Genomic DNA, 55,393 nt, shown 5'->3' with positions numbered 1-55,393 from the left:
CACCGCCGAATGCGTCCGCGGCCGCCTCGGTCGAAGGGCGATCCCTCCTCGTCCACCGGTTCCCGAACGGAATGAGCACGCCATCCACGTCGAGGAAGATCAGCGGTCGTTGACCAACGCGGGGACCCACCGCAGAACGGTATCGCCAGTCCGAAGGCCGCCGGGTGCCCTGCCTCTCCACAGCAAGCCCGGGAACGCACATGTCGCCCATGAGACGGCCAGGGCGCCTCAGGAGTGCCGGCGAAGTGATCCCGCTGCTATGTCTCGAACGGGTCCCAGTCGGCCGCGTAGCGCAACAGCGAGCGGGCCAGGTCAGGGTGGGCTGCGGCCCACCGGGTGTCGAAGAGGAACCACTGGTCGAACCCGAAGAAATCGTCGATGTACCGAGCTGCTTGCGCGATGTGCGCGTCGAGCCGAGTCAGGGACTCGGCGGGCCGCTGCGGGCGTAGCAGCTCCAGCACCTCGCGGTGGATCGCGTCATGCGCGAGCACCCGGTCGATGCCGGCCGGCGACGGGTCGTACCCGGGCAACCTGGCGTAGCGGTCCAGCGCCGCGCCGACGTCCTCCTTTCCTGGGGCGTTCAGGGCCCGAAGCAGCCGGGCGTCGTGCGGCCAGTGGTGGTCAGCGGGGTCGTCGACGCCGCGCAGGGCGGCGGCGAGGTCCGGGAGGGTCAGGCCGGGGAAGACCACGGCTCCGGCAAGGTCCAGATTTCGGTCAAGATCCGGCGACTGCCAGCACAACCGGACCGAGAACACGGACTCCGGCCCGGGCGGGGCCAGCCGGACGGGACGGACCGGTACGCCATGGCTGAAGGCCGCGCCGGGCGCGGCGGCGTCGGCGGGCAGCGGCCAGGTGTCGTGCAGCAGGAACGCAAGCCGGTCGGGCGAGGCGGTGGCGGCCTCGTCGTCGACGAAGTAGTAGGCCAGGTCCACCTCGTCGTCGTCGGTACGCACCCGCAGGGCGTGCTCGCCGAGCCGGATGAAGGTGCCCTCGTCGTCACCCTCCACCCAGAGGTACTGGTCCAGCAGCTCGCGCAGTTCGTCAACGGTCTCCGGCCGGGGCAGGTTCCGCTTCCGGACCTCCTCAAAGATCGAGTCCAGGCCGTAGACAGAGCCGCCCAACTCGCCGTCGATCCAGGCGTCCGGGTCATCGTGGTCCCAGCCACGGCGGAACCAATCGAGCACGGTCGCGTCGGGCACGGTGACCACCCGCTTGCCGAACGGCGATTCCTCCCGCCACCGGCACACGAAGTACATCGGCTGACTCTAGGCGAGCGATCCAGAACGGTGCCCTGCCCGACGATCGGTCACGACCAGCCGGAGCGCGGCAACCGGGCCTCACGATTGCGATCGGGTACTGGTCCCGATTCCGCCGACCTATCGATGGTGTGGGTGGAACGATGCAAGACGTGGGAACTGCGAGAACTGCCATGCCTGCCATTTCGCCGCTTGCCGGCGAGCCGATCAAGCGTGCCGATGCCGAGCGGCTCGCGGGAGTGCTGAAGGCGTTCGCCGACCCGGCCCGACTGCGACTGCTCAGTCTGATCCAGTCCGCTCCGGAGGGCGAGGCGTCCGTCACCGACCTCACCGCACCGCTTGGTCTCTCCCAGCCCACGGTAAGTCATCACCTTCGGATCCTCACCGACGCCGGCCTGCTCGAGCGCGAGAAGCGCGGCGTCTGGGCGTACTACCGCCTGGTGCCGTCCGCGATCGCGGCGATAGCCGAGCTGTTGACGCCGCCCCGCAAGCGGGCGACGAAGAGGACCCGCTGACCGGCGCCGTCGAGGACCGCGCCGTCAACGAGCGCCGGCAGGATTATCCGTGCTTCCGGATGGCACGCCGCCTGGCGTTGATCTGCAACCTTGCTCAGCCATCGACGTCAACGACGACCTTGCCGTCACTGGTGGCGCCGGCAACCAGCGCGTGGGCGTCCATGACGGTGTCGAGCGTGAATCGCCGTGAGTCCAGTCGTGGGCGCAGCGCGCCGGCGTCGGCCAGGGTCGCGGCCTCGCGCAGGATTTCGCCATGGTGCTCACGACCGCGCCCGGTCAGCATCGGCAGCAGGGTGAACACCCCGGAGTACGTCGCACCACGGAACGACAGCGGCGCGAGTGAGTGCGACCCCCAACCCAGCGCGCTGACGACGTGCCCCTGATAGGTACGCACAGCAGCGAACGAGGCGTCGAGTGTCGCACCCACCACCCACGTTGTCGGCGATGATGTCGAAGCCTTCACCGGCGGTGTACCTGCCGACGTACTCCTCGACGCTGGTCGAGGTGTAGTCGATCGGCACCGCGCCGAGGCTCTCGATGACGCCCATGCTCGCCGGCGCGCCCGTCGCGTACACCTCGGCGCCGCGGGCCAGGGCGAGTTGGACGCCGACGTGGCCGACGCCGCCGGCACCGCCGTGGATCAGTACCTTCTGCCCGGCGCGGACCCCGGCCCGGTCGATCAGCCCCTCCCAAGAGGTGATCACGGCCAGCGGCAGCGCGGCGGCCTCGCGCATCGACAGCATCCGCGGCTTGCGCGCCAGCAGGCGGGCGTCCACGGCGGCGTACTCGGCCAGGGAGCCCTGCAGGTCGCCCACCCCGCCGGTGAGCCCGTACACCTCATCGCCCGGCTCGAAGCCGGTCACGCCCGGGCCGAGCGCGGCGACCACGCCGGCGAGGTCCAGACCGAGCACGGCCGGCGGTTCGACCCGCGCGTGCGGGGCTTTTCCAGCTTGAATCTTCGTGTCGAGCGGATTGACCCCGCTGGCGACGACACGCACGAGCACCTGACCGGCACCGCCGACGGGTTGGTCGATCTGTTCGCCCCTCAGCGGTGTACCGAACTCTCGAAGCACCGCAGCGCGCATCAATTTCCACCCCGCCTGTCACCTCAACCTTGCCGTACTCACTCCGCCTTCTGGCCGGCGAGCCAGTCGTCGAAGGTCGTCGGTCCGATCCGGGCGTCCGGTCCCGGCAGGAGCACATTGCCCGCCATGTCCGCGCCGAGGATCGCCTCCCACGTGGGGACGATCTTCATGACCCGCCCCATCGCCTGGTGGGTCCGGCGCGCCATGTCCACGAGGTCGTGACGATCGGGGCCGGCCACATCGGGATGGCGTCCCTGCGGTGGGCCGACTGCGGCTTCCGTCAGGAATTCGCCGACGTCAGCCGGCGCGATCGGCTGGACGAGCAGTGGCGCGAGGTAGGCGGTGCCGTCGCGTTCGGTCCAGGTGGCCACCGTCGCGCCGAAGTCGAAAAACTGGGTGGCCGGCACGATGGTCCACGGCACCGGTCCGGTGGACACCAGGCGCTCCTGCTCGCGCTTGCCCGAATAGTGGGCGGTTCCCGCGATGCGGTGTACCTCGACGATCGAGAGCAACACGTGGTGTCGCACACCCGCCTGCTGCTCTGCTTTGAGCAGGTTCTGCGTGGTGGTGGCGAAGTACGTCACCGTGGCCTCGCGGTCGGTGGGTGGCGCGCTGGTCGCGTCGACGACGGCGTCGACGCCGCTCAGGGCCTCGTCCAGTCCCCGGCCGGTCAGCAGGTCGACGCCGTGCGACCGGCTGATCGGTACCGGGTCGTGCCCGTGGCGTTGCAGGGCCGCCATGGTGTGGGACCCGATGTTGCCGGATGCGCCGGCGACTGCCACCCGCATGGTGTGCTCCTGTCTCAGATCCTGGGCGAGGCGCAGCGGACGTGACAACCGGATGCGGGATCGCCGTACCTGACGACTACGTGATCGGCTCGCGCGGCGAGCGCCTCGATGGGTGGTCGTGCGGTGTCGGGCCGGACGGCCCGCCCGAGCGCAGCCGCTTGCCAAGCGGGCTCGACGCGATGACCCCGCGGTGGTTGACGGCCTCGCCCTGACGCACAGCCTAGGGGCGGTCGAAGTGGCGCGTGGCGCGAATCAGGATGCCGATGGGGCGGGCGTAGACCCAGCTTCCTCGTGGCTCGCAACACGTCCTTCGGCACAGTCGCGGTCGGCCCGGACGTGATCGGCACCCAGGCCATCGAGCTGGACGGGCAACCATATAGGGACGGCCGAGACCCCGAGGCCGGCACCGACGAGGTCGAGCACGGCGGCCGGCGCCGGGATGACCCCGGGGGATTACTGCCAAGGATCTTCTACGAACCCAAAAAAACTTCTGACGGCGATGTCGAGAACCGGTGGCCGGCTCCGTCCCCGGGGTGAACGTGACCAGAATGGGTCGCACCCGCATCGAGGAGAAGCACGATGGCGAAGTACCTGCTGCTCAAGCACTACCGCGGCGCTCCGGCTGCGGTCAACGACGTGCCGATGGACCAGTGGACGCCGGAGGAGATCTCGGCGCACATGCAGTACATGAGCGACTTCGCGACCCGGCTCGAGGGGACCGGCGAGTTCGTCGACGGTCAGGCGCTCGCCCCCGAGGGGACGTTCGTCCGGTACGACGGCGAGGGGCGCCCGCCGGTCACCGACGGCCCGTTCGCCGAGACCAAGGACCTCATCGCCGGCTGGATGGTGATCGACGTCGACAGCTACGAACGCGCCGTCGAGCTTGCCGGGGAGCTGTCGGCCGCCCCCGGGGCGGGCGGGAAGCCGATCCACGAGTGGCTCGAGCTGCGCCCGTTCCTGACCGCGCCGCCCACCATCACGGAGTGACCTGATGGACGAGGCCCTCCTGCGGAGCCTCTCGCCGACCGTGCTCGGCATCCTCGTCCGCCGCGGAGCCGACTTCGCGGCGGCCGAGGATGCCGTGCAGGACGCGCTGGTGGAGGCGCTGCGCGCCTGGCCGGCCGACCCGCCGCGGGATGCGAAGGGCTGGCTGGTCACCGTGGCCTGGCGCCGGTTCCTCGACGCGACCCGGGCCGACGCCGCCCGCCGTCGGCGTGAGGACCTCGTCGACGAGGAGCCGGCACCCGGGCCCGCGCCCGCGGTGGACGACACGCTTCAGCTCTATTTCCTGTGCGCCCACCCGTCGCTGACGCCGTCGTCCGCGGTCGCGCTCACGCTGCGCGCCGTCGGCGGGCTGACCACCCGCCAGATCGCCCAGGCCTACCTGGTGCCCGAGGCGACCATGGCGCAGCGCATCAGCCGGGCAAAGCGGACCGTCTCCGACGTGCGTTTCGACCAGCCCGGCGACGTCGCCACCGTGCTGCGCGTGCTCTATCTGGTCTTCAACGAGGGCTACTCCGGCGACGTCGACCTGGCCGCCGAGGCCATCCGGCTCACCCGGCAGCTCGCGGCCGCGATCGACCACCCCGAGGTGGCGGGGCTGCTCGCCCTCATGCTGCTGCACCACGCCCGCCGCGTCACCCGGACCGCGCCCGACGGCAGCCTGGTGCCGCTCGCCGAGCAGGACCGCCGCCGATGGGACACCGCTTCGATCGCCGAAGGCGTCGAGATCCTGCAGGCGGCCCTGGCCCGCGACCGGCTGGGCGAGTTCCAGGCCCAGGCCGCCATCGCGGCACTGCACGCCGACGCGCCCACCGCCGAGGAGACCGACTGGGTGCAGATCGTCGAGTGGTACGACGAACTCACGCGCCTGACCGACAGCCCGGTCGTCCGGCTCAACCGCGCGGTGGCCGTCGGCATGGCCGACGGACCGCGCGCCGGGCTGGCGGCGCTCGCCGCGCTGGACGACTCGCTCCCCCGCCACGCGGCGGTGGCGGCGTACCTGCACGAACGCGACGGCGACCTGGCGACGGCGGCCCGGCGGTACGCCGAGGCGGCCCGCAAGGCCACCAACCTCGCCGAGCGCGACCACCTGACACGCCAGGCCGCCCGGCTCAACGCCCGCCGCTGTCGCTGACCGGTCGCGCTCAGAGTTGCGGCAGCGCTTGGCGCGACCCTGCGGCGAGAGTGACACAGGTCACACCGGATGAACTTTCACCCGCCGGTCACGTCCGGAGCACTCGGATACGTCTCGCGTTCATCCAGGGAGAATGATGCGTTCAGTTCGCAAGATATCGGCGCTGGCACTGCTGGTGCTGGGCGTCTCGGCGGTGGCTCCGGGCGGTGTGCCGGCGTCGGCGGAGCCCCGGGCCGCGCAGCCGGCGACCACACCCCCGGTCGCGACCACACCCCCGGTCGCGGCCAAGCCCCGGACGGTCACTCTGCTCACCGGCGACACCGTCCACGTCAGCACCGTGAATGGCCAGACCGCGGTCGACGTCGTGCCGGGCAAGGGACGGGAACGGATCCCGTTCCTCACCCACAGCGCCGGCGAGGACGTGCGGGTCATCCCCGCCGACGCCGTCGGCCTGCTCAACCGGGGCAAGCTCGACGAGCGGCTCTTCGACATCTCGACGCTGGTCGACTTCGGCTACGACGACACCCGGTCCACCCTGCCGCTCATCGTCCAGCACAGCAGCGCCGCCCCCGCCAACCTCGCCGGCGCCCGGACCACCCGCAGGTTCTCCGGGGCGAGCGCTGTCGCGGAGAGCCGCAAGGACGCGGTGTCCTTCTGGAACAACCTCACCTCCGCCTCGAACGGCAGGGAGCGGCAGCTGCGGGCCGGGTTCGACAAGATCTGGCTGGACGGGCTGCGCCACCCCACCCTCGACGTCAGCGTCCCGCTGACCGGCGCGCCGAAGGCTTGGGAGGCCGGCTGGACGGGCACGGGGGTGAAGGTCGGCGTGATCGACACCGGCGTCGACCAGACCCACCCCGACCTGGCCGGCCACGTCGCCGCCGCGGAGAACTTCACCGCCGAGCCGGACGCCCTCGACCGGGTCGGCCACGGCACCCACGTCGCCTCCACCATCGCCGGCAGCGGGGCCGCGTCGCAGGGCCGTCACAAGGGCGTGGCGCCCGGGGCGACCCTCTACAGCGCCAAGGTCTGCATGCGGGAGGGCTGTCCGGAGTCGGCGATCCTGGCCGGCATGACCTGGGCGGCGGAGCAGGGCGTCAAGGTCGTCAACATGAGCCTCGGCGGCCCGGACAGCCCGGGAGCCGACCCGATCGAGGCGGCCCTGACCGACCTCACCTCTCGCTACGGCGTGCTCTTCGTCGTCTCGGCGGGCAACGAGGGCCTGGCCGGCGAGTCCACGATCGGCTCGCCCGGCAACGTGGACGAGGCGCTGACCGTGGGCGCCGTGAGCAAGACGGGCGAGCTGGCCGAGTTCTCCAGCCGGGGTCCGCGCGTGGGCGACGCCGGCATCAAGCCGGACATCACCGCCCCCGGCGTCGGCATCGTCGCCGCCCGCAGCTCGGCCTCCCAGCTGTGGCCGGTCGAGAACCCGCAGTACGCCAGCATGGACGGCACTTCGATGGCGGCTCCGCACGTGGCCGGTGCGGCGGCGATCCTGGCCCAGCAGCACCCGGACTGGTCGCCTGAGCGAATCAAGTCCACGCTGATGGCGGCCGCGCAGCCGAGCGCCACCATCGGTGTCTACGAGCAGGGCGCGGGCTTCCTCGACGTCGCCCGGGCGATCCAGCAGAGCGTCACGGCGAGCCCGGTCAGCGTCGCCTTCGAGCGGACCGCCACTGCGCAGCAGCGCACGATCACGTACGCGAACAGCGGCTCCTCCGCCGTCACCCTGGCTGTCTCCCTCGATGCCAGGGACGCCGAGGGCGGCCCGGCGCCGGCCGGCCTGTTCAGCCTCAGCGCCTCCTCCGTGACGGTCCCGGCCGGCGGCACGGCCACCGTGACCGTCAACGTGCAGTCCGGCGCCGGCCTGCCCGAGCGCTACTTCGGCGGTACGGTGACCGCCACCGGCGGCGGCGCGCAGGTGCAGACCCCGGTCGCGCTCGACATCGCCCGCAGCAGGTTGACCCTCAAGCTCGTCGGGCCGGACGGCGGTGCGCCGACGGCCGAGCAGGGCTGGGTGACCGTCCTGACCGACCTGGACCGGCAGACCATCCTGGTGCTCAACGACCCCAAGGCCAGCACGTACCGGGTCCGGGCGGGCCGCTACCTGGTGCAGACCTACCTGTTCACCGGCGAGTCCCTCAACCACATCACTTCGATGGTGCGCCCGAGCCTGGACCTGACCACGGACCAGGCGCTCACCATGGACGCCCGCCTGGCGAAGCCGATCGCGGTGTCGGTGCCGAACGCGAAGGCCACCGCCGTCCACCAGGAGTTCGGCTGGACGATCCGGACCGAGCAGCCGCAGATCTGGGGCAGCGACGACCCGTACGGCGCGGTGATGGGCGTCCCCTTCGAGCACCTGCGGACCGCGCAGATCGGGGCCGGCGAGACCCCCGGCTTCGTCTCCTACGTCCACGGCATGTGGGGCCAGGCGACCGAGGACGGCACCCTGCACAACAGCCCGTACGCCTACCGGGTCTACCTCTACGAGCCGAAGAAGATGATGACCGGGCTGACCCGCAAGCTGCGCGCGGGTGACTTCGCCACGGTCCGCTCCCGGATCAGCGCGGACGTGGCCGGCGTGCCGGTGTCGCGGACCGCGGTCGCGCACGCGCCCGGCAACTCGCCGGTCTACCGGGCCGGGCACGATCTCCAGCCGGCCTTCACCTACGACGTGCCGAACACCATCACCGAGTACTACCACCAGGACAAGCAGGCGGTGTGGCAGTCGACCTCGTACCAGCAGCGGTACACGTACTACGAGTCGGCATGGACCAGCTTCCAGCCCGGGCGCACGTACGACGTGAAGTGGGCCAACGGGGTGGTCGGGCCGGTCTTCCCCGAGCCGAACTTCGGCCAGCAGTACGCCACCCGCTACTGGGGTGACACAATTGGTGGGCCGGGTCCGCTGCACGGCGACGGCAGCGGCCACATGGGCATCCGGCACGAGCGCAACGGCAGCGTGCAGGTGAGCCTCTACCGCAACGGGGTCAACCTCGGCGACAAGACCGAGGCCCGCTCGCTGTGGCAGGTGCCTGCGGAGGAAGGTGACTACCGGCTGACCGCGACCTACCGCAGCGACCCGGAGTTCACCCTCTCGACGGTGCTCGACGCGGAGTGGACCTTCAAGTCCGCGCACGTGGCCGACGGCGAACTGGTGAAGCTGCCGATGACGGCGGTCCGGTACACCCCGGAGCTGGACATCCACAACCGGGCGCCGGCCGGCCGGCTGTTCCGGATCCCGGTCTCGCTCGACCGTCAGGTCGGGGCGGCGCCGGGCCGGACCACGGCCCTGACCGTCGAGGCGTCCTTCGACGACGGCAAGACCTGGCAGCAGCTGACCGTGCGGCGCAACGGCGAGAAGGCGGTCGCCTGGGTGCGCAACCCGGCCGGCACCGGCTTCGTCTCGCTGCGGGCGGCCGCGACGGACACCAGCGGTAACACGGTCAAGCAGACCGTCATCCGCGCCTACCGGTACTGAGGATGAGCCCCGGACGCGGCGCCCACCGGCGCCGCGTCCGGGTCACCGGTGCCAGAGCAGCCGGTCGCGGATCCGCCGGGCCATCGGCGAGTCCGTCCCGTCGAGTTCGGCGAGGGCCTCGCTCCACGCCTGCCCGGCCAGGGCCGGGTCGCCGTTGGCGGAGTGGAAGTCGCCGATGGAGACCAGCACTTCCGCGGTGTGATGGGTGGCCCGGGCGTCGCGGAAGATGTCGATCGCCTGCTGCCAGGTGGCCATCGCGTGCGGCAGGTCGTCGATCATCGAGTACGTGTGCGCCAGCCAGGCCTGAGTGGTGCCCGTCCCGTGCAGGTCGCCGAGGGCCTCGAACTGCCGCCGCGCCTCGACGAACATGCCCAGCGCCTCGGCGTGCCGGCCGAGCCAGCCCTGCGCCCGCGCGATGACCAGCAGGGCGTTGGTGGCGCCCCGCACATTCCCCTCGGCGCGAAAGAGCGCCCGCGCGGCCTCGGCATGCCGGATCGCCTCGTGGTAGCGCCGCTGTTCCAGCCGGATCTCGGCGATGTTGTTCTCCACATGGCCCTGCTCGTTGCGCCGGCCGAGCCGCTCGAACAGTGCCCGGGCGTGCTGCAGGTGCGACAGCCCGCGGTCCAGATCGGCCAGGAAGTAGCAGGCGCCGGCGAGGCTGCGGTGCAGCAGGGCCTGGGCGGCGGGGTCGTCCCCGGTCGCGGCGAGGCCGGTGCTCATCGTTGCCGCCCACTGCCGGAACTGCGCGGTGTCCTGGAAGAAGTTCTGCAGGGTCAGCGCGATCTGCCAGGCCGTGCGGGGCCGGCCGCGCTCCTTGGCCCGCGCGACGATGGCGGTCAGCACCCGCTGCTCGGCGGCGAACCAGGCCATCGCGTCGGCCCGGCCGGTGAAGCGGCGCCCGGTGACCCCGCGCGCGGACGGCTCCGGCTCCGGCAGCGGCACCTGCGGCTGCAAGGGCAGGTGCGCCGCGTACGCACTGAGCTGGTAGTAGTCGTAGACCCGCTCGATGGCAGCGTCCCGCTCGGCCGCGTCGTCGTGCTCCTCCCCCAGCTCCACGGCGTAGGCGCGCAGCAGATCGTGCATCCGCCATCGACCGTTGCCGGGTTGGACCAGCATCTGCGACCCGAGCTCGGCGAGCAGGCCGCGAGCGGAGCGCAGGGACAGACCGCCCAGGGCGGCGACCGCTTCCGCGCTCAGCTCCCCGGCCGGGTGCAGGGGCAGCAGCCGGAAGAGCCGGGCTGCCTCGGGAGTCAGTGCCTGGTAGGACCAGGAGAAGATCGCCTCCAGGTCGGCGTGGGTGTCCCCGAAGCCGGTCAGCCGGCCGTCGGCCTCGGCCAGCTCGCCGGCGACCGCGGGCAGGCTGAGCCCGGGCCGGCCGACGCTGCGGGTGGCGACCAGCGCCAGGGCCAGCGGCAGCCGGCCACAGCGCGCGATGATCTCGTCGACGGCGGCCGGGTCGGCGGCCGCAGCGTCGCCGAGCCGGCGGGTGAGCAGCTCGCGAGCCTCGTCGTGGGTCAGCAGGTCGAGGTGCAGCGGGTGGGCGCCCGCCTGGCCGGCCACGCCGGTGATCCGGCGGCGGGTGGTGGCGATGACGAGACTGCCGCCGGTGCCGGGCAGCAGGTGCCGGATCTGCTCCCAGTCGCGGCAGTTGTCGAGCAGGATCAGCATCCGCCGCTCGGCCAGGATGCTGCGGTAGAGGCCGGCCTGGGCGTGCAGCTCGGCCGGGATCGCGGCCGGCGCGACGCCGAGGGACCACAGGAAGCCGCGCAGCGCCTCCGCCGGGGTCATCACCGAGTCGCCGGCGTCGAAACCGCGCAGGTCCGCGTGCAACTGCCCATCGGGGTAGCAGGCGGCCAGCTGGTGGGCCAGGTGCACCGCGAGGGTGCTCTTCCCGACGCCGGGCATTCCGTCGATGACCAGCGCGCTGGTCCGCCGGTCTCCGGCCAGCAGCTCCTCCGCGGCGGCCAGGACGCTGCGGCGGCCGGTGAAGTGGGGGTGGTCGGCCGGCAACTGCGCCGGCGGCTCGGCCCGGGTCGGCGGCGACAACTCCAGCTCGGCTGGCGGCCATGATTCGGCCTCCGCGCCGCCAGGCGGCGCTCCGGTCCGAATGAAGGCCGGTCCGACGCCGCGCCGCGACCTGGAGCCGTCGGCCGGGGCGTCGTGGTCGAGCAGGCTGTCCCGGGCCGCGCGCAGGTCGCGGCCCGGCTGGATGCCGAGCTCGTCGGCGAGGCGGTGCTCGATGTCGGCGTACGCCGCGAGGGCCTCGGCCCGCCGGCCGTCCGCGGCGAGCGCGAGCAGCAGCCGCGCCTGCAGCGCCTCGTCCAGCGGCTCGTATTCGGCGGCCAGCCGGATCGCGGGCAGCACCACGTGGACGCACCCGGCCCGCAGGGCGGCATCGGTCGCCGCCCGGACGGCCGCGAACCGCTCGCCGTCGACCGCGACGAACTCCGGATGGGCCCGGCCACCGGTCTGCAGGCCCGAGGCGCACCGGTCGCGCCACAGCGCCAACGCCTCCCGGTAGAGCTGGACGGCCGGCTCGCCGGAGCTGCGACCGGCCTGGGCGACCAGGCGCCGGAACCGCAGCAGGTCGAGCGACTCCCCCTCGATCCGCAGCCGGTACTCGGCGCCGTCGCGGATCAGCACCGAGCCCGCAGCCCGCGTCGGCAGGCCCGGCTCGAAGCGCCGCCGGAGCATCCCGACGTGCCGGTGCACCACGTTGACCGCGCTGGGTGGGGGGTCGCACTCCCAGAGCAGGTCGACGAGTTCGGCGACGCTGACCGCGCCGCCGGCTCGGGCGAGCAGCAACGCCAGGATCAGCCGCTGCTGCCGGGTGCCCAGGTCGATCTCGGACTGGCCGCGCCAGGCCCGCACCGGGCCGAGAACGGCGAAAGAGAGCGGGCTGGTCATCCTGATGCGATCCAAGTACGGCTGGGTGCCACGATCGCCATAGCATGTCAGGGCCCGCGCCGCGCGACGGACGCGCCGCCGCAATGTGAGCTTCGACTCAGCGGCCGGATCGCCGGTCGGCGGCGTATTGCCTGCTCAGGCGGCCTCAAGGCCGGTGCGCAGGGCCCGCAACGCATAGTGGGTCCGGGACTTCACCGTGCCGATCGGCACGCCCAGCCGGCCCGCGACCTCTTCCGGTGACCGCCCGACCAGGTAGACCTCGGAGAGCAGACTGCGCTGCGCCGGGCTCAGCCGGCCGAGCGCGTGCCGGATGGCGTGCGACGCCAGCGCGGTGCCGGTGGTGTCGTCGCCGGCGGGAATCCAGGTCATGTCGACGAGGTGGACCTCGGCCGGGCGGCCCCGCCGCAGCCGGACGCCGTCGATGACGAGTCGCCGGGCGACGGTGAAGAGCCACCGTCGGGCGGCATCGGGCTCGGCCGGCACCGAGTCGAGGTGCCGCCAGGTCCGCAACATCGTCTCCTGGAGCAGATCCTCGGCGGTCTGCCGCTGGCCGTGGGTCAGCACGAGCAGGAGACGCAGCACGGCACGGCCGTGCTCCGCATGCAGCGCGGTCATGCGCTCGGCCCGGCCGGCCGGTGATTCGTCGAGTACCCCGAGCACCATCTTTCCCCCCACAGCCAGGAGCAACGGTGAATGAGGCCCGAGCCTAGGGACGGCCGATGCGAATGGACTGACGCGTAAGTGCGGATCGAGTGCCGTCGCCGATCGCAATCGCTCACGGACGTGACGTGACCGCCACGAGCCGACCGGTCCCCGGTCTGCGCGTACGGGATCAGGGCCGGCAGCGCATGGCGTCGCCGTGGCCGGCGCAGTGCCGCGGAACCCGCCGGGCCCCGGCTCGATCATCGGGTGGTACTCGGCGTGGGCGGGGAACCGCCGGTGCGCCTGCTGGCCGCTGCCCGGTGGACCTGCCGGCAGCGCAGCTCCGCGGCGGCGCGCTCGGCGGGGCTGTCGTGCTCCTCGCCGAGTTCCGTGGCATAGGCCAGCAGCAGCTTGTGAGTGCGGTAGCGGCCCGGCAGGTCCTCGCTGATCAGGTGCGCGCGGCTCAGCTCGCCGATCAGCGCCCGCCCGCTCTGCAGCGGGACGCCGGCCAGGCCCGCCGCCTCGGCGACCGAGATGTCGGGGCCGGGATGGATCGGCAGCAGCCGGAAGAGCCGGGCGGCCGGGGCGGAGAGTGACTGGTAGGACCAGGAGAAGACGGCACGCAGGCCGGTCTGCGGGTCGTCGCCGTCGAAGCCGTCCAACCCGGGCGCCTGGGCCAGCTCGGCGGCGATCTGCGCCGGTGGCGTCCCCGGCACGCTCGCCAGGCGGGCGGCCACCATGGCCAGCGCGAGCGGCAGCCGCCCGCAGCCGGCGACGATGGCGTCGATCGCGGCCGGGTCCGCCGTGACGCCGCCGACGGCGAGCGGCTCCAGGAACGCCGCGCGGGCCTCGTCGACGGTCGGCAGGCCGACCGGCAACGGGTGGGCGCCGGCCGCGGTCAGCAGGGTGCTGAGCCGGCTGCGGCTGGTGACGATCACCAGGCAGCCGGGGCTGCCCGGCAGCAGGTGCCGGATCTGCTCGGCGTCCCGGCAGTTGTCGAGCAGGATCAGCAGGCGCTGGCCGGCAAGCCTGCTGCGGTACATGCCCGCCTGGGCGTGCAGCTCGGCCGGAATGCCCTCCTGGGGCACCCCGAGCGAGCCGAGGAAGCCGCGCAGTGCCTCGGCCGGGCTCATCGCCGGCTCCCGCCCGTCGTATCCGCGCAGGTCGACGTAGAGCTGCCCGTCCGGGTAGCCGGCGGCGAGCTGGTGGGCGAGGTGGACGGCGAGGGCGGTCTTGCCGATCCCGGGCATGCCGTCGATCGCGAGCACCGCCGGCCCGCCCGGGCGCGCGACCGCCGCGCGGGCCTCGGCGATGAGGTCGTCCCGGCCGCTGAAGAAGGGCAGGTCCGGCGGCAGCTGCGCGGGCCGCGGCAGCGACGACGGCGATTCGGTACGCGCCGGCTGGGTGCGCTGGTGCAGCAGCCGGTCGTACGCCTCCCGCAGCTCGTCGCCCGGATCGATGCCCAGCTCCTCGGCGAGCCGGCGGCGCACCACCCGGTACATCTCGACGGCTTCCGCCTGGCGGCCGTCGGCGGCGAGCGCCAGCAGCAACCGGCTCTGCAGCGACTCGTCGAGCGGGTGCTGCTCGGCGGCCTGCCGCAACGGCGCCAGCACCGCGCTCATCCGGCCGCAGCGCTCGGCGGCGTCGGCGGCCTCGCGCACGGCCTGGGCGCGTTCGGCCTCCACGGCGAGGAACGCGGGATGCCGGCGGGAGGCGGGTTCCAGGCCCGCGGCGCACCGGCCGCGCCACAGCCGCAGCCCGTCGAGGGAATGCCGCAGCGCCGACTCCGGGTCGCCGTCCTGCAGGCTCCGGCCCGCCAGCCGGCTCAGCGACCGGAACTTCAGCAGGTCGAGGGACTCCTCGTCGGCGCGCAGCCGATAGCCCGCGAGGTCCCGGAGGATGTGCCGGCCCGCCGACCGGGTGGGCAGGCCGGGCTCGAGCAGCCGCCGGAGCACCCCGACGTGCCGGTGCACGACGTTCGCGGCGCTGGCCGGGGCCTCCTCGTCCCAGAGCAGGTCGACCAGCTCGGCCAGGGAGACCGGTGAACCGGCCCGGGCCAGCAGTATGGCGAGCACCAGGCGCTGCTGGCGGGCGCCCAAGTGCAGCTCGGCGCCGGCGCGGACGACCCTGACCGAGCCGAGCACCGAGAAACCGATCGTCTCGCCCACCTCCGCCCGCACACCGGCAACGGTAACCGGCGATCCGCCACCCACTCCTTGCGCCCACCAGGGGCGGGACCGGGTCCCCGGGACGCCGACGGGCCAGGCAGGCCGGCGAGGTCATCCGCCGCGCGGCGTCAGCCGGTGATCCGCCGGGGCCGGCCGGGTGGGCCGCCCGGCTTGGACCGGTAGGCGGGCAGCCCGATGGCGACCGCGAGCATGCAGGCCGCACGGGTGTCGAACGCGTCCGAGATGTCCTGGTCGCAGAAGGTCAGGCCCGTGCCGCCGTGACCGAGGGCGAAAGCGGCCAGTTGCAGGCGGCCGGCGGCCACCCCGGCCTCGAACTGGGCGACCCGGTACCCGCGCTCGCCGTACCCGTCCAGCACCTGGTCCAGATCGGCGCAGGCGAAGTCGGTGTACGCGGAGTCGCCGCCGAGCGGCTGGTCGACGCAGAGCCGCTGGCTCAACGCCCGTACCTCGGGCTCCGGTGCCGGTCGGCGCCGCCGCGGCGGGCCGTCGGCCTGCTGGTACAGGCCCGGCTCCGTGCCGTGCACCGCGTGGACCGCGACCTCGTGCGAGAGCAGGGTGCTCCCGGGCGGGATCGCGTCGGCGGGGACCGCTCGGGTCGCCGCCGACATCGCCCAGTGCAGCAGCTCGGCGGGGGCGGGTTGAGGGCGCATGCGCCGGGTGGAGCCGCGGCGCAGGATGACCGACTCGATCGGCTCGCTGCCGGCCGCAGCCGGTGCATCGACGGTGTCGGTGGCGCGGGGCAGGCCCGCGACGGCGGCCGCCCGCCAGCCGGTCACGTCGTCGCCCGTGGCGAGTTCACCGGCCTGCTGCACCCGGACGACCAGCGGGAACTCGACCGGCGCCGGGGATAGCGGCGTCGGGGGGAACGGCGGCGGAGGTAGCTCGACCGCTTCCGTGGAGGCGGTCGCGGTGGGCCGGCCGCAGGTGATCACCGCCACCGGGAACTCCGTCACGCCGTCGACGCCGAGCAGGCGAGACACGGCGGCGTCGGCGAAGCCCAGCCGCACCCGCGCCGGCAGCCCGTGGCCTTCGGCGACGGCCAGCAGATTCGCCACCATCGTCCCGGCGTCCCAGTAGACGTGCCGCCAGCCCCGTTCGGCGTACTTCCAGGCGGTGCGCCACGGGAGGCCGGTGACGACGAGGGCGAGCGGGCTGGCCGCGACGTCGAGGTCAGCGGTGGCGTCGGCCAGCGCCCGGCGGTGGTCCCCGGCCACGAGTGCCTCCAGGCCGAACACCTCCGGCGCGAAGTGGTACAGCCCGGCGTCGAGCCCGGCCACCTCGTTGACCACCGCGTACACCTCAAGGGGGTGGAGGTTGCCGGCCGAGGGGGCGGCCCGGAACCAGAGGTTGTCTCCGGCAGTTCGAGTGACCCCCGCCGAGTAGAACAGCAGCCGGGCGAGGAGCTCGCCGTCGATGGTCGGGTCGCTCGGCGGTACCCGCCCGGACAGGGTCACCGCGGCCGGGGCCCCGGTTGGCGGCAGGTCGCGGGGCAGGGGGTGAACCGGCGCCCCCAGGTGGCGTTTGAAGGGCCGGGGCTGGTTGCCCGGGTCCATCGGCACGAACCCCGGGACATCCGGTAGCCGGCCGCCGCGACACTGGTTCGTCTGCCGGTGGTAAAGCCGGGTCACCTCGCCGGTACGCATCCGCCGGAGGCCTCAGTCGCCGTTGGAACCGGCAGCCTCGACGATCGAGACGGGAGTGCCCAGTTCGACGGTACGGGAGACGGTGCAGAGCCGTTCGTGCGACTGCTGCAGCGACCGGGGCAGCGCCTCGCGCGCCCGGTCGCCGTCCGCGCCCACCGGGAACGTCACGGTGAACTCCACCCTGAGGTTCTGCATCCGGTTTCCTCCGGCCTCGTCCCGGATCTTGTCGCCGGTGACTTCGACGGAGAACTGGGTCGGCTCGGCGCGGCGGCTGGTGATGTGGTCCACGTCTATCGCGGTGCAGCCGCCGATGGCAGCCAGGAGCAGTTCCACCGGCGTGAAGCTGCCGTCCTCGCCCGTGCCCATCGACATCGATCCGCCGCGGGCGTTCCGCACGACGTACTTCCCCACGCTGGTGCGCTCGATCTCCACCGAGCGGAAGGTGTCTTCACTCATGACAGGGAAACTACCGAGGCCTTCCGGTCCCGAGCCACCGATCGGCCCATCCTCCACCGTCGTAACCGCACTCTGGGCAACGGCGGTCGCGGTAGGTTGCACAGTCATGGCCACGACCGCCGACGTCCGTCAGGAACTCGCCAGCCTCGCCGACCCGCGGCGGGCGGAGGCATCGAGCCGGTTTCTGCAGATGACTCCGGGCGGGTACGGCGAGGGCGACACCGCCATCGGTGTCTCCGTGCCGGAACAGCGCAGGGTGGCCGCCCGGTACTGGCGCGACCTCTCCCTGGCCGAAACGGCGAAGCTGCTGACCAGCAGCGTGCACGAGGAGAGGCTGACGTCGCTCTTCATCCTGGTCCGCAAGTTCACCAAGGGAGACGAGGAGGAACGGGGCCAGATCTTCAGCATCGTCCTCGCCAACACCGGCCACATCAACAACTGGGACCTGGTGGACTCATCCGCGCCGTACATCGTCGGCCCCTGGCTGATCGACAAGGACCGGCGCGTACTGGATCGGTTGGCCGAGTCGAGCCTGGTGTGGGACCGGCGCATCGCCATCATGGCAACGTTCGCCTTCATCCGAGCCGGTGACTTCCATTGGACCTTCCGCCTCAGCGACCGGCTCCTGCGCGACCCGCACGACCTCGTCCATAAGGCGGTGGGCTGGATGCTGCGCGAGGTGGGCAACCGTGACAGAGCGGCGGAGGAGGACTTCCTGGCCCGGCGTTACCGGGTCATGCCCCGGGTCATGCTGCGGTACGCGATCGAGAAGTTCGAACCGCAGCGACGTCGGGAGTACCTGTCCGGCGTGGTCTAGATGATTGAGCGGTCAGGAGACCGCGGCCTTCACCAGCTCGACGACCTTCTTCTCCACCGCGGGGCTCCACTGCTTCAGTGCGTACGCCACCGGCCACAGGTCTCCGTCGTCGAGGTTGGCGGTGTCCTGGAAGCCCAGGGTCGAGTACCGGTAGTTGAACTTGCCCGAGTCCTGGAAGAAGACGACGATCTTGCCGTCCGCGTTCGCGTAGGCGGGCATCCCGTACCAGGTCTTCGGCGACAGCTCCGGGGCGGCAGCGGTCACCGCCATGTGCACCCGCTCGGCGAGCGCACGGTCTTCCGGCGCCATCTGCGCGATCCGGTCGAGGATCGCTTGCAGCCCCTCGGCCTTCTTGGCCCCCTTCTTGCCCTCGGCGCGCAGCTCGGCGGCGCGCTCCTTCATCGCGGCACGCTCCTCGGGGGTGAAGCCGTCGGACACGGTGGCGGAGTTCTTGGCGGACATTCTCGGGCTCCCCTTTGCTGTGAAGGCTCGGCGTGATGCCGGCTACCTGGGGAAAGGCTAGGCCCGACGACACCCCTGGAGCTTCTTGATTCCTGATCAGATGGCCGGCCCAGCCGAGGCGTTCATCCTCACTGAGGGAACGTCCAGTTCTGCTGGCCGGAGCCCGCAGGGCGACGAGGCGGGCCGAAGCCTGGCCAGGAGCGTCCTTCACCCGCACCAGCCCTCAGGAACGGGCACCTCCTTGCCGCTGAGGCGTCGCGACGGCCCCAAGCTGACCCCGGATTCCTAGCCCCTTCAGCTGTGGCAGCGAAGATCCCCGCCGCCGGGCACAAAGCTGATCTCAATCCTGATCTTGCCGTACCGTCGTGGACCTGGAGGATGCTGCCCATAGACCAGGAGTAGGCGGACCTTGCGCCCGTTCGTCGCCCGATTCGCGCACAACTGATCTGTCCGTGCTGGACCCGGCACGATCTCCCAGTGGCCCGCTGTCAGCAAGGTCCGGTAGTGGTCGATGATCGGGCCCATCGAGCTGCCGGGGCGGCAAGCTGATGTCCGCCGAAACGCGCCCCCAGTCGTCGCTTTCACCCCCGCACGGAGCTTGATCGATACGGTCGAGGGTGGTGCCGGATGGAGGAGAGGTCACCACTCGGTCTTGTGCCAACTGCTCGGCCAACCGGTGATCGGCGTTCGTGCACTCGATCGCCCGCGCTCCCGGGCTCTCGATCGGCTCGCCGAGTTGCTGGACGGCGAGGCCACACAACACCAGAACACCGACCAGCACCGTGCCGACTACGGCGATGCGGGCAAGGACTTGCTGGGGCACCCGCCGAGGGTAGAGCAGGTAGACCGTCGGAGCGGTCTGGTCGGAGTCGGTGTCGCGGGGCTGCCGGTCATCGATGTCCAGGCCGTGATGAGCCATGAGAAGCCACGCACGACGCGATACTGGGATCGAACCAGTGACCTCTTCGGTGTGACTCTCGGCGAGCAGGTCGGGTCGGGCTTGATACGAGGTCAGACGGCCTGCTGAGGCCCGCCCCGGTCGGGTGCGGCTGACACGGTTGCTGTTCCTCACTGCTGTACTGCTGGCATCAGACGAGGCGCTGCACGCGGACCTCCGGGCACTCGTTTCTGAGGTGGCCCTGCTTGTGTTGGCGGACCTGCTCGTCCCAGACCTCCTGGTCGTCGTCCGGGTCCGGCGGGATCCATCTGTGGGAGCCATCGCTGTAGTGGAATTCCTCGTTGCCAGGCCGCAGGATGCTCACCGCATCCAGCCGAGGAAGCGCCGATACGGGTGCCCAGATCAGATCGGCGGTGGCAAGAACGGGTTGCGCCCCCATATGAAGAGACAGGGACACCGGAGCATCCTCGAACTCTGCTCGCAGCGTCGGACCACGGAGCCAAGCCGTTCCGCGTACTGTCTGCCAGGTGAACTGGCGCTCACCGAGACCGGCCGTCATAGCGGCAGCGCTCGGTGCTGCCTTCGTCCTCTCTGCCGCCGTCTCGCTCACCGCGCCGATCTTGGCCCAGAGCAGTCATGGTGGCAGCACTGCGGCAGAACCGACCGCCCCCCGATACATCACCTGTTTCCAACCCCCGCAACCGACCGGAGCGGTGCCCGATCCATGCTGGGACCTCGCCGTCGCGGCGGGCCGGAGCACGCCGAGCCAGGCGGCGAGGGAGGCCGCCCGACTCGCCGCCGTTGAACTCCGAACGGAGTTGTCGGCCTTGGTGGATCGACAGCCCTCGGTCTGCGTGACGACTGCGGCCGGCGGTCCCGGCCCCTGTGGTCGCGACAACATCGACGCCGGCGAGCTGCGAAACGCGCTGAATCATGTGGGTCTGGTCGACCATGTCGTACGGCCCGCGCGGTCCGACGACATCACCGAGGGCAAGGGGCTCGTGTTCGCCGCGCGGGTTGAAGGTGCCTGCGTGCTCGGCTACGTGCTTTCCTCGGGCGAGGCGGCCGACGTAGCTGGGACGCTGCCCGATGGCACGTGCTTGTCCCTCTGAGCAGTCCTCGACGCCGATGGGCCGCAACTGTCACTTGGCGTCGATGGTCTTCGTTGGTTACCGACGGTCCCCCTTTGACGGCCTGGACCTGGTCCCCGTCGGCCCACTACGCCGACTCTCCGCCCCGCTCTGACCCCTTGGTTGCAAGAACTGTGCGCTTCGTCTGCCGGCGTTCGCATCCGTCGACTGCCTCGGCCGACCGTCCACGCGACGCCGGGCGTGATCGTCTTTGTTCCGGCTCGTAGTTGTCACCGTTCCTGTCGCAGCCCACCTCGGCAGAAGGTCACCACTCCCGTGTCCGCCTGTTGCATGAGCAGCCGGGCCATCGCCAGCGCCGATCGGGTGATTTCATTCGATCATGATGCAGCCCCTACGCCGTGCCGCCTACCGGCTCTACGCCCGCCGCCTCCGCACCCAGCTCGGCGGTAAGTCGATGCCACGGCACGTAGCAATGGTGATGGACGGCAACCGCCGGTGGGCCAAGCAGGAGGGCTTCGATGACCCCCGGGTGGGCCACCGATACGGCGCGGAACACATCCACGAGGTACTGGGCTGGTGTGCCGACATGGGCATCCATCACGTCACTCTGTTCGTCGCCTCCGTCGACAACATGCGTAAGCGGGCATCCGAAGAGGTAGAGAACCTGATGCAGATGATCGAGGAGGTCGTCGCGGAGCCTCTCCTCCGTCCGACCAACCCCTGGCAGCTTCACCTGGCCGGCCGCGCGGACGTCCTACCCGACTCGACACGCCACGCCCTGAAACTCGCGGAAGACGCCACCCGTGAACGCGGTGCCGACTTCCACCTCACGGTCGCCATCGGCTACGACGGCCGCGAGGAGATCGTCAGCGCAGTTCGTTCCCTGCTGGAGCAGGAGGCACAAGCGGGCGCCACACTCGACGACGTCGCACAGCGGCTGACCGCCGACGATCTCGCGGCGCACCTGTACACCGGCAATCAACCCGACCCTGATCTGGTCATCCGCACGAGCGGAGAACGCCGCATGTCCGGGTTCCTGCTCTGGCAGGCCGCCTACTCCGAGTTGTACTTCTGCGACGTGTACTGGCCCGGCTTCCGGAAGGTCGATTTCCTCCGCGCCCTGCGCTCCTACTCGGCCCGCAGTCGACGATTCGGAGCCTGACAACCATGTACCGCGCTCCCGGTTCCGTGGCGCATCCGCAAAGACCGGCGACCATCAGACGTTGCAGCGAACCAAGAGCCGCTACGCCCCGCCAGCGGAAACGGTCCTCGACACCTGCTCACGGGGCGTCTCGGGCTGCCATCGGTGGTGGCTGGTGACGACGTTCGGCGGTGTCTTGTGCCCCGTGTGTGCCTGACACTGCGAGGAGCGGACGAGCCGGGTCAGTGTCGCCTGGCGCTGCTCAACGGGTCCGCCGAGGTACGGGCCCGTCCGTCAGGATGCACCGCCCTGGCTACTCGCGTGGCTACTCGACCGCGGGTTCAGGGATGGCCGACGCTCTCCGGTCCCGGGTGATCCGCTGCCCGCTGGCGCCCCTGCCAGACGCGGCGAGGGCGACCGGTCGCGTGTGCGGCGAGGGCGGACATGAGGTGCGTGGCGTCTCGTCCGACGCCGCGCAGGGTGTTCGAGGCGAAGGATCGCTGGAACTCCAGCCCGAGGTAGGCCAGGCCGGGGTGAGTTGTGGAGATCCCGCCCGCCTGCCGGGGAATGCCGTGACAAAGGGTGTCGAGGGGCGTGAGGTAGGCGAGGTCCGGCCGGTAGCCGGTGGCGAAGATGACGGCGTCGACCGGCTCGCTGGTGCCGTCGCCCCACACGACGCCGTCGGGGGTGAAGGCGGTGAACATGGCACGCCGGGGCAGTTCGCCTGAGGTGACTGCGGCCCGGTATCGGCCGGTGTCGAGCACGGTGGCGTGGCGGACGAGGCGGGTGAGGACCGCGCGCGGGAGTCGGTCGGCGCCGGTGACGCGCAGCCAGAAGTGCAGGTCCCGGCCTCGGATGCGCTGCGGCAGGAACTGGACCGGTTCGCGGGTTGCCAGGGTGACCCGGGCGTGGGCGGTGAGTTCGTAGGCAACCTGGATGGCGGAGTTGCCGGCGCCCACAACGACGACCCGCTTGCCGGCATACGCCTCGGGACGGCGGTAGTGGGCGACGTGTCGCAGGTCTCCGCCGTAGGCGCTCTGGCCGGGCAGGGTCGGCAGGTGGGGGTTGCCGAAGGATCCGGTGGCGGCGACGACCCCGGCTGCGGGCAGCTCGTCGCCGGTGTCGGTGCGGACGAGGTATCCCCCGCCGGGGCGGGTGTGCACGGCGACGGCTTGAGTGCGGGTGCGGATGTCGACGTCGAGAGCCTGGGCGTAGCGGCGCAGGTAGGCGGTGACCTCGTCGCGGTGGGGGTAGCGGTCCGGGTCGCCGTCGAATGGCATGCCGGGCAGGGCGCTGTAGCGGGCGGGCGAGAAGAGGGTGAGGCTGTCGTAGTAGTCCGGCCAGGAGCCGAGCGGCTCGGCGCCGGCGTGCAGGACGACAGGTCGCAGCCCGGCGACCAGGGCGGCATGGGCTGCGGCGAGGCCGGACTGGCCGCCTCCGATGATGATCACGGGCTCGGTTAGAGCAGTCACGACACGATCATATCGTCGTTTTGTTGAATGACAATATGATGACGGCAGGGGAAGGATGGGCCCATGACGCACGCCGCTGCCGAACAGCCGACGAGCGAACCCGCGGCGCACGACACCGCCGCTGCAGGGGGACTCGCACCGCAGACCCACGAGTTCCTGAAGGCACTCGGCAGTCCGACTCGGCAACGGATCATGATGCTGTTTGCCCGCGGCTCCGAACTGTCCGTGGGAGAGGTGGCCCAACGCACCGGCATCAGCCAGGCCACTGCGTCGCAGCAGTTGATGCTGCTGCGACGAGGAGGGGTGGTCACCTCGCGGCGCGAGGGCAAGACGGTGTTCTACCGGGCCGACCGTGACGGTGCCCTCGCTGCTCTCGCAGACCTACGGTCCTACCTCGCGACCTGCTGCTGACAGTACTGCCGACGTCACCGAGGTCAGCGGTCGCGGTAACCCTCACAGGTCGAGCGACGTCCACGGCTGTTGGTGCTTCGTCTCCCGTCCCTGCCACCCCTGGGCAGATGTCGACCTTGACGCCGGAGAGCTGACCATCGGCCGCAAACTGCAACGGGTGCGCGGCCAACTCCTGCACTGCGACACCAAGACCCAGGCATCCGACGCCATACTCCCCCTGCCGGACATCTGCTTGACGGTACTAGCAATCAGAAAGGCGCAACGGGACGGAGCACGAATGACCGTCGGCAAGGCGTGGCACGAAACCGACCTCGTATTCACTACCCGCTATGGCACGCCCATAGAGCCGCGCAACTTCCAACGCTCGTGGCAGACGAGGTGCGGGCAAGCCGGAGTCAGGCCGATCACGGTTCACGACGCCCGGCGTACCTGCGCCACGCTGCCCTTTTACCTGGCGTTGACCTGTCGGCGGCCTGGACGTGGTCTTCCTCGACGACGCGCTCGTGCCTGCGATGCCTGTTGGCTACGGGGCTCACGTCGGTGGGGCCAGGTAGTTTGCCGACAGTGAGTATGTGGGTCTACTTCCAAGGGCTCGAATCCTCCGAGCTGCCCGGGCACCCGGCGGGGTTTGAGTCCCTGTTCGATGTGGAGTTCGACGAGCTACGCCGGCGGGCCCGGGCAGGTGACGCAGTATGGCTGGAGAGCGGCTTCTTCCAGCTGGACGAGCTTTACTTGTTCCAGTCGCAGCTGGGCGGGGACCGGGCGCTCCCCGTTTTCGGAGGGCGGCACATACCGGACCCCGGCGGTGGTCCGGGCCACGTGACGCTCGAGCCGCCGGACGTCGCGCGCACGGCGGCGTACCTGGAGAGAGTTTCGTTCCCGGACCGGTGGCAGGAGTGGCGGCAACTGCCCTCGTCCGAGTCGGATGAGGACCTGCGGGAGCGCCTGGCTCAGTACCACGAGGACCTTCGGGCCTTCTACGCCAGGTCCGCGGAGCGGGGCTGGGCGGTGGTCAAGCACTTTTCGTTCTGACCTGCTCGGGGTTACCAGGTCGGCGGCCGGAACCGCGAGGGATCGCACAGGTAGGACGGCCAACCTGAGGCTCTGACTCCTTGACCCCCAGGCAACCAACACGGCGTGCTGACCCGCGCCCTTATGAGCACCTAGTTGCGGAAGCTCTCCACCGGAGTCCGTGGGCGTTCACCGCTGTTCGTACCCGTCGTCACCCAGATAGTCACTCAGCCGTTGCTGGGACTGGAGATCCCTCGTTCCGCGAAGGACGCTGCGACGTCATCGAAGACCCTGACGGCAAGCTCCGGCTGCGCGACGGCATCCGACAGTGGCAGCTCCAGCTGGGGGTCGTACCCGGGTAGGCCCGTGACCTTTTGGACGGCTTCGCCGAGTTGATACAGCGCCGTGACGATCACCCGGGCGTCTTCACCTCGGTACCAGTAGGGAACCGTGATCCCAGCCTCGTCTGCGTAGTAGCTGATCTGGATACCGGTCGGCTCGTGGGTCAGCTCGTAGTTGTGGGCCCCCTCGAAGACGGAAACCTCACCAAGCACCTGCCGCGCCGCCGCCACCAGTCGGGCCCACGCCTCCGCGCGTGGACGCTCGTCGCTTTCGGCCTCCTCCGCCGCGTCCAACGCGTCATCCCAGGACTGGTCGTCGCTCCGGGGCACGAAGATCAGGTCGAAGCTCATGGCGATGGACCGTACATCCCTCCGCTCTCTCAGGGGAGTGTCGCGGACCGTCAGTTTGCTACGCACGCGGCTCGACAGCTGTTGTGGGCAGGCACGGTGGCCGTTGGGCTCTTACGCGAAGGACGCTCATCGAGCCCATTATCATCAAGGAATCACGAACCTAGGCTTCGTAGCCGGTCTGCGATCACGAAGGCTGCGTCGTCCGGTCCCTTACTCACCCTTGTGCCGGTTATGGCGTCGGCCAACGCGATCATCGCATCCGGCGGCAGGCTGTTCGCTCCTCGACGTACGGGCAATCTCACCTGGAGTCCCGAGTCTGGGGATTGAGCGATTAGCAGTGACATGGCGCCTCGCCGTGGATCATCCTCCATGGCGATATTCGCCGTGGACAGGTCCACCCAACGCGTCCGGAGCCACAAGCGCTCACCGAGCAACGTCCCGTCCAGCCATGCTCCGTACAAGGGCACTCCGATCATCGCCAAGCTGACCGCTCCTACGATGTAGGCACCCCAGAGGAACCCGGCAGAGACGAACAGGTGGGGTAGAAGCGAGCCCCACACGTTGATCGGGTTCGCTGTAAGCGACTCGAAGATCAGGTCGAAGGGCACCCAGAGCAGGACCCCTGTAACGACGATGAACGGCAGACTGAATACGAACGCCCTAATCTTCCCCGCTGCACCGGCACCCACCGACAGCCGAACCCTCGAACGTCGTCGCATGCCCGGCGACTTTATCTACGTAGATCCAGCCTGTGGCCATCCGACCTGGCGGGCCTTCCCGTGAAGCGAGGATTGGCGCGGTCCGTTGCGACGAGGTGGTGGTGGGGATGCGGCGCGTGTCCCCCGGGCAGGCCCTGGCCTGCCGGCAACGCCCGCCCGAGGGGTCGCAGAGGCTCCGGGGCCAAGGGCGGCCCGCAGGGCCGTCGCGCAGCGACGCGAAGCGCCCTTGTCCTTGGAGGGGCGGCCCCGCACACTCCGCGCCGCATCCCCACCACGGCCGGCCGTGACTCGCGCTACGGCGCGCCGGTGCGACGGCCGCCGCGCCCCGGCCGGCTGCCGGCCCACCACACCATGGGTCAACCGTCTGTCGTGCTGCGGCGGCCCTCCGGGCTCCCCGCTCTCCGCGCCAGCCGCCGGGCATCAGGCGTGACGGCCGCAGAGCGACAGCGGCAGCGGCCGGCGCGCGCCCAGGCGGCGGCGCGTGCGGCCCGCTCAGGGCCGCCTTGAAGACGTACAGAAACTCTGAACCACATCGCCGGCAGTCCGATGTCCTCCGTCGACTGATGCGCGACACTCGTCCGCCAACTGATCTGCGACACCTTCGCGCGCGGATTGCGGCACGAGAGTGCCCGGCGCCGGCCCCTCGACGCGGCGAAGCGAAGCACTCGGATGCCGGGCCACGTCGCGCGAGGGAGCAAGGACTCAGCGGGCGGGCACCGGCTCGGACGACGGCCGCCACTCCCGCCTGATCAGCCCGTAGACCCACGAGTCGGAGACCTCGCCGTTCACAACGCAGTCTTCCCGCAACGTCCCTTCACGCACGAATCCGAGCTTCTCCAGCACGCGGGCAGATGCCTCGTTGCGTGTATCGGTCTCAGCCTGGACGCGATTGAGGTCCAGCGTGTCGAATGCCCACCGCAGCAAAGCGCGCGCGGCCTCCGTCGCGTAGCCGTGACCCCACGCTGCATCGTCGAAGCAGTAGCCCAGCGATGCGCTGCGGTAGTCCGGATTCCACCGGTTCAGGCTGCACCAGCCGATGAACGCCCGCTGGAGACACGATCCACGGCCAGCCGCGCCCCGGTGCCCTCCTCTACCATCTGCCGGCAAGCCGTGATGAACCGCTCGGCGCGCACGCGGTCGCTCCACGGCGGCGCGTCCCAGTAGCGCAGCACGTAGGCGCTGCTGTGCAGCGCGAAGAGGTTGTTCGCATCCGCGTCGTCGAAGGGACGCAGCCGAAGGCGAGCGGTGTGCAGCGTGGGCGTGGGCAGCGACATGCGCGTCAGCTTCTCTTCCGGGATTGGTGGCCGATCAACCAGACATCTGATGCCGGCCACTCGCAACGGGCTTTCTCGGCGGCGGGCGGAACGACGTGCCCGCTCATCGGCTTTGATCGAACGGCACCGCTACACGCAGATCACGTACGGCACTCGTGGCAGGCGGGCTCGTGCGGCCTCACATCCGGGATTTCAGCACGTCGATCTCGCAGCCTGGCGCGGCCGGGTCGAAGCCGTGTTGTACCAGCCAGCGGATCGCCAGCAGGCTTCGCATTGACCACCACGCGCGGATGACGTCGAGGTCGACGTCGGTGCCATAGCCGGCGACGACGTCGCAGAGGTGCTCCTCGTGTCCGAGCGTCAAGCTGGCGAGGTCGTACAGGGCATCACCCTGGCCCGCCTCGGACCAGTCGACCACACCGGTGATCTCGTCGTCGTCGACGAACACATGGGCGATCTGCAGGTCGCCGTGCATGAACACCGGAACCCACGGCCGAAGCGCAGCCTCGGCAACCCGGCGGTTGCGCGTGACCAGGTCAGCGGGAAGGACGCCGTTCGTGACGAGCCACTCGCATTCACCGTCGAGGCGCGACGCCAACTCGTCGAGGCGGCGACCGGGCCATGGCGGCAACGGCGCGTCGTGCAGCATCCGTGCGGCGGCACCAGCCGCGGCCCACGCCGCCGAAGACGCGGTCGACGGCTCGCCGAGGCGGCCGAGTGCCGTCCCGGGGAGGGCGGCGAGAGCGAGCACGGGCGGCTTCCGCCACAGGATCTCCGGAGTAGGGATCGGCGCCATAGCCATCGCCTCGACCTCGACATCGGTGCGAGTCTGATCAGCGTCGATTTTCAGGAACACGTCGCCGACGCGCACGGTCGCGCGCTCGTGATGGGCGACGACGACCTCGACCTCTTCCACGTCGGCCAGTGTCGCGGACATGACCACCGACGTCACGCCCTATTTATGGTGGGCGATGCTGGGATCGAGCCAGTGACCACTTCGGTGTGAACGCGGCTGCGGGGCACCGACGGCTGTCGTCTGCTGCCAGAGAACCTCAGTCCATGCACGTTGTTCGGGCTCCAGCGACGTCCGGTGTTATCGGTTGCCGTCGCGTTCGCTGCCTCTCTGCTGCTCTCGCGCCTCCCATCACCCGCACGCGGCCAGGTCGCTACGCTTCTGCGGTGACGAATGGCGCCGGTGTCGCATTGGGTGTCGAGGCCGCTCGGCGGTTAGCCCAGCTGGATCTGGTGGACATCCAACCGGGGCTCACCGACGCCGAGTTCGTCAGCATCGAACGACGGTTCGGCTTCGAGTTCGCCGAAGACCACCGCGCCTTCCTCGCAGCCGGGCTGCCAGTCTGGACACCTGGCCACGACGACCACCCCGACAAGGCAAGTTGGGGTTGGCCCAACTGGCGCCAGCTCAACTCCACCGACCTGCAAGAGCAGGTTGACTGGCCGCACGCAACCGTGCTCGACGGCATCCAGCACGGGGAGTGGCCACCCGGGTGGGGCAATCGCCCTCACGACCTCGTCAAGCGAATGGCCAAGGCGAAGCGACTTCTCGCCGACGTTCCGCGCATGATCCCCGTGTACGCCCATCGCTACCTGCCGGCTGGTCGGGGCTCCTTCGGGCATCCCGTACTCTCCATCCACCGACTGACCGACACCATCGTGTATGGCCACGACCTCGCCGACTACATCGATCAGGAGTTCCGAGAGCCCAGGGTGACTGTGGCCTTCTGGCGTGACCACGTGTAGGAGGTGAGGACCGACGCCCGACTGCTTGACGTTCCTCATAGAAGGAGACGATCCGCTGGTCAAGCTCACCGTCTCGGTGTTACATGCCGGTGCAGTGATCGGCCATCTGCCGCACATCGTCTGCCGTCGCGGAAGGCTCGACCGCCAGGACCACAAGATCGAAACTCACCGCTACATGCTCCCTGACCAGGATCGGCTTCGTCGACCTCTACCCCCACCGTCAGTTTGGAAGGTGCCGAGCAGCTTGGGAATCGGGTTGATCTACACACCAAGTAGTCGCGGTGCCTGGTGGATGACCACGGAGCGTTCGCAGCCGGGCTGCTGGGGCGCTCGTGTGGGCTGGTGCTGACCGCTGCATCGGGCACGCAACGGGCACGGCCTGCACTGCTCTGCTGTATCAGCGGTCGATCTGTAACCTCTCCGCGTGACGCCAACAATACGCACCACACGGGCGAGCCGGCGAAAATTGGTCCGCTGCCCGATCCTCAAACACTGCTTCTCGGCACGGACTGGGCCTCGCTCTGGCACGCGTATGGACCGGCCGAGGATACGCCGTCGACGCTCGCCAAACTGATGGACGATGAGCCCGCAGTCAGAGCTGACGCGCTGGAGCACCTCTTCAACACGGTGTACCACCAGAACAGCATCTATCCAGCAACCGTACCGACCACCCTGTACCTCGCGGCGATCCTGTCCGAACCTCGCGCCGCCACCACCCTCATTGACGAGCGGATCCGCTCTCGGATCGTCCCGCCCCGCCCGCTGCGAGTGCTGCTCCTAGATCGGCTCGGGGGAATTGCCTACGACGTCGACGACGCCGTAGTAGCACAGCTAGAACGCTTCGGCTTCTCCCTAGACGGCTACCCGGCAATGGCTGAACTCCGCGCCCAGCGCCCTGTAATCCTCCAAGCCGTCTCCGCCTTCCTGCACGACCCTGACCCTGCCACCGGCATGCGGCCGCCATTGCGGCCGCGCTGCTCCTCGACACTCCCGACCTGATCCGCCGAGCGGACCTTCTTCCATTGATACAGGCCGCATCAGCCGAAGCCACTGATGAGCGTCAGCGTGATCGCGCCACCGACATTCTTGATGCCTGTGCTACAAAGACCGAAACCGCAACACCGCCTGTGAGCGAGCTTTGACGCAGATACGAATGGCTTCGCGATCCCGCTCAGTCGAGCCCGCCACGCTTGTTCCCGTGGTGTCCTCCTGCGTCCCATAGGGGAGTGTGGATCTAACAAACGTCAAGGCAATCACCGTCCACGACGCAAGGCGTACCTGTGCCACGCTGCTCGCCGACCTGGACGTCCACCCGAGAGTCGCCATGCAGGTGCTCCGGCACGCACGCTTCTCCGTGAGGATGGAGATCTACACCCACGTCTCGTCCAATGCCACCCGCGAAGCCCTCAAGCGTCTCGGCGACTCCCTCGGCAGCTGAACCGCTCCTTACATGCGGCAGACTGTGCCCTCCTAGGGGGTCCGGCTCTCGCGGTTCGGGTTGGTGAGAGCATCCCACTCCTCACCACTGGAGATCGTCTGCCCGTACGGCAGGTAGAAGGCCCGCCGCGATCGGTCAGCCACCGTGAACGGCTCGAACTCGGGGTCCGCGATCATCCGGTAGATGAACTCCGTCATCGACATGTCGAACCGGTGCCACGGGTCGCCGCTGCCCTTTTGAGCGACCACAGGCCACCGCTCGGGCTTCACCGAGCGGTCCACCAGCCAGTAGTACCGCCCCTCGACCTGGTCGTCACCCCATTGGATCAGCCCCGATCCCTTGTCGGGTCCATAGATCTCATAGGGGGCGTAGACCCGCGCAAAAGACTCACTCCGGCAATAGGCCCACATCTGAAGCAGATCCCGTGACTCGTGCTCGCCGGTCGACCGGAGCAGATGCAGGTATGCGTAGAACGACCCCGGCATGAAGCGTCGGCACAGTTCCTTGAAGTCCGACGGCAACGCGACGCCGATCTCTGCCTCGGCCTGCTCCCAGCCGGCGCCATCCTCGGGTTTCTGGTGCCATCCGGTCACGTCGATGATCCGGTCGATCCACCTCAGTTGATCGTTCACGGGCGGCAAGGTAACAGCAGAGCCGGACATCTCCTCGGCGGGCGAAGGTGCACTGCACCCCGTCGACAGGGAGTGATGCCCCCTCGCTTCCGCCCACTCGCCGTTGCTGTTTGCTGTACGACAGCAGAAACGCCACCTCCCGTTTCCGGGAAGTGGCCTTTGACCTGCGTGGGCGATACTGGGATCGAACCAGTGACCTCTTCGGTGTGAACTCTCGGCGAGCCGGTCGGGTCGGGCTTGATACGAGGTCAAACGGCCTGCTGAGGCCCTTCTTGGCTCGGTTCGGCTGGCACGGCTGCTGTACTTCGCTGCTGTACTGCTGGCATCAAATCAGCCGCTGGACGCGGACCTTGGGGCGCTCGTTCCGCAGGTGGCCTTGCTTGTGCTGTCGGACCTGCTCGTCCCAGACCTCCTGGTCGTAGTCCGGGTCCGGCGGGATCCACCGGTGGGAGCCGTCGCTGTAGTGGAACTGCTCGTCACCCGGGCGAAGGATGCTCATCGCGCCCAGCCGACGAATCGGGAGTGCAGTTGGCCGGCGGAGACGTGGGCCAGGTCCCGAGTGGCGTCGACGAGTTGGGCGGCCAGGTAAAGGGCCAGCGACACCGGGGCGTGGTCGTACTCAGCTCGCAGCTCCCGCCGCCGGGTCTGGCAGGGCCACTCCCCCGCACAACCGCCGCACGTCCAGGCCGGCTTGATCGGTTGGTGAGTACTCATCGTGGGCCGTCCTGGCTGGGCCAGTGGCCGCGGTTGATCGGGATGCGGTGACGGCTTTGGCAAGGCAGGGTCGCGCCGCAGCGGCAGATGTGTCGCCAGTGCCGCCACGACCACACGGGTCGGTGCCGTCGGGCCAAGGTCAACGCGGCGGCGAACAGGTACTCGTCGTAGGAGAGGCGCTTCATCGGCCCGCCACCCTCAAGGCCACTAGCCGCCGAGTTGGCGAATTCCAAGGGAGCATTGCCGCCTCCTCGTGCCGGAGGTATCCGGAGGCGTGGATGCCCGATCGCGGGGGATGCGCCGGACATCCACGCCGGCGAGGACGGCCCACAGCGCCAACCGGGGGATCGACCTCCTCGGCAACCTCCCACAGGTACCGTTGGGTAGTCAAGGGCTGACGTAGGTGGTCTACTCGTGTTGCCAACCGAGGGGAACACCGTGCCACCGCGTTACCGCTATGAGCAGATCGCCGACGACCTCGCCGAACGCATCAAGTCCGGCGAGTTCCAGCCGGGCTCCAAGCTGCCCAGCCGGCGAGAGTTGATCGAGCACTACGGCGTTACAGAGCCGGTCATCGACCGTGCCATGCAGGTGCTACGGATCAAGGGCATGACCGAGACGCTGCCAGGCGTAGGCGTCTTCGTCGCCGAGTAGTTGCACAGCGGCCTGGATCAGGGCAGTGCCACCAGCAAACGCTTCGGTGTGAGCGCGGGTGCGCGGCATCGTTGGATGTCATCGGATGCCATCCTGCACTGCACGGCACGGCCTCACCGCTGCGTCGTCTCGTTCACTGCCGGCCGTTGCTGTTGCTCTCGCTGCCTCCTGGCTGCCTCGCCCGCTGACACGCTGCTTGGCCCTGAACTGTCGCCGGGCCTAGCGCGCGCCCAATTTCCGGAGATCTATACGGCCCTCACTCGCCGTCGTAGCCTGCTCGCCGCAACCCAGCCGAGAAGGCCAACCGCTGCCAAGTCCAGGACCACCAGCAGGACCGGCACGAATCGGGGGACGACATAGGCGCGCATGTGGTGAGCAACGGCAACCTGATGGCGAGCGGCCTCCGGCACGTTCACTTCCCACTCGTAGTTCGGGCCCGGATCCACCGTGAGCGCTTGCCAGTGCTGGCTGACATCCACGCCCTCCACCGGTCCCGAAACGACACGGCCGGCCCGCGTCCAGTGCCCCACACACCGGCTGTGCTGCCGCTCCTGGCGGTCATAAGTGACGTAGCAGTGGTCGACGGTCGCCCGAGCAGCATCGCCCGGAATCATCCCCGCGACGTAGCCCACCACGGCTACCGCTGCCACAAGACCACCCGCGACGGCCGCCCACCTGCCTGACATCGCTCTCCCTCACATGCCCGCGGAGATCTCTATTGTTCGGGAATCCGCTGCCGCCCTAACCACGGCAACGCCGGCCGTCAGGGGAGCCGCACCTCGTAACAGTAGGCGCCCGGCGTGCGGCAGTGGCGCACCAAACCCAGCGGCTGGCAGCCGGCAACCCACCGTGACCGCCTACCGGGCGCAGCTCCAGGCCGGCGCTCCTGACGGTGCCCTGCGCCCGCATGGAAGGTCGCTCCGGGGCGGTGCCGTGCTCGGCAGCTGCTCGACCCCTCGTTTGCAAGTTCTGGGCGCGCCGTCCGGCAGGGTCCGTCCGCGTTCGGGGCCTCGGGCGATTGTCCGCGCCCGGCGGCTGGTGGATGTCCTCGTCCCGGCCGGTTGCTGTCACCGTTGCTGTCGACAGCCTCTCCCGCCAATCCCCGGTACGCCGCTAACATGCGGACATGTGCCGGTACGCCGAGACCACTTACAAGGTCCACTACGTGTGCGTGCCGTGCCGTCGTAGTCACAAGTACGCCTGGGACGGCGCCAAGCACCCATGTACGTCGTGTCGACAGCCGATGGTCTTTGCGGGGCATGACTTCGCGGCGCCCCGTCGGCGGAACGACTCCGGGTGGGCCGCAGTTGCGGCGGTCCTCGGGGCGGGACTGCGCTACGAGGGTTTCGAGGTGTGCGGGTGCTCGCGGGAGCCGAAGTTCCGGCCACGGACACGCGCCCAAGTCCGGATGCGGCGGAGGGTCGCCAGCCGCCTTGGGCTGTCGGAGGCTGAGGCACTGGCTGCCCGGGATCCCTACGACCTTGGTTGACACGGCGAGCCATCGCGAAGCCAGCGGAACGGCTGTCTACTGGGCGGCGGGCAACTGCTCCGCTGTCCTTAGCCTCTCTTCGATGGCAGCGCTACCGCGACCTGGAGGACAAGCAGCGAGCCATCGGCGGAGAACTGCTACCTCTGCCGCGTAGTCCTTCCGCCGGCGGTAGATCGTCGCTGCCCGCTTCGTGTAGCCGGGGGCCGGCTCCCGACCAGCGACCCTAGCCGCCCTCTCAGCGGCATCGATGATCTCTACAAGGAGAGCGAGGGACTCATCATCCCGCCGCTCCTTCCGCCATTGGTCAAGGATCGGGACCCAGTCGACATAGTGTCGGCCACGCACCTGGGAGGCAGCATCCTCCGCTCGGCGTGCCTTCTGGTAGTTGGTCAGCGAAGAGCTCACGCCAAGACGCTATGGCATAGCGGCTCGTAGTTCCTAGACCGAGGAGCCGTAGCGGGGAGCGCTTCGGTGTGAATGTCGATTACGACTGGCGTTGCGCTCCAGCCGATGCCGTCTGATGCCGTTGTATGCTTCCCGGCCACTGTCGGAGGTTGCTTGGCACTGGGTCTCGCTGAACGTTCTGCTGACTTCTTGCTGACGTAGCGCCGCCAGCGTCTGCGCCTGCGCTCCTGGGCTACTTACTGAGACGTGCCAGCAGCTGCCCGCAACATCGACAGCCAACGAGGCGGAAGCAGCCGCGGCTCGCTCAAGGATCGGAGGTACCGCCGGCGACACCGCACCTGCTCGGTGTCCTGCCACAGCTGCGCGACCTGGGCCAAGCCGGCGCTCAGGGCCAACGCACTAGCCGCCACCGGTGATGCTGCCGCCCGCTGGGCCCCGGTAGTGAGCTCCCTCAGCTCCGCCACACTTGGGACCTCAGTGGGCCAGACCAGCGGCGCCACCTTCGACTTCGCGGTTCGCCGGTAGTCGTCCGCCGCCGAGACGATGGCCGCACGTTGCTCGGTAACCTCCTGTAGCAGGTCCGGTATGGCCACAACGTTCCGCTTTATGGCGGCAGAAAGCTGCGCCGGTACATAGGCAGCGAGGCGATCGATCACGCTAGCTGGAGTGTCTGTGTCCCAGTCGACCAAGCACCTATCCCGCAGCAGGTCCATCAACCGCTGAAAATACTCGTTGTCCTGCTGCAGCTGCTCCATCGGCAGAACCCATGCACCCACAGCACGACCGGTCGCGCCAAGTCGCCACACCGCGAGGGCCTCCGAACCAGCTTCGTCGTGTCCGATTGCCAGAACGGCGTGACCGCGTGCACCTGGCACGTAGTCCAACGGTATGGAGAGCTCGTTCTCGTGGGCATCGACGGCGGGAGTCATACCGGGAATCCTTGATCGTTGACGACGGGGTGACCACCGTAGCGACAACCTCCGACGACTCAGTCAGCTGGACGGTCAGTTAACCAGCGACAGCCGCTCAGATGATCGCTGCCTCACACAACCGACTGGCCACGAACAGGTGGATGAACCCGAGGTCGGGCCGAAAGGTGGAGCGAGCAGCACTTCGGGCGGCACTAGGGTCGTTGATCATGACCTCATGGGTGGCGATCGATTTCGAGACGGCGAACGAGTACCGTGGCAGCCCATGCGCCGTTGCCATGGTTGCAGTGCAAGACGGCAGGCTTGGCGAGCGCTACACCACCTACATTCAGCCACCACCCTCGGCTGCCTACTTCTCCCCCTTCAACATGGCGCTGCATGGCATCACCCCGCGGCATGTCCAGAACGCACCGACCTGGCCTCAAGCGCTCAAGGAGATCGTTGACTTCGTCGATGGCCGGCCAGTAGTAGCTCACAACGCCGCCTTCGACTTAGGCGTCATCAGGAACGCATGCGATCTGACGGAACTGCCCTGGCCTGATTTGACCTACGCCTGCACCCTCGTGGTCGCACGTCGAACCTGGCAGCTCATCTCTTACTCGCTCCCCTGGGTCGCCGAGGCCGCGGGCCATCAGTTTATCGACCACCACGACCCCGCGGCCGATGCGCAGGCGGCGGCAACGATCGCGCTCGCAGCACAGCGAGCCCATGGCGTGGGCACGCTGCCGGAGCTTCTACAAGCTACGAGGACTAGGTTCGGTGCGCTTTTCGGCGGCGAGTGGAAGGGCTGCCGCTACCAACCTCCATCGCCCTCTAAGGCCCGAGATGCTCTCCCCGGCGCCAACCCAGATGCCGACCCAGATGGTCCCTTCTACGGGCTTTCGGTCTGCTTCACAGGAACGCTACTCAGCATGAACCGCGATGAGGCGCGGCACCTGGTAGCCGAGGTGGGAGGCCAGCCGGTTGCTGGAGTCTCTAAGAAGACGAACGTGTTGGTGATCGGCGAACAGGACCCAAGCCGACTGAGGCCAGGCGCCGAGACCAGCAGCAAGCACCAAAAAGCTGCCACGCTCCTTGAGGCCGGCCACTCGATCGAGGTCATCTCAGAACTTGACTTCCTGCAGCGCCTTGCCTCGACCGAAGGTGTTTCACTACGGCTCAGCGGAGCGTGACACCGTGACCGACTGTCGTGCCTGTGTCCTGGGTCGGGACGTGCCCGTCCCGGTTGCATGTCGGATGATCCTGCCGTGAACTGGCTGTCCTGGCTCGCAGATGCGCTGAAAACCGTGCCACCTGTCGTCGCGTCGATTACCTTGTTCGCGCTCCTGCGCGCCTGGTGGAGAAGGACTCTTGGCCGGCGCCGCGGTTGGACGAGAAGCTATGACCGACTCGTGCCCGGGATGCACCCGGACCTGGTGAAGGAGCTGTTCGGGCAACCAACCTTCGAGGGCAAAGCCAAGGGCAGGGTTCCCTCCGGGGGAACGTGGGCTGAGACAGACCTGACGGTACGGACCTGGGTGCTCGATCGAGACGGCTACTTGGTCACCTGGACTACCTGCGGCGATGTGGGTGACGTAGTGGTGGCGTACTCGCTAACTGCCGCGAACCGCTGGTTCTCCCCTCAAATCCGTGTGGTAACCCCGCAGGACAGGTGGGTGAAGCTTGGCCGAACGCTCTTCGACGGAGCCCTGGATGATGAAACTCCAGAGGGTGGAGACCGCTTTGGATGGCTAGGGGCTAGGCGATCCAGCTACTGGGAGCGCTACTACTGGGGTAACCCCGGCCTGTATCTCACGTGGTACATCGGCCATACCGACTGCGGCTATTCGCGCCATCCTGGCGTGCCAGTGGATACGAGCGGGCCTGACGTAACCGAGGAGAGGATTCAAGAGTTCCGCCGGACGACATCGATCAACAGCATCCTAGTAACACTCGGCTCGCCAGACATCGACTTCCGAGACATCGGCCCGGATCTTGACCTTGTTCGGCTGGCCTCCCGGCCGACCACGGCCGAACGGCTACGCCGCTGGTCACTCCGGTCGTTGCTGAGGGGACTTTCACGAGCCGCCTGACATCCGTCACGCGACGGCGCCCCTCGGGGATGGGACCGGCCGGCAGCGAACGGGCACCCCGAGGGAACCGCCGAAGCTGCTAACCCTGTCTTGCAAAGATCAATTCCTGTCGGCCGCGTCGGTGACTGCCGCTGGGCTGCTCGCCGTGCCGCCTTCCTTGGGTGAGGGACCACCTCCGTCCGTGGGCTTGCCTGTACGGGTGTCCTTGCCATGTCGAGTCATACTGATTGAGTGATGTTGATGGGTTGCGCTGGGGGCGAAGTCGCGGGTTCGAACCCCGCCGCTCGCTGTGCACCCCCCGTCTGCGTACGGCAGCCGCAGCGCTCATCGCTGTCTTCGCCGCCTTCGCGCAGGGGTTCCTCGCGGCGTGGGCTGCGGCCAGTGGAGCGGAAGCGCCTCGCTGGATCTACTACGGCGGAGCCGCGGCCGCCATGATCGGTGCGGTCGGCGTCAACATCATGACCGCACTTGCGGGCGTACCTCAGTTGGCAGAGGACGCCCTAAGCGGAGCCCATCAACATCACCAGCACGAATCGCACCTACTTCAGGCAGCGCCGTACGTTGGCCCCGCAACGACCCTTTAATCCGTAGCTCTGGGCAACGCGGTCTCCTGCGTCCGTCTGCGCTGCCACACCGCCCATGTCAATCGGGCTGCGTCTGCTACAGATGGATCGGTTGCTGAATTCCGCTGCTGTACCAGAGAGCCTGGGCGGCTTCCGCAGCCTGCCGGCGCAGCATACGTCGACAGCGCGGACGCATCGATGCTCCGTCACCACTTGAGCCTGGCCTCGTCCATACCAGTGCCGTTCCATGCGCCAGGTACCGCGCCCGCAAGGTGCCAATTTGCTCCGTTACACGGCCTTGGGAACAACGATCGCTAGGTGAGGTATGGTGCTCCATGTGCTGCCGGGCCTCCAGTTCACCGAGTTCCACAAGTTCCTGGTCAGCGCAGGCGGCCTATCCTTGGGATTGTCCGCCGCTCTTCCGGTCTTTCTGATGAAGTCGCAGAAGGCCACAACAATGAGAGCGGACGATGTTGCCAAAATGGATCCCGCCTCCAGAGAGGCGCTAACGATTCAGCAAGGCCACCTGCTCATGACGCTGAAGATCTGGCCCTATATTTCCGGTTCATTGCTGATACTAGGGCTCGCTCTGGTCGTTTACGGCGGCGTGAAGTGGAGGCAGCGCCAACGCGTCCTGGATAATCGCGAGGACGAAGAGATTCAGCGCATCAAGGCGGAAAAGGAAAAGCTGGTCCAGGAGGCCGCCTCGTTCATGCGCGCCCACCAGCTCCCCGTTGACGAGCAGGTCCAGGCACTCGAGAAGGAGCTCGAACAGGAGCTCGAAGAAGACGGCACCACTGATCCAGAAATCCCCGGTCCAAGCGGCAAGACGTCAGATGCCGAGGAGACTGCCAGGGACGTAAAGGAGCGAATGCCCTCGCAGAGAGAACCGGAAGGGTCCAGCTGGGTCTCCTCTATTCGCATCCCGGAAGACGCACCAAAAACGGTACAAGGTGTTCTGAGGCACTACATCACGCAGGAACGGGCTATCGAGCGCGTCAAACTGATGTTCAACGGGAAGGTAGAGGTAGCACGAGAGGTGCAAATCGGCCCTCGGCGAGTAGATGCGGTGCTAACCTCGTTGGACCCGTCGCTACCTAATCTTGTTGTAGACATCGACATCGTCTCCGGGCCAATCAACAAGATCCGCGAAAAGATCGCTCACGCCATGCGTTCAGCTTCCGAGGTTAGTTACGAGGCGGAGCGGAGACTGAACAATCATTTCCATCCGCTGGTTATGCTCGTTGTTCCGTCCGACATTGGAGCCAAGACCCGCGACCTAATCCGCATCATCGTGAAGGATGATCTCGCCTTCACTCTGCGGGAGATTGGGCTACCTCTAACCGTTCTCGTTGTAGACGCTGATAAGCTAGAGAGCCTTGTTGTTGATCCGTCGTGGGCTCGAGCCTCAGAACCAATGCTGCACTGGGTGAACTAGAGGCAGGTTCCCGTACCCCGCCCATCCTGAGCCGTCAGGGTGAAGTGCCAGGCACGCGCCGTTTGTCGCCGGACGTCAGCGCCCGGCGGATGGTGCCACCGCGGTTGCGCGCGATGTGAATAGGTCGGACAGCTGGCTGCATCGGCGCGGCCTCTGGTCGACAGAGGACTTGAACCCCTAAGCCGCGAACCTGGTTCGCAACGGGTGGGAGCGGACCCATCGGCGTTACGACCTCGGTCGAACCGGTCATCGCCTCTCGACGTTGCACAGCGCCTGCGGCGCTCATCTGTACTGGCGTTGTACTAGTTGATCTTCGTCGGGTATCGGTGGATTGGCCCCTACAAAAGGCGGCTAGCCGACCTGCGTCAACCGCCCCCGCACATCGCGCTCCCATCGAAGCCCGGCCGCATCGGTGAATTCAATGGCCACCGCGAACTCATCAAAGTCCTCTTCGTCAATCGGGTCGCCGTATTCGTCTGTCCTGGTTGATTCGACGGTAAGACCCGCCGTCGGCAGCACTGCGATCGTTGGATCGGTGGGCGGGACGACGTCCTTATCTACCGTCGTCCGCAGCTCGAATTCTCCGTCAGTTCCACGATGATAGAATTTGACTACCATCTCATGCACTGGCGACTGCGAGGCATTGCGCACAATCGCACACCAAAGACCGCCATAGCCTTCCCCCGCCCGACCGAACCAAGCGCAAACCGCAACCGCCTGTGACCGTCGCTGCTCCTCCGCACGTTCTCGACGGTCTTCCTCGGCTCTTTGATCACGTTCTGACTCGCGTTCATAAAGCTTGTGAGCTGTCCGGCCGGCCCATAACGCCGCTATGAACGCTCCAAGCGTCGTTATGAACGATCCCCATGCCGGAACGTCGCCCAGATCTATTCGCCCTGACAGTGCTGCGGCTGCGGTCAGAATCACGAGAGCACCATACTGCCGCAGTGCCTCAAAGTCTGCCCCTGCCTTCCTCGCTGTCTGCCGCCGACCCGCATTCCGCGGGGCAGGCCAGCACCAGGGACAAGTGGGGTGCCCTTTCAGGCGAGTCTCAATGGCGGTTGTCAAGAGTGGCACCCCTGGCCCCGAAGTCCCACGGCGAGGTCGCCGGCCGCCGCGACGGAATCCAACGCCACATGTCGAGCACGTTGGCTACACGCCGCGGCGCCGCTTGCCGGGTTGATTACGTGCCCCCCAACATGGCCTCATGACATGCGGGCAGTGGCTGTCGCTGATCGGCGGCATCCTCGAACTTGTGGCCATTGGCATCGCCGCCGTCTCCGCCTGGCGGGCCTACAGGAAAGCGGCAGAGCGCGTTGCCGTCATCCGGGAGTCCGTCGAGCTGCACAGAGACGACGCAGCGCAGGAGCGCGAGTACCGGAGCCAACGAGGCGTTGAACCAGACATGACCAACCGCGATGTCATGTTCGTGCGGACCTGGATCACGTACGCCATCAGCCGCTCGGCAGCTCGGAGCGCTCTGACCACCGTCGCCTTCCTAGCCCTCGGCGTCGTCCTAAGCACGGCGGGGAATCTGGTGCCGTGAGCCAACGCCCGCCGACTCACTCCGGCGCGGGCGGCGTTGCTGAGGGGCGTGCCCCAGATCCACTTCTAGCCGTACGTGTGACCGGTAGTTGCCTAGAGGAATGACCGACGGCAAACAACAAGCCCCTTCCCATCGGCGGATCGATCGATGAAGATTGTGATGTGGTGATCACCGAGGGTGCTCAAAGCGAGGCGTCGTGGGGCGATCTGCGGCTGCCAGGGAACGCCTGCAAGGCTCGGTATGGCGTTGCGTACCTCAGAGCAGTGTGCAGCCAGGCTGGCATCGCGTTCAGCGAGACCTCTCCCGACGAGGACCATCACGCCGTCGATGGCGCCTTGAACCTCGGTACCGCGACCGTCACGGTGCAGGTCAAGTGCTCTGGGCAATTCAAGATCAGCGGTCGTTCGGCGACTTGGCCGGCGGAGGTTGAGTGGCGCGACAAGTGGTCCAGGTCGAAGCTTCCGATCTACTTCGTGCTGGTCATCCTGGATGTTGACGACCAAGCCTCCTGGCTCATGCACGCCGACGATGGCACCATGCATAGAGCCGCCGCGTTCTGGGTACGGGTGGATAAGCTACCGGCTGGTAGCAACATCAACGTGCCGAAGGGCCAGCGGCTGACGGCGGGCACGATGACTCAGTGGGCGGCCGACGTGGATGCTTGCTTCGCTCCCCTCGGGCAGGCGAGCTGACATGGTGACGACTGCACCCGCGCTGCCGGAGCTTCCAGACCTGCGAGCCTTCATGCGCCACGCCGGTTGGATCGAGTTCCCGCCAGGGCCTGCTGGAAGCTTCTGGTCGAAAAACAACTTTCGAATCGGCGTCCCGCACGATGACGAGGATCCTGACATAATCTCGGGAGTCGTGCAGCGAATCGCCGCGGTCGAGCAGATTCCGCTCAAACAGATGGCGGAGCAGATCCGATATTTTCGGTTCGATGTTACACATCTACGGGCAGCGAACGACTATAAAATCACCTCCACCATCCCGCTAGAAGCTGCCGCCACGATAACGAGCGCGGCTCGAATAATGCTGCGAACAGTGGGCACGACCTCTCAGCGCGAGCGCGGCGAGATCGCCGGCAACTACTCACGGCGCGGAGATAAGGTGGTCGAAGAAGCTCGGATGGGCCACACCCGCGAGGGATCGTTCATCATCCCGATCCTGATTCGACTACCTGAGATTGATGAGACTGCCATGGCTCAGGCAGTGTTGCCGGGGATCGAGCGGAGCGCGCCTGAGCCCTTGGAGCGGCGGGTCATGAGGACATTTGCCCAGTCCATGGAGGCGGTTAGGACCTTCGTGGTCGAGCCGGCCAGAGAGCCGACGGTCGCTAGCCTGCTTGATGTAGTGGAGCGGGGAGTCAGTCGAGAGTTTTGCGTTGCGCTCAGTCGAATCCTGTCGGAAGATTCGGTCGGCGAGTTTGAAACAAAGTTCGCCTGGGCTGAAGCAGTTCAACATTCACATGTGCTGCCAACGAGCGTAAAAATTGAGGCCGAAGCTCGGGACCTAGTGCACAAGGCGGCCGAGAAGCTGCGGGCGAATAGAATTGAGCCTCGTCAGGTCTTCTCAGGGAAGATCGTTGAACTTCGCCACGAGCAGGGGAATGCTTACGGCTGGATCAAGGTCTCGACACTTCGCCATGGCCGATGGTGCGAGATAGGTGTCCGGCTTCCGCTCGATCACTACACCCAAGCTGTTTCCTGGCATCGGGACGCCCGTCCCGTACTTGTTGAGGGGCAAGTGCGGAGCGCTTTTGGCCGCCCTCTGATCGTCAACGATCCTGTCCGCTGTCATCCTTTGGACGAAACCCGCTTGCTTTGAGCGCGAGCAAGACAGGTCGCGTCCCACGCTGTCATCCCGTCTGCCGCCGACCCACACCTCGGTGGGGCGGGCCAGGGCCAGGGTGACAAGGTGGAGCGCCCTACCGGACGTACGACCTTGGCGCCCTGGCCCTGGTCTGCTCGGCTTGCCTGGGTCGGCGGTGGACGGGATGACAGCTCCCCGACCACCCCCCCACCGAAACCGTTCGGCAACCATCCTGGAGTCGTCTGGCCCCCGCCGGAGGCAGCTCTAGCCCCGCCCCCTCCCACACCTCTCACACTTCCCCCACTCCCTCTCCTTTCCTCTGGCCTCAGCGGCCCGTGCCCGCCGTTCGGCAACTCCGACTGCCCGCGGTGGCTGCCACATTCGTCAGCCTCCGGATTGCGGAGAACGGGTGGAGGTACGTCTGCCTGACCCACGGTCATCCAGGACTCGTCACCGGGTCACCTCACTGACCCAGGCTGACGCGCGGGGCGGGCGTGGGTTTCGGGCCGGCTGACTTTCCGCCCCGGCGCCGTAGGCGGCCGGGGCGGCGGCTCCGGAGGAGCCGGTTGCCGCGCCCGGCCCGCGCCGCGCGGAGCGCCTTGATCTAGTACAGGTCAATTCGGCAACAGATCACCGGCAGCTCCGAGCCGACCAAGGCCAGCACGACAACAACCTGCCGCCCAACAACTTCCGCCCGAGCGATCGCGCAACCTCGGCGCTGCACCGGCGTCCGCTCGGCACAAGGTGCCTCGGACCATTCCGTCAGCCCGGTACGGCGTCCTTACGTTCCCCGGCGCGTCTTCGGCCTAGGCGGTGTCTTCAAAGGATCTTGGTGTCGGATGATGTAGCGCGTGGGTCGTCGCTACGAGTTGTCTGACGTCGAGTGGGAAGCGCTGTCGCGGTACCTGCCGTCGACGGTGACCGGTGGCAGGCCGCGGGCGGATGACCGGCGGGTGCTCAACGGGATCGTGTGGAAGATCCGAGCCGGGGCGGCGTGGCGTGACGTGCCGGGCCGCTACGGGTCCTGGCAGTCGATCTACACCCGTTTCCGCAGGTGGGCACTCGACGGGACGTTCGAACGGATGCTGGCCGGGGTGCAGGCCGACGCGGACGCGGCCGGGGACATCGACTGGCTGGTGTCGGTGGACTCGACGATCGTGCGGGCCCACCAGCACGCCGCTGGCGCTAAAGGGGGGCCTGTGAAACGGACGAACCACAAGATCACGCCCTCGGTCGAAGTCGAGGTGGACTGACCACCAAGATTCACCTCGCCTGCGACGGCGCCGGCCGCGCTTTGGCGTTCGTGCTCTCCGGCGGCAACGTCAACGACTGCACCCGCTTCGCCCAGGTCATGGCCGCGATCCGCGTAGAACGTCACGGTCCCGGCCGGCCTCGGGTTCGCCCGGATCACGTCATCGCCGACAAGGGCTACAGCTCGAAGGCCATCCGGGCCGCCCTGCGCCGGCGCGGCATCGGGCACACGATCCCTGAGCGCGCGGACCAGCAGGCCAACCGCCGCCGACGCGGCAGCCGAGGCGGCCGGCCACCGCTGTTCGACAAGCAGCTCTACAAACGGCGCAACGTCGTCGAGCGCTGCTTCAACCGGCTCAAGCAGTGCCGCAGCGTCGCGACCCGCTACGACAAGACCGCCACCTCGTACCAGGCCACCGTCACCATCGCCGCGCTATTGCAATGGTTGTGACTCTTTGAAGACACGGCCTAGCGCTCTACGCCCGCTTCGCCCACCGACTCGAACCTCTCCCCCCGACACTGCCCTTACTGGGACCAGGGCTTACCGGTGCCCTTGTACTGAGACACGGGGATGGGAGATACGCCGTCGCGCATCTTGGCGCGGTAGAGGATGCCGTACACGTGGTCGATCTCGTGCTGGACCAAGCGGCCTACTCCCCCGGTGAAGGCGGTGATCCGAATGGTGCCGTCGACGTCCTGGTGCTCGACCTCGATGCCGTGGGGCCTGGGCACCATCCCTCGGACGTCAAAGAAGCTCAGGCATCCCTCGTACTGCTCGTCAGTGTCGGCGGTCTCTGCGATCACCCTGGCGTTGAGCAGCGTGATGATCTGACCGTCGGGGGTCCGCACGAGACTGGCGTTCCGGCTGATGCCGATTTGTGGCGCAGCGATGCCCATGCCCTTTGCGAACTCGTGCACCTGCGCGGCCTGCTCCATCATCGTGGACAACTGCGCGATGACCCGCCGAGCATCCTCCGACTCCGCAGGTAGGTCGAAACGGCGGGCTGCGGTAGTCAGGATGGGGTCGCCCTCCTGCACGATCCCGACCCGCTGCATTTGATCGCTCGGGGTGAGCGTGTCCACCTGGTCCTCCTTCGCGGTTGCTGCCTTGAAACGCCACGCGATACGGAACCGCGTGTGCAGGGGCGGCTCGGCCGTTGCCCAGGTGAACGTGACGTTCTCCCCGTCGGTCTCCCTCGTGATCGGCGTACGGAAGGCGGACGGCTCAGCGGTCATCGACGTTTCCGTACCCCACACGACGGGGTCGAGGGCTGCCGGAAGGGTCAGGGACAGGCTCAGCCGTCGAGTGGGCAGCCGGATGGCGCGCTGCCACCACGGGCCCCACTTGTGCGCTGAGACGGTGTAGACGTACTCGATCCATCGTTCCTCGCCCGGATACAGGGGGAAGCGGCCGTCCTGGTTTTCGAACTGCAGCCAGACCTCTTTGAAGGCGTCCCGATCATGCATGATCGTCCAGGCCATCGACTCGCCGGCGCACCGCGCGGTCAGATTGATTTCCGCCCAGGTCAGCGGATCGTTTCGGTACAGGTGGTTCGACCGCTCGGGATCGCCGGGATAACGGTCAACAGCGATGCGCACCAGGTACCGGGTGACCGGCTCGCTGCCGACGTTGCGCAGCAACCGCCGCACCCGTGTGCGGTACACGCCGTCAGCCAGTGTGAGTTCGGCGTGCTCGTGCTCCACGACCAGAGCGGTGCCCGGCGCAGTCTGGGGATCAGGCACGACCGCCTCGGGCCGGCGTTGGGTGGGCGTCGGGTGAGCTTGCGTCGTGGCGTGTAGCTCGCGCCAGCGTCGGATGAGCGCCTGCCCCGCCTTCAATCCCCGGTCGGCGCTCTCCGCGAAGTCCCGGCTCGGAACGATAGTGCCGCTCTCGACCTTGCTGACGTACGACGGGGTGTAACCGACCAGTCCCGCGAGAGCCTTCTGCGAATAGCCGGCGACCTCGCGCCAGTGGCGCAGTTCCGCGACGAACGCGGCGTGCTCCTCCGACAGCTGTTCCCGGTCCTGATTCACCGACGGTCCTCCGTAGCGCTGTGAATGGAATGAACGGCGGTTGATCGCTGGTCACCCTGTCGGCAACCGGTTCTCACCGGCTGTCATGGCTACATGCCGAAGACAGCAAGCGAGGCTCAACGCTTGGTACGGCGAGAGCCCTCCAACGCAGCAACCCGGGCCTGTAGATCCGCCAGGTCCGCGCTCTGCTTTTCGACAACGTCCGCAAGCTCAGCTAGGCGACTGGACATGTCTGGCGCCGACCGCCGCTGGTCCGCGACGAAGACTCCCCGCCCCTGCCAGGACTCAACCAGCCCCTCATCACGGAGCAGGCCGATCGCATTGGTGACGGTCATCAGAGCGACCCCGTACTGCTTCGCCAGCTCCCGGCCGGACGGCAGCTTCGCGCCCGGCTCGTACTCGCCGTTCTGCACCGCGCGCCGCAGGTCATCCGCGATCTGCACGTATGGAGGCCGCGGGTCGTTCGGGTTTACCTCTCCCACGCTGACAGCTTACCCAGAGCGACCTAGAACTCCCGCAAGGTCGATCAATGGCTAAGGCTGGACTGATCTAGATCGCACTAGTACAGTCTATTCCAGTTCAGACGGTCACCGCCGTCGAAGACGCATCAACAACAGGAGGTAGTGATGGCCCTCAGGGGAGGCACGCGGTTTGCGGTTCCGTTTGAGGCGGTGTTCCCGCACGGGTGCGTGTTCGTGCCGGACTCGATCGCGGAGGCGCAGGACTTCAACGAAGCGACCCGGCAGCGGACGCCGTCGAAGGACAAGCTGACGGGGCAGCGAGTGTGGCAGTGCCGGGTGATGGACATGGACCCGGAGCTCGGATCGCGGTCGCGCGAGGTGTCGATCAAGATCCTGTCGGATGTGCAGCCGGTGCCGCCGGTGGGTCCGTTCCAGCCGGTGGAGTTCGAAGGCTTGAACGTGACCCCGTACGTGGGCAGCAACGGTCGACTGGCGTACTCGTTCCGGGCGTCCGCGGTGGTTGCGCCGAAAACCCTGGCCGAGTCGCGGAAGGCGGCTGCCTGATTCCACGTGGTGCGCGGGGCGGCCCATGCCCTAGGAAAGCCGGCCGCCCCGCTGCCCGATCCAATCCTCTCGGCCTGGAAGGGCAGGTCCATCATGTCAACTCTTTTGGACTGGACGCGCGACGGTGGTGCCGGCGAGTCCGCCCCGTGCGTGATCTGCGGGAAGCCGGCGATCTGCCGCAGTCCCGCCGGTAAGCCAGTGCACAAGGTCTGCGCCGAGGCGTGGACCGAGCAGCACTCCCGCAAGGCGGTGGCGTGATGCGCGCCCCGCGGGTGAACTTCCGCCGGTTCCAGATCACCGCCCCGTGGCCGCTGGTCTGGACGTTCACTGCGGTGTTCCTGCTGGCTCGCCTCGCTGTCCTGGTGGTTCGGCTAGGTGTCGCCGCGGTGCGGCACTGGCGGGCCTGGCCCGTCGTCGCCCTGGTCCTGCTCGCCGTGGACGCCTACCGGGATCACGGCTGGTGGCCTCACCTCCTGGTCCTCGTCGTCGCTGCTGTCTCAGGCGGTGTCTGGTGGTGGCGGGGGCGGGAGTCGCTCCACCGCCTGGTCGTCCTGCGCGCCGTCTCCTGCTGGCGACGGCTGTGGGTGTATCGGCGTCAATGGCACGAGGTCATGAGCCTGTGCGGGCTGGTGAAGAAGTACGACGGCGGGGAGAAGGTTCCGACGCTGCTGTCGGTGCGCTGCACCTACGCGACAGACGAGCTGGTCCTTCGGATGCCTCGTGGACAGAACCCGGAGGTCTATCACAAGGCCGCGCGGGACCTGGCCTACTCGTTCGGCACCCGCCACTGCCGCGTCTTCTCCGGTCGCCGCCAGGCACCCCCGTTGCGCTCGGGTCGCCTCGCATGGCTGCTGCGACTGGTCGACCGGGTCCGCTTCCGTGACCGCCCGCGTCATGTCTGGCTGGTGTTCATTCGCCGCGACCCGCTGACCCGGATCGTCGCCCCGCTGCCGGTGCCGTCCCGGCCGGACTTCGCCGCACTGCCGCTGGGGCTGCGGGAGGACTTGGCCGTGTACTGCCTGCGCCTCCTGGCTACTCACGTGCTGATCGGTGGGGCCACGCGGATGGGCAAGGGCTCGGTGATCTGGTCGCTCATCCGCTCCCTCGCCGCCGGCATCCGCTCCGGCCTGGTTCGGGTCTGGGCCATCGATCCCAAGGGCGGGATGGAACTGGCCATCGGCCGGTCGCTGTTTTCCCGCTACGTCGATGACGACTGGTCGCGCATGGCTGACCTCTTGGACGATGCCGTCGCCCGGATGCGGGCCCGTCAGCAGATCCTGCGAGGCAAGGCCCGAGTGCACACGCCAACGGTGGATGAGCCACTGATCGTCGTCGTCATCGACGAGATCGCCGCCCTGCTGGCCTACCTGCCCGACAACGAGATCCGCAACCGCATCGCACAGTCCCTCGGGCTGCTGCTGTCCCAGGGTGCCGGGCTCGGCGTCCTGGTGGTCGCCGCCACCCAGGACCCCCGCAAGGAAGTCGTCTCCGTCCGCGACCTGTTCCCCACCCGCATCGCCCTCGGCCTGACCGAACGGGGCCACGTCGACCTGCTCCTCGGTGACGGCGCCCGCGACCGGGGAGCACTGGCCGATCAGATCTCCTTGTCGGGCAAGGGCGTCGCCTACGTCCTGTTGGACGGGCAGCCCGAGCCGGCGCGGGTGCGCTTCTCCTTCATCTCCGACGACCTGATTCGCGAGATGGCCGCGACGTTCCCCGCCCCGGCCGACACGCAGCCCGAACCGGTCGTGGTGCCGGCTCAACACAAGCCCGCCCGGACCACCGGCAACGGCGGGCACACCTACCGGCCCACCCCGTCGAAGCAGGCCGCGCCGTTGCTGCCGCCGTCGCTGCTCAACGCCCTGAACCTCGACACCACCCCGGATGGAGGTGACCCCCGATGACCGCCCACGAGCTGCCCGAGTCGGTCCCGGTCCCCATGCCCTACGCCGACCAGCCCGACGACACCCCCGAACCCCGCCGGTTCTACCGGCTGCGCGCCCCGCACGTCGACAAGGCATCCGTCCCGGTCACCGTCCGGGTCACCCCCGACGCCGACCTCTACGTCGCCGTCGGCGCGGGCCGCCGCCGCATGTACCTCACGCCCTCGGAGGCGTGGGCGCTGTGGCGCTGCCTCTCCGAAGCCGTCGCCTCCACCGGTGAGCCGCCGGAGTGGATTCGCGTGCACATCACTCCCACCACCCGCTGACGCTGCCCCGACCCGCAACGAGGAGTCCCGTGATGGCTGCCCGTCGACTCACCCTGCGCCCGATCCGCCGCATCTGCCTCGACCTTGACCACACCGACCCCGACCAGACCTGCCCCTACTGCGCCCCCGACGCCAACGTCGACGCCATCCTCGACGCCGCCCTCACCCGCCACGCCCAGCTCGCCGCCGACGACGCCGAGACGTGGGGGTGGGCCGCATGAGCCGCCTGCGCAACGGGGATCGATGGGAAGCGGTCGCCCTGGTCGTCATCCTCCTGGCCGTCGGCGGGATGGCCGGGGCCGCGTCGTTCACCCACGTCAAGGACTGGACGATGGTCCACGCCCCACAGGGCACCGGGGAATGGTTCGGCTGGTCCAACGCCGTCATCTCCGAGCTGACCCCCGCCGCGGCGCTGCTGGTGATTCGGCGCCGCCGCCGTCGTGACCCGCATGCCCCGGTGCTCTACCCGCTGTCGATCCTCGTCGCGGCGGTGGCGCTGTCGCTGGCCGCGCAGATCGCGGTGGCCAACGACAGCTTCTCCTCCCGGCTGCTGTCCTCGGTGCCCGCGCTGGCGTTCCTCGCCCTCTCCAAGCTCGTCCTCACCGGCGGCCCCGCCCCGGTGAAGCCAGCCCCGGCCCCGGTCGCTGAGCCCGTCGACCTGGACCCGGCCGACCTGCCCACCACCCCGGCCCCGGTCCAGGCCCCGCCCGCCACGGTCTACGTCCCCCCGACCCCGGCACCGGTCTCGACGCCGGCTCCGGTGCGCTCGGCGCTCATCTCGTCCGCCGTTCAGACCCCCCGCAATGGTCAGGTTCTTGCCTCGGAGGTGATCCGATGACCCGCACCAAGCTCGCCCGCCAAACCCCCAGCCGCCACCGCCTGAACGTCCTGGCCCGCCGGGTCGTCGGCACCCCCGCCGAGGTCGCCGCGACCGTCGCACTGGTCCGCGACTCTGGCCGACTGCTGTCGATGACCCACCCCCGCCAGATCCCCGGCACCGACCGCGTGACGGTCACCGTCCGGTTCCTCGACACCTCCGCCCCGGCCCCGGCCCCGGTACGGCGGCTCCGTCGCGGCCACGTCATCGCCGCTGGCACCGTTTTGGCGGTGGGCGCCGTAGCCGCGGTGGGGTACCTCGCCGTGCAGCTGGTCGACGCGATCCGCTCGGCCGCCCCGCTCATCGCCGGGGTCGTCCTGGTCCTCGTCGTCCTCGCCCTGCTGCTTGGAGGCAAGTCCGGGTGCACGGGGCTGCACTGCTCGGGCTGCAACCACTGATCGCCGCTATGCCAACCGGCTGGCCCGCCTACTGCGCCCGATGCCGTGGGTGGGCCACCGCCCTCATTGAAGCCGGCCACCCCGGCACGGGCCGCTACCGCGCCGAAGTGGCCTGCAGTCGGCACGAAGCAGCGGCCCACCGCTGGGCCGGTCGCGTCGGCCCGACCCGGGCCACCCCGATCGGCACTGCCCAACCCACCTTGTTCGTACTGGAGGTTGAGCAATGACCTCGTCCCTGACCTATCTGTCGCTGTTCTCTGGAATCGGTGGCTTGGACCTCGGGCTCGACCGCGCGGGCATGACCTGCGTCGGTCAGGTCGAGCGTGACCCGTTCTGCCGATCCGTGCTTGACACCCACTGGCCGGAGGTACCGAAGCATGACGACGTCCGCACCGCCGGCACCTGGTGGCGGTCCCGTCCAAGACCCGTTGTTCGACTGGTCGCCGGCGGCTACCCCTGCCAGCCCTTCTCCACCTACGGCCTCCGTCGCGGCACCGGTGACCCCCGTTGGGGCTGGCCCTGGTTCCGCGACGTGGTTCGCGCAGTACAACCCGACTACGTCCTCGTGGAGAACGTCCCAGCTCTCCTTGATGACACCCACGCTTTCGGAACCATGCTCGGTGACTTGGCCGAAGACGGGTTCGATGCGGACTGGACGGTGCTATCCGCGTGCACGCTGGGTGCGCCACACACACGCGACCGCCTGTTCCTGGTGGCCTACCCCGCGGGCCACGATGGCGAACAACCGATGCACCTACCGGCCGCAGTACCGACCCGACGCGCCGGCCTTGGAGCAGCGGGTCGCCAAACGCGGCCAGACCGGTGGCTACCTGAACCCTCGGTGGGTCGAGTGGCTCATGGGCTTCCCAAGCGGCTGGTTGCCCCTCACCTGCGTGCCCTCGGCAACGCTGTCGTTCCACAGGTCGCCGAATACGTCGGCCGCCTGATCGCTGCCGCCCACACCGCTGGGCAGGTGACCCGTTGACCGCACCCACCTTGACCGGCCTCACCCCCGACACCGCCCCGCCCGTCGTCGTCCCGGCCGCCGTCGATGCGCCGGCGACTGGCTCTCGCGCTGCCCGCATGGCGCTGCCCATGTCCCGGCAGGTGCTGAAGGAGATGGCCGCCGAGTACGGCGTCTGCCTGCACCCGGTCACCCTGCGCCGCACCGACCTGCACACCGGCCAGACCGAGGTCATCGACCTGCCCTGCGGGTCGACCCGGGAAGACAAATGCCCGCCCTGCGCCCAGCGGGCTCGGCGGCTGCGGCAAACGCAGATCCGCGAGGGCTGGCACCGCACCGCCGAACCCGCCCCCGCCCCCAACCCGGCCACCGACGCGCAACGGGAGTTGATCCTGCTGCGGGCGCACCTGGAATTCGCCCGCGACGACGCCCAACGCGCCGCCCAGTTCGACCAGCTCCCCGCCATCGACCAAGCCATCAGCGAAGTCGAAGAAGCCATCGCCGCCGAGGGCCTGCGCGGTCAGGTCGCCCCACCCCATGACGCCGAGGAGGACGGCGAGCACGGTAGGCGCCGCAAGCGGTCCACCCGCCGCCGCCAGGACGCCCCGGACCTGCCCCGCAAGAAGGTCGAGCCGCGCACCCTCGGGAAGGTCTACACCTCCCCTGACGGTACCGAGCACCGGCCGTCCATGTGGCTGTCGCTCACCCTCGACTCCTACGGCCGGGTCCTGCCCGACGGCACCCCCGCCGACCCCGACACCTACGACTACCGCCGGGCCGCCTGGGACGCCGTGCACTTCGCCCGGCTGCTCGACCGGTTCTGGCAGAACCTGCGCCGCTGCGTCGGCTGGAACGTCCAATACGCCGGCTGCGTGGAACCGCAACGCCGCCTCGCCCCACACGCCCACTTCGCCATCCGCGGCACCATCCCCCGCGCCGTGCTGCGCCAGGTCGCCGCCGCCACCTACCACCAAGTCTGGTGGCCACCCGCCGACGAACCCGTCTACACCCTCGACCGGCCCCCGGTCTTCGACGGCGACCGCGCCGAGTGGGTCGACCCCGACACCAAGCAGGCGCTGCCGTCGTGGGCTGACGCCCTGGACCTCATCGACACCGACCCCGACGCGCAGCCGGCGCACGTCGTCCGCTTCGGCGCCCAGGTCCACGCCGAAGGCGTCACCCCCGGCACCGTCCACGCCAACCGCACCATCGGCTACATCACGAAGTACATCACCAAGAGCGCGGCCGACTGCCACAAGACCGAGACCGACCGGCAGCGCGACCACCTCGACCGGCTCTGGCAACAGCTGCGGGTCACGCCCTGCAACGAGCGGTGCGCCAACTGGCTGCTCTACGGCATCCAGCCCAAGAAGGCCCACGGGCGCCTGCAAGCCGGGCGCTGCAAGGGCAAGGTCCACCAACGCGCCACCCTCGGCATCGGCGGCCGACGCATCCTCGTCTCCCGCGACTGGTCCGGCAAAACCCTCGCCGACCACCGCGCCGACGCCCGCGCCTGGGTCCGCAACCTCCTCGGCGTCACCACCGGCGCCGACGACACCGACCCCGTCGACCAAGACGATGCGCCCGCCTACGCCTGGGAACTCGCCCGCCCAGACGACCCCGACATCCCACCCCTGCAACACCGACTCCTGCGGGCGCTGTCTCAACGCGCCCAGTGGAAGGCCGCGCTCCTCGCCGCGAGAGATCGCGCTGCCACCACCGCCCCAACCACCGTCGACCGCCCCACGTCCTGACCGGAGGAACCATGGAACGCGCCACCATTCCCACCGCCACCCGCCCGACCACCGGCTCGGACCTACCCGGCCGGATCCTGCGCAGCGGCGACAGCCGGGCCGTCTACTCCGTCCGCGAGGTCGCCCGCCTGCTCTCCCTCTCCCTGGGCAGCACCTACGCCCTGGTGCGCGAGGGCGAGATACCCGCCCGCAAGCTCGGCGGACGCTGGGTTATCCCCAAGAAGCGATTCCACGACTGGCTCAACGAGGCCACCAAGCAGGACAACCAGGTTCCAAAGGGGTGGGCCTGATGGGCTTCGTTCGGAAGACTCCGGCCGGTCGCCACCGCGCGTGCTGGCGTGATCCCGCCGGTCAGCAGCGGTCAAAGACGTTCCGCACGAAGAAGGAGGCCAACGCCTTCCTGGCCGAGGTGGAGTCGGCGCTGAATCGCGGAACTTACGTTGCCCCCGACGCCGGCCGGCTCCGCTTCGCGGACTACGCGCAACGCTGGCTGAGCAACCGCAACGACGAGAAGGCGACCGCGGCACGCGATGCCTCGATCATGCGTAACCACGTCGTGCCGAGATGGGGTGCGGTGCCGCTGGCGAAGATCGAGCACTCGGCCGTGCAGGAGTGGGTGACCAAGCTGGCGGAACGGTTGTCGCCCGCCAGCGTCCGCGAGTGCTACCGCCTCACCTCAGCGGTCCTCCGGTCGGCGATCCGGGACCGACTCATCGGATTCAACCCCTGCGAGGGAGTCCGCCTCCCACCGCGGCGCCGCATGGACACCGACGAGCTGGTCGTCTCACGCGCGGACCTGTTCGACAGGCTTCTCCCCGCCGTCCCGAACCGGTACCGCGCCCTGGTCGCCGTCGCCGCCGGCACGGGACTGCGCGGGTGAGTGCGCCGGGCTCCGCTGGGACGCCGTCGACCTAACCGCGGGCGTCCTGCGAGTGGTGCGGGTCGCGGAGGAGGTGTCCGGGCATGTGACGCTAAAGCCGTACCCAAAGTCACGAGCTGGCCGCCGGACCGTGCCGCTGCCCTCCTTCGTCGTCCAGGCGCTGACCGACCACCGGCAGTCCTTCGGAACGGGCGCCGACGGTCTGATCTTCGTTGCCCGAACCGGCGCACCACTCAAGCGGGGCACGTTCCGGGCTCGGATCTGGAAGCCGTCGTTGCAACGCGCGGGCCTGCCCCTCGGGCTCCGGTTTCACGACCTGCGGCACTCATACGCGACGTGGCTCGTCTCCGATGGGGTACCGATCAACGACGTGGCGAAGGTGATGGGACACGAGCAGACATCGACGACGTTGAACCGCTATACCCACTCGACGGCTGAGCGCGACCGTCGTGTGCTGAAGTCCTTTGCTGCCTTCTCGCTGCCTCCGGGCAACGACTGACCCTCAGATACGAGTCAAGGCCCCTCGATTGAGGGGCCTTGAACTTGCCATATTCATGGTGGGCGATACTGGGATCGAACCAGTGACCTCTTCGGTGTGAACTCTCGGCGAGCGGGTCGGATCGGGCTTGGTGCGAGGTCAAGGGGCCTGCCGACGCGCCTCTCGGCTCGGTTCGGCTGGCACGGTTGCTGTACTTCGCTGCTGTACTGCTGGCGTCAGACGAGGCGCTGGATGCGGACCTTGGGGCGCTGGTTTCTCAGGTGGCCTTGCTTGTGCTGGCGGACCTGCTCGTCCCAGACCTCCTGGTCGTAGTCCGGGTTCGGCGGGATCCACTTGTGGGAACCGTCGCTGTAGTGGAACTTCTCGTCGCCTGGCCGGAGGATGCTCATCTGATCCAGCCGAGGAACCGGTAATGCAGGTGGCCGGCGGGGACGGGGGCCAGGTCCTGAGCGGCGTCGACGAGATGGGCGGCCAGGTAGAGGGCAAGCGACACCGGGGCCTTGTCGTACTCGGCCAGCAGTTCCCGGCGGCGGGTCTGGCAGGGCCACTCGCCGGCGCAGCCGCCGCACGTCCAGGCCGGCGTGATCGGGTGATGAGTGGTCATCGAGGGCCGCCCTGGCTGGGCCAGTGGCCGCGGTTGATCGGGATGCGGTGGCGACTCCGGCAGGGCAGGTTCGCGCCGCAGCGGCAGATGCGCCGCCAATGCCGCCACGACCAGACCGGCCGGTGCCGTCGGGCCAAGGTCAAGGCGACGGCGAACAGGTACTCGTCATACGAGACGCGCGGCACTGGGCCCCCTGGAGCATGAAGTCGATGGCAAGGCATGCGGTCCGGAGCTGACTCCTGGACTCCCCTGACTTCACCGTAACGACGTAGGACTGTAGATACAATAAGATGTAGAGCTGTTGGACACGTAGCGTCACAGCCGTGATCGACCCGAGCGCAGACCGCGCCGTGTTCCGGCA

The 55,393-nt window shown here is 68.7% G+C and carries 59 protein-coding genes and 4 pseudogenes (1 of these 63 cut by a window edge); 33 read left to right on the top strand and 30 right to left on the bottom strand.

All coding sequences use genetic code 11. The annotated features are described in order from the left end of the window. On the bottom strand, positions 1–130 hold the start of the coding sequence (locus V6U88_RS25720; RefSeq protein ID WP_334456832.1) for an HAD domain-containing protein. It extends 398 nt beyond the left edge of the window; the window shows 130 of its 528 coding nt (coding positions 1–130); its start codon is at positions 128–130; its stop codon lies beyond the left edge, outside the window. Between the two features lie 127 nt (positions 131–257). After that, a complete protein-coding gene (locus V6U88_RS25715; protein ID WP_334456830.1) occupies positions 258–1,256 on the bottom strand; it encodes a hypothetical protein in 999 nt (332 codons plus the stop codon). Between the two features lie 173 nt (positions 1,257–1,429). Between V6U88_RS25715 and V6U88_RS25710 the strand changes: the two genes are divergently transcribed. Beyond that, positions 1,430–1,771 (top strand): ArsR/SmtB family transcription factor, encoded by a 342-nt coding sequence (locus V6U88_RS25710; RefSeq protein ID WP_334456826.1) that lies wholly within the window; start codon positions 1,430–1,432, stop codon positions 1,769–1,771. A 94-nt stretch (positions 1,772–1,865) separates the two neighbouring features. Here V6U88_RS25710 and V6U88_RS25705 read toward each other — a convergent pair whose 3' ends face one another. From V6U88_RS25705 to V6U88_RS25695, 3 genes and pseudogenes are all read right to left on the bottom strand, one after another. Then, the gene (locus V6U88_RS25705; protein ID WP_334456823.1) at positions 1,866–2,165 is read right to left on the bottom strand and encodes a zinc-binding dehydrogenase; all 300 of its coding nucleotides are present in this window, start codon (positions 2,163–2,165) and stop codon (positions 1,866–1,868) included. 364 nt (positions 2,166–2,529) lie between these two features. Further along, a pseudogene (locus V6U88_RS25700) lies at positions 2,530–2,856 on the bottom strand (alcohol dehydrogenase catalytic domain-containing protein); the annotation flags it as partial. 38 nt (positions 2,857–2,894) lie between these two features. Continuing rightward, the gene (locus V6U88_RS25695) at positions 2,895–3,644 is read right to left on the bottom strand and encodes an SDR family oxidoreductase (RefSeq protein WP_334456820.1); all 750 of its coding nucleotides are present in this window, start codon (positions 3,642–3,644) and stop codon (positions 2,895–2,897) included. A 579-nt stretch (positions 3,645–4,223) separates the two neighbouring features. Here V6U88_RS25695 and V6U88_RS25690 point away from each other — a divergent pair. From V6U88_RS25690 to V6U88_RS25680, 3 genes are all read left to right on the top strand, one after another. Continuing rightward, entirely contained in the window at positions 4,224–4,631 is a 408-nt protein-coding gene (locus V6U88_RS25690) for a YciI family protein (RefSeq protein WP_334456818.1), read from the top strand. 4 nt (positions 4,632–4,635) lie between these two features. Then, complete coding sequence (locus tag V6U88_RS25685; protein WP_334456816.1) at positions 4,636–5,781, top strand: RNA polymerase sigma factor; 1,146 nt, start codon at positions 4,636–4,638, stop codon at positions 5,779–5,781. Positions 5,782–5,917: 136 nt separating this feature from the next. Next, entirely contained in the window at positions 5,918–9,265 is a 3,348-nt protein-coding gene (locus tag V6U88_RS25680; RefSeq protein WP_334456813.1) for a S8 family serine peptidase, read from the top strand. 42 nt (positions 9,266–9,307) lie between these two features. On the opposite strand, the gene V6U88_RS25675 is transcribed toward V6U88_RS25680, so the two are convergent. The 5 genes from V6U88_RS25675 to V6U88_RS25655 all read right to left on the bottom strand — a co-directional run bounded on the left by V6U88_RS25675 (position 9,308) and on the right by V6U88_RS25655 (position 17,102). Next, complete coding sequence (locus V6U88_RS25675) at positions 9,308–12,172, bottom strand: AfsR/SARP family transcriptional regulator (RefSeq protein ID WP_334456811.1); 2,865 nt, start codon at positions 12,170–12,172, stop codon at positions 9,308–9,310. A 135-nt stretch (positions 12,173–12,307) separates the two neighbouring features. After that, positions 12,308–12,835: a sigma-70 family RNA polymerase sigma factor gene (locus tag V6U88_RS25670; RefSeq protein WP_334456809.1), complete on the bottom strand. Its 528-nt coding sequence runs from the start codon at positions 12,833–12,835 to the stop codon at positions 12,308–12,310. A 239-nt stretch (positions 12,836–13,074) separates the two neighbouring features. After that, on the bottom strand, positions 13,075–14,994 hold the full coding sequence (locus V6U88_RS25665) for an AfsR/SARP family transcriptional regulator (RefSeq protein WP_334456807.1): 1,920 nt from the start codon (positions 14,992–14,994) through the stop codon (positions 13,075–13,077). Between the two features lie 116 nt (positions 14,995–15,110). Further along, the gene (locus V6U88_RS25660; protein ID WP_334456805.1) at positions 15,111–16,556 is read right to left on the bottom strand and encodes a SagB family peptide dehydrogenase; all 1,446 of its coding nucleotides are present in this window, start codon (positions 16,554–16,556) and stop codon (positions 15,111–15,113) included. Positions 16,557–16,658: 102 nt separating this feature from the next. Further along, entirely contained in the window at positions 16,659–17,102 is a 444-nt protein-coding gene (locus V6U88_RS25655) for an OsmC family protein (RefSeq protein WP_334456803.1), read from the bottom strand. A 106-nt stretch (positions 17,103–17,208) separates the two neighbouring features. On the opposite strand from V6U88_RS25655, the gene V6U88_RS25650 reads away from it, so the two are divergent. Further along, positions 17,209–17,919, top strand: coding sequence for a DNA alkylation repair protein (locus tag V6U88_RS25650; protein ID WP_334456802.1), 711 nt, complete (start codon positions 17,209–17,211; stop codon positions 17,917–17,919). A 12-nt stretch (positions 17,920–17,931) separates the two neighbouring features. Here the strand turns inward: V6U88_RS25650 and V6U88_RS25645 are convergent, their stop codons facing one another. Further along, complete coding sequence (locus tag V6U88_RS25645) at positions 17,932–18,381, bottom strand: iron chaperone (RefSeq protein WP_334456799.1); 450 nt, start codon at positions 18,379–18,381, stop codon at positions 17,932–17,934. Between the two features lie 652 nt (positions 18,382–19,033). On the opposite strand from V6U88_RS25645, the gene V6U88_RS25640 reads away from it, so the two are divergent. Continuing rightward, positions 19,034–19,408, top strand: a complete 375-nt coding sequence (locus V6U88_RS25640) for a hypothetical protein (RefSeq protein ID WP_334456797.1) — start codon at positions 19,034–19,036, stop codon at positions 19,406–19,408. A 61-nt stretch (positions 19,409–19,469) separates the two neighbouring features. On the opposite strand, the gene V6U88_RS25635 is transcribed toward V6U88_RS25640, so the two are convergent. Continuing rightward, on the bottom strand, positions 19,470–19,736 hold the full coding sequence (locus V6U88_RS25635; RefSeq protein WP_334456899.1) for a hypothetical protein: 267 nt from the start codon (positions 19,734–19,736) through the stop codon (positions 19,470–19,472). A gap of 70 nt (positions 19,737–19,806) precedes the next feature. On the opposite strand from V6U88_RS25635, the gene V6U88_RS25630 reads away from it, so the two are divergent. Together V6U88_RS25630 and uppS are read left to right on the top strand one after the other, a co-directional pair. Then, the gene (locus tag V6U88_RS25630; protein WP_334456796.1) at positions 19,807–20,391 is read left to right on the top strand and encodes a hypothetical protein; all 585 of its coding nucleotides are present in this window, start codon (positions 19,807–19,809) and stop codon (positions 20,389–20,391) included. Between the two features lie 358 nt (positions 20,392–20,749). Continuing rightward, a complete protein-coding gene (uppS, locus tag V6U88_RS25625) occupies positions 20,750–21,532 on the top strand; it encodes a polyprenyl diphosphate synthase (protein ID WP_334456794.1) in 783 nt (260 codons plus the stop codon). 320 nt (positions 21,533–21,852) lie between these two features. On the opposite strand, the gene V6U88_RS25620 is transcribed toward uppS, so the two are convergent. After that, positions 21,853–22,983 (bottom strand): flavin-containing monooxygenase, encoded by a 1,131-nt coding sequence (locus V6U88_RS25620; RefSeq protein ID WP_334456793.1) that lies wholly within the window; start codon positions 22,981–22,983, stop codon positions 21,853–21,855. A 63-nt stretch (positions 22,984–23,046) separates the two neighbouring features. Between V6U88_RS25620 and V6U88_RS25615 the strand changes: the two genes are divergently transcribed. Then, positions 23,047–23,394 (top strand): ArsR/SmtB family transcription factor, encoded by a 348-nt coding sequence (locus tag V6U88_RS25615; RefSeq protein ID WP_334456791.1) that lies wholly within the window; start codon positions 23,047–23,049, stop codon positions 23,392–23,394. Positions 23,395–23,964: 570 nt separating this feature from the next. Further along, positions 23,965–24,426, top strand: a complete 462-nt coding sequence (locus V6U88_RS25605; protein ID WP_334456897.1) for a DUF1877 family protein — start codon at positions 23,965–23,967, stop codon at positions 24,424–24,426. 206 nt (positions 24,427–24,632) lie between these two features. Here the strand turns inward: V6U88_RS25605 and V6U88_RS25600 are convergent, their stop codons facing one another. The 6 genes and pseudogenes from V6U88_RS25600 to V6U88_RS25580 all read right to left on the bottom strand — a co-directional run bounded on the left by V6U88_RS25600 (position 24,633) and on the right by V6U88_RS25580 (position 28,042). After that, positions 24,633–25,097 carry a hypothetical protein gene (locus tag V6U88_RS25600; RefSeq protein WP_334456789.1) on the bottom strand — a complete coding sequence of 155 codons (465 nt, stop codon included), beginning with the start codon at positions 25,095–25,097 and terminating at the stop codon, positions 24,633–24,635. Between the two features lie 152 nt (positions 25,098–25,249). Beyond that, positions 25,250–25,816 carry a hypothetical protein gene (locus V6U88_RS25595; protein WP_334456788.1) on the bottom strand — a complete coding sequence of 189 codons (567 nt, stop codon included), beginning with the start codon at positions 25,814–25,816 and terminating at the stop codon, positions 25,250–25,252. 702 nt (positions 25,817–26,518) lie between these two features. After that, the gene (locus V6U88_RS25590) at positions 26,519–26,659 is read right to left on the bottom strand and encodes a GNAT family N-acetyltransferase (RefSeq protein ID WP_334456786.1); all 141 of its coding nucleotides are present in this window, start codon (positions 26,657–26,659) and stop codon (positions 26,519–26,521) included. A gap of 24 nt (positions 26,660–26,683) precedes the next feature. After that, positions 26,684–26,923 (bottom strand): annotated as a pseudogene (locus V6U88_RS30395) (GNAT family N-acetyltransferase); the annotation flags it as partial. Beyond that, positions 26,836–27,090, bottom strand: a complete 255-nt coding sequence (locus V6U88_RS25585) for a GNAT family N-acetyltransferase (RefSeq protein WP_334456784.1) — start codon at positions 27,088–27,090, stop codon at positions 26,836–26,838. The gene V6U88_RS25585 and the pseudogene V6U88_RS30395, both read right to left, overlap by 88 nt. A 178-nt stretch (positions 27,091–27,268) precedes the next feature. Beyond that, a complete protein-coding gene (locus V6U88_RS25580; RefSeq protein WP_334456783.1) occupies positions 27,269–28,042 on the bottom strand; it encodes a phosphotransferase family protein in 774 nt (257 codons plus the stop codon). A gap of 227 nt (positions 28,043–28,269) precedes the next feature. On the opposite strand from V6U88_RS25580, the gene V6U88_RS25575 reads away from it, so the two are divergent. The 3 genes and pseudogenes from V6U88_RS25575 to V6U88_RS25565 form a co-directional block, all read left to right on the top strand. Next, positions 28,270–28,848: a hypothetical protein gene (locus V6U88_RS25575; protein WP_334456781.1), complete on the top strand. Its 579-nt coding sequence runs from the start codon at positions 28,270–28,272 to the stop codon at positions 28,846–28,848. 288 nt (positions 28,849–29,136) lie between these two features. Then, on the top strand, positions 29,137–29,847 hold the full coding sequence (locus tag V6U88_RS25570) for a hypothetical protein (RefSeq protein WP_334456780.1): 711 nt from the start codon (positions 29,137–29,139) through the stop codon (positions 29,845–29,847). A gap of 232 nt (positions 29,848–30,079) precedes the next feature. Then, positions 30,080–30,286: pseudogene (locus V6U88_RS25565) on the top strand (site-specific integrase); the annotation flags it as partial. A 32-nt stretch (positions 30,287–30,318) separates the two neighbouring features. Here V6U88_RS25565 and V6U88_RS25560 read toward each other — a convergent pair. The 3 genes from V6U88_RS25560 to V6U88_RS25550 all read right to left on the bottom strand — a co-directional run bounded on the left by V6U88_RS25560 (position 30,319) and on the right by V6U88_RS25550 (position 31,632). Next, positions 30,319–30,918 carry a hypothetical protein gene (locus V6U88_RS25560; RefSeq protein WP_334456778.1) on the bottom strand — a complete coding sequence of 200 codons (600 nt, stop codon included), beginning with the start codon at positions 30,916–30,918 and terminating at the stop codon, positions 30,319–30,321. 325 nt (positions 30,919–31,243) lie between these two features. Further along, positions 31,244–31,417 carry a hypothetical protein gene (locus tag V6U88_RS25555; protein ID WP_334456776.1) on the bottom strand — a complete coding sequence of 58 codons (174 nt, stop codon included), beginning with the start codon at positions 31,415–31,417 and terminating at the stop codon, positions 31,244–31,246. After that, positions 31,414–31,632, bottom strand: coding sequence for a flavin reductase (locus tag V6U88_RS25550; RefSeq protein ID WP_334456774.1), 219 nt, complete (start codon positions 31,630–31,632; stop codon positions 31,414–31,416). The genes V6U88_RS25555 and V6U88_RS25550 overlap by 4 nt, the downstream gene beginning before the upstream one ends. A gap of 414 nt (positions 31,633–32,046) precedes the next feature. Between V6U88_RS25550 and V6U88_RS25545 the strand changes: the two genes are divergently transcribed. Continuing rightward, a complete protein-coding gene (locus V6U88_RS25545; RefSeq protein ID WP_334456773.1) occupies positions 32,047–32,286 on the top strand; it encodes a winged helix-turn-helix domain-containing protein in 240 nt (79 codons plus the stop codon). A 245-nt stretch (positions 32,287–32,531) separates the two neighbouring features. Here V6U88_RS25545 and V6U88_RS25540 read toward each other — a convergent pair whose 3' ends face one another. The 3 genes from V6U88_RS25540 to V6U88_RS25530 form a co-directional block, all read right to left on the bottom strand. Next, the gene (locus tag V6U88_RS25540; RefSeq protein WP_334456771.1) at positions 32,532–32,936 is read right to left on the bottom strand and encodes a hypothetical protein; all 405 of its coding nucleotides are present in this window, start codon (positions 32,934–32,936) and stop codon (positions 32,532–32,534) included. 875 nt (positions 32,937–33,811) lie between these two features. Beyond that, the gene (locus V6U88_RS25535) at positions 33,812–34,180 is read right to left on the bottom strand and encodes a hypothetical protein (RefSeq protein ID WP_334456769.1); all 369 of its coding nucleotides are present in this window, start codon (positions 34,178–34,180) and stop codon (positions 33,812–33,814) included. A 236-nt stretch (positions 34,181–34,416) separates the two neighbouring features. Continuing rightward, on the bottom strand, positions 34,417–35,109 hold the full coding sequence (locus V6U88_RS25530) for a DUF6218 family protein (protein ID WP_334456767.1): 693 nt from the start codon (positions 35,107–35,109) through the stop codon (positions 34,417–34,419). Between the two features lie 209 nt (positions 35,110–35,318). Here V6U88_RS25530 and V6U88_RS25525 point away from each other — a divergent pair, with 209 nt between their 5' ends. The 3 genes from V6U88_RS25525 to V6U88_RS25515 all read left to right on the top strand — a co-directional run bounded on the left by V6U88_RS25525 (position 35,319) and on the right by V6U88_RS25515 (position 39,182). Next, complete coding sequence (locus V6U88_RS25525) at positions 35,319–36,281, top strand: exonuclease domain-containing protein (RefSeq protein WP_334456765.1); 963 nt, start codon at positions 35,319–35,321, stop codon at positions 36,279–36,281. A 75-nt stretch (positions 36,282–36,356) separates the two neighbouring features. Then, entirely contained in the window at positions 36,357–37,181 is an 825-nt protein-coding gene (locus tag V6U88_RS25520; protein ID WP_334456764.1) for an ETEC_3214 domain-containing protein, read from the top strand. Positions 37,182–38,072: 891 nt separating this feature from the next. Beyond that, positions 38,073–39,182, top strand: a complete 1,110-nt coding sequence (locus tag V6U88_RS25515; protein WP_334456763.1) for a TipAS antibiotic-recognition domain-containing protein — start codon at positions 38,073–38,075, stop codon at positions 39,180–39,182. A 351-nt stretch (positions 39,183–39,533) separates the two neighbouring features. Here the strand turns inward: V6U88_RS25515 and V6U88_RS25510 are convergent, their stop codons facing one another. Continuing rightward, entirely contained in the window at positions 39,534–40,109 is a 576-nt protein-coding gene (locus V6U88_RS25510; RefSeq protein WP_334456762.1) for a hypothetical protein, read from the bottom strand. Between the two features lie 280 nt (positions 40,110–40,389). Between V6U88_RS25510 and V6U88_RS25505 the strand changes: the two genes are divergently transcribed. The 4 genes and pseudogenes from V6U88_RS25505 to V6U88_RS25490 all read left to right on the top strand — a co-directional run bounded on the left by V6U88_RS25505 (position 40,390) and on the right by V6U88_RS25490 (position 44,239). Continuing rightward, complete coding sequence (locus tag V6U88_RS25505) at positions 40,390–40,728, top strand: hypothetical protein (RefSeq protein ID WP_334456760.1); 339 nt, start codon at positions 40,390–40,392, stop codon at positions 40,726–40,728. A 161-nt stretch (positions 40,729–40,889) separates the two neighbouring features. Continuing rightward, on the top strand, positions 40,890–41,420 hold the full coding sequence (locus V6U88_RS25500) for a DUF4365 domain-containing protein (RefSeq protein WP_334456758.1): 531 nt from the start codon (positions 40,890–40,892) through the stop codon (positions 41,418–41,420). A gap of 4 nt (positions 41,421–41,424) precedes the next feature. Then, entirely contained in the window at positions 41,425–42,552 is a 1,128-nt protein-coding gene (locus V6U88_RS25495; RefSeq protein ID WP_334456757.1) for a hypothetical protein, read from the top strand. 836 nt (positions 42,553–43,388) lie between these two features. Then, positions 43,389–44,239, top strand: a pseudogene (locus V6U88_RS25490) (IS5 family transposase). A gap of 74 nt (positions 44,240–44,313) precedes the next feature. On the opposite strand, the gene V6U88_RS25485 reads toward V6U88_RS25490, so the two are convergent. Both V6U88_RS25485 and V6U88_RS25480 read right to left on the bottom strand, forming a co-directional pair. Next, positions 44,314–45,822 (bottom strand): peptide deformylase, encoded by a 1,509-nt coding sequence (locus tag V6U88_RS25485; protein WP_334456756.1) that lies wholly within the window; start codon positions 45,820–45,822, stop codon positions 44,314–44,316. 116 nt (positions 45,823–45,938) lie between these two features. Then, the gene (locus tag V6U88_RS25480; RefSeq protein ID WP_334456755.1) at positions 45,939–46,265 is read right to left on the bottom strand and encodes a GntR family transcriptional regulator; all 327 of its coding nucleotides are present in this window, start codon (positions 46,263–46,265) and stop codon (positions 45,939–45,941) included. A gap of 183 nt (positions 46,266–46,448) precedes the next feature. Between V6U88_RS25480 and V6U88_RS25475 the strand changes: the two genes are divergently transcribed. The 12 genes from V6U88_RS25475 to V6U88_RS25420 all read left to right on the top strand — a co-directional run bounded on the left by V6U88_RS25475 (position 46,449) and on the right by V6U88_RS25420 (position 54,428). Then, positions 46,449–46,847, top strand: coding sequence for a transcriptional regulator (locus tag V6U88_RS25475; protein WP_334456754.1), 399 nt, complete (start codon positions 46,449–46,451; stop codon positions 46,845–46,847). Between the two features lie 93 nt (positions 46,848–46,940). Next, a complete protein-coding gene (locus V6U88_RS25470; RefSeq protein WP_334456752.1) occupies positions 46,941–47,105 on the top strand; it encodes a hypothetical protein in 165 nt (54 codons plus the stop codon). A gap of 176 nt (positions 47,106–47,281) precedes the next feature. Next, positions 47,282–48,751, top strand: a complete 1,470-nt coding sequence (locus tag V6U88_RS25465) for an FtsK/SpoIIIE domain-containing protein (RefSeq protein WP_334456751.1) — start codon at positions 47,282–47,284, stop codon at positions 48,749–48,751. Continuing rightward, on the top strand, positions 48,748–49,056 hold the full coding sequence (locus V6U88_RS25460) for a spread protein (RefSeq protein WP_334456749.1): 309 nt from the start codon (positions 48,748–48,750) through the stop codon (positions 49,054–49,056). The genes V6U88_RS25465 and V6U88_RS25460 overlap by 4 nt, the downstream gene beginning before the upstream one ends. A gap of 32 nt (positions 49,057–49,088) precedes the next feature. After that, the gene (locus tag V6U88_RS25455; protein WP_334456748.1) at positions 49,089–49,277 is read left to right on the top strand and encodes a hypothetical protein; all 189 of its coding nucleotides are present in this window, start codon (positions 49,089–49,091) and stop codon (positions 49,275–49,277) included. Further along, on the top strand, positions 49,274–49,894 hold the full coding sequence (locus V6U88_RS25450; protein WP_334456746.1) for a hypothetical protein: 621 nt from the start codon (positions 49,274–49,276) through the stop codon (positions 49,892–49,894). The genes V6U88_RS25455 and V6U88_RS25450 overlap by 4 nt, the downstream gene beginning before the upstream one ends. Beyond that, positions 49,891–50,331: a hypothetical protein gene (locus V6U88_RS25445; protein ID WP_334456745.1), complete on the top strand. Its 441-nt coding sequence runs from the start codon at positions 49,891–49,893 to the stop codon at positions 50,329–50,331. The genes V6U88_RS25450 and V6U88_RS25445 overlap by 4 nt, the downstream gene beginning before the upstream one ends. A gap of 223 nt (positions 50,332–50,554) precedes the next feature. Next, the gene (locus V6U88_RS25440) at positions 50,555–51,316 is read left to right on the top strand and encodes a DNA cytosine methyltransferase (protein ID WP_334456743.1); all 762 of its coding nucleotides are present in this window, start codon (positions 50,555–50,557) and stop codon (positions 51,314–51,316) included. Beyond that, a complete protein-coding gene (locus V6U88_RS25435) occupies positions 51,313–53,049 on the top strand; it encodes a replication initiator (RefSeq protein WP_334456741.1) in 1,737 nt (578 codons plus the stop codon). Before V6U88_RS25440 ends, V6U88_RS25435 begins: the two co-directional genes overlap by 4 nt. A gap of 11 nt (positions 53,050–53,060) precedes the next feature. Continuing rightward, on the top strand, positions 53,061–53,339 hold the full coding sequence (locus V6U88_RS25430) for a helix-turn-helix domain-containing protein (protein WP_334456740.1): 279 nt from the start codon (positions 53,061–53,063) through the stop codon (positions 53,337–53,339). After that, positions 53,339–53,929: a phage integrase central domain-containing protein gene (locus V6U88_RS25425; RefSeq protein WP_334456739.1), complete on the top strand. Its 591-nt coding sequence runs from the start codon at positions 53,339–53,341 to the stop codon at positions 53,927–53,929. Before V6U88_RS25430 ends, V6U88_RS25425 begins: the two co-directional genes overlap by 1 nt. A 52-nt stretch (positions 53,930–53,981) precedes the next feature. Then, entirely contained in the window at positions 53,982–54,428 is a 447-nt protein-coding gene (locus V6U88_RS25420) for a tyrosine-type recombinase/integrase (protein ID WP_334456738.1), read from the top strand. 215 nt (positions 54,429–54,643) lie between these two features. Here V6U88_RS25420 and V6U88_RS25415 read toward each other — a convergent pair whose 3' ends face one another. Both V6U88_RS25415 and V6U88_RS25410 read right to left on the bottom strand, forming a co-directional pair. Continuing rightward, positions 54,644–54,817, bottom strand: a complete 174-nt coding sequence (locus tag V6U88_RS25415; protein ID WP_334456736.1) for a hypothetical protein — start codon at positions 54,815–54,817, stop codon at positions 54,644–54,646. After that, entirely contained in the window at positions 54,814–55,032 is a 219-nt protein-coding gene (locus V6U88_RS25410) for a flavin reductase (RefSeq protein WP_334456735.1), read from the bottom strand. The genes V6U88_RS25415 and V6U88_RS25410 overlap by 4 nt, the downstream gene beginning before the upstream one ends. Positions 55,033–55,393: the final 361 nt, after the last annotated feature.

Origin of the sequence: Micromonospora sp. CPCC 205739, from assembly GCF_036906795.1 — a bacterium.
Taxonomy (GTDB): domain Bacteria; phylum Actinomycetota; class Actinomycetes; order Mycobacteriales; family Micromonosporaceae; genus Micromonospora.
This window is presented reverse-complemented; position numbering and strand designations above follow the sequence as displayed.

Excerpts from the sequence above, each read along its gene's own strand:
- V6U88_RS25715 (WP_334456830.1), bottom strand. The coding sequence starts at position 1,256 with ATGTACTTCGTGTGCCGGTGGCGGGAGGAATCGCCGTTCGGCAAGCGG.
- V6U88_RS25710 (WP_334456826.1), top strand. The coding sequence starts at position 1,430 with ATGCCTGCCATTTCGCCGCTTGCCGGCGAGCCGATCAAGCGTGCCGAT.
- V6U88_RS25695 (WP_334456820.1), bottom strand. The coding sequence starts at position 3,644 with ATGCGGGTGGCAGTCGCCGGCGCATCCGGCAACATCGGGTCCCACACC.
- V6U88_RS25690 (WP_334456818.1), top strand. The coding sequence starts at position 4,224 with ATGGCGAAGTACCTGCTGCTCAAGCACTACCGCGGCGCTCCGGCTGCG.
- V6U88_RS25685 (WP_334456816.1), top strand. The coding sequence starts at position 4,636 with ATGGACGAGGCCCTCCTGCGGAGCCTCTCGCCGACCGTGCTCGGCATC.
- V6U88_RS25680 (WP_334456813.1), top strand. The coding sequence starts at position 5,918 with ATGCGTTCAGTTCGCAAGATATCGGCGCTGGCACTGCTGGTGCTGGGC.
- V6U88_RS25675 (WP_334456811.1), bottom strand. The coding sequence starts at position 12,172 with ATGACCAGCCCGCTCTCTTTCGCCGTTCTCGGCCCGGTGCGGGCCTGG.
- V6U88_RS25670 (WP_334456809.1), bottom strand. The coding sequence starts at position 12,835 with ATGGTGCTCGGGGTACTCGACGAATCACCGGCCGGCCGGGCCGAGCGC.
- V6U88_RS25660 (WP_334456805.1), bottom strand. The coding sequence starts at position 16,556 with ATGGACCCGGGCAACCAGCCCCGGCCCTTCAAACGCCACCTGGGGGCG.
- V6U88_RS25655 (WP_334456803.1), bottom strand. The coding sequence starts at position 17,102 with ATGAGTGAAGACACCTTCCGCTCGGTGGAGATCGAGCGCACCAGCGTG.
- V6U88_RS25650 (WP_334456802.1), top strand. The coding sequence starts at position 17,209 with ATGGCCACGACCGCCGACGTCCGTCAGGAACTCGCCAGCCTCGCCGAC.
- V6U88_RS25645 (WP_334456799.1), bottom strand. The coding sequence starts at position 18,381 with ATGTCCGCCAAGAACTCCGCCACCGTGTCCGACGGCTTCACCCCCGAG.
- uppS (WP_334456794.1), top strand. The coding sequence starts at position 20,750 with ATGATGCAGCCCCTACGCCGTGCCGCCTACCGGCTCTACGCCCGCCGC.
- V6U88_RS25615 (WP_334456791.1), top strand. The coding sequence starts at position 23,047 with ATGACGCACGCCGCTGCCGAACAGCCGACGAGCGAACCCGCGGCGCAC.
- V6U88_RS25605 (WP_334456897.1), top strand. The coding sequence starts at position 23,965 with ATGTGGGTCTACTTCCAAGGGCTCGAATCCTCCGAGCTGCCCGGGCAC.
- V6U88_RS25600 (WP_334456789.1), bottom strand. The coding sequence starts at position 25,097 with ATGAGCTTCGACCTGATCTTCGTGCCCCGGAGCGACGACCAGTCCTGG.
- V6U88_RS25595 (WP_334456788.1), bottom strand. The coding sequence starts at position 25,816 with ATGCGACGACGTTCGAGGGTTCGGCTGTCGGTGGGTGCCGGTGCAGCG.
- V6U88_RS25585 (WP_334456784.1), bottom strand. The coding sequence starts at position 27,090 with ATGTCGCTGCCCACGCCCACGCTGCACACCGCTCGCCTTCGGCTGCGT.
- V6U88_RS25555 (WP_334456776.1), bottom strand. The coding sequence starts at position 31,417 with ATGAGCATCCTTCGCCCGGGTGACGAGCAGTTCCACTACAGCGACGGC.
- V6U88_RS25550 (WP_334456774.1), bottom strand. The coding sequence starts at position 31,632 with ATGAGTACTCACCAACCGATCAAGCCGGCCTGGACGTGCGGCGGTTGT.
- V6U88_RS25530 (WP_334456767.1), bottom strand. The coding sequence starts at position 35,109 with ATGACTCCCGCCGTCGATGCCCACGAGAACGAGCTCTCCATACCGTTG.
- V6U88_RS25525 (WP_334456765.1), top strand. The coding sequence starts at position 35,319 with ATGACCTCATGGGTGGCGATCGATTTCGAGACGGCGAACGAGTACCGT.
- V6U88_RS25505 (WP_334456760.1), top strand. The coding sequence starts at position 40,390 with ATGACATGCGGGCAGTGGCTGTCGCTGATCGGCGGCATCCTCGAACTT.
- V6U88_RS25475 (WP_334456754.1), top strand. The coding sequence starts at position 46,449 with ATGGCCCTCAGGGGAGGCACGCGGTTTGCGGTTCCGTTTGAGGCGGTG.
- V6U88_RS25470 (WP_334456752.1), top strand. The coding sequence starts at position 46,941 with ATGTCAACTCTTTTGGACTGGACGCGCGACGGTGGTGCCGGCGAGTCC.
- V6U88_RS25460 (WP_334456749.1), top strand. The coding sequence starts at position 48,748 with ATGACCGCCCACGAGCTGCCCGAGTCGGTCCCGGTCCCCATGCCCTAC.
- V6U88_RS25455 (WP_334456748.1), top strand. The coding sequence starts at position 49,089 with ATGGCTGCCCGTCGACTCACCCTGCGCCCGATCCGCCGCATCTGCCTC.
- V6U88_RS25450 (WP_334456746.1), top strand. The coding sequence starts at position 49,274 with ATGAGCCGCCTGCGCAACGGGGATCGATGGGAAGCGGTCGCCCTGGTC.
- V6U88_RS25445 (WP_334456745.1), top strand. The coding sequence starts at position 49,891 with ATGACCCGCACCAAGCTCGCCCGCCAAACCCCCAGCCGCCACCGCCTG.
- V6U88_RS25440 (WP_334456743.1), top strand. The coding sequence starts at position 50,555 with ATGACCTCGTCCCTGACCTATCTGTCGCTGTTCTCTGGAATCGGTGGC.
- V6U88_RS25430 (WP_334456740.1), top strand. The coding sequence starts at position 53,061 with ATGGAACGCGCCACCATTCCCACCGCCACCCGCCCGACCACCGGCTCG.
- V6U88_RS25425 (WP_334456739.1), top strand. The coding sequence starts at position 53,339 with ATGGGCTTCGTTCGGAAGACTCCGGCCGGTCGCCACCGCGCGTGCTGG.
- V6U88_RS25415 (WP_334456736.1), bottom strand. The coding sequence starts at position 54,817 with ATGAGCATCCTCCGGCCAGGCGACGAGAAGTTCCACTACAGCGACGGT.
- V6U88_RS25410 (WP_334456735.1), bottom strand. The coding sequence starts at position 55,032 with ATGACCACTCATCACCCGATCACGCCGGCCTGGACGTGCGGCGGCTGC.